The organism is Streptomyces sp. NPDC030809, assembly GCF_055572195.1.
Genome location: NZ_JBVIDV010000016.1, coordinates 59,324 through 114,660, shown reverse-complemented (window position 1 = coordinate 114,660; position 55,337 = coordinate 59,324). Strand labels below are relative to the sequence as shown.

The 55,337-nt window shown below is 73.1% G+C and carries 53 protein-coding genes, 2 tRNA genes and 1 riboswitch (1 of these 56 cut by a window edge); of the genes, 22 read left to right on the top strand and 33 right to left on the bottom strand.

Translation table 11 applies throughout. From position 1 onward, the window contains the following. Together ACZ407_RS21805 and ACZ407_RS21800 are read left to right on the top strand one after the other, a co-directional pair. Positions 1-321: the final stretch of an SDR family oxidoreductase gene (locus ACZ407_RS21805; RefSeq protein WP_468130624.1), read on the top strand. It extends 441 nt beyond the left edge of the window; 321 of the gene's 762 nt are visible here — the last part of the coding sequence; its start codon lies beyond the left edge, outside the window; it ends in the stop codon at positions 319-321. Between the two features lie 129 nt (positions 322-450). Beyond that, positions 451-1,272, top strand: a complete 822-nt coding sequence (locus tag ACZ407_RS21800) for a MerR family transcriptional regulator (protein ID WP_468130781.1) — start codon at positions 451-453, stop codon at positions 1,270-1,272. Between the two features lie 18 nt (positions 1,273-1,290). On the opposite strand, the gene ACZ407_RS21795 is transcribed toward ACZ407_RS21800, so the two are convergent. Beyond that, positions 1,291-2,337, bottom strand: a complete 1,047-nt coding sequence (locus ACZ407_RS21795) for an SIS domain-containing protein (RefSeq protein WP_468130622.1) — start codon at positions 2,335-2,337, stop codon at positions 1,291-1,293. A gap of 302 nt (positions 2,338-2,639) precedes the next feature. Here ACZ407_RS21795 and nagB point away from each other — a divergent pair, with 302 nt between their 5' ends. Further along, positions 2,640-3,425: a glucosamine-6-phosphate deaminase gene (nagB, locus tag ACZ407_RS21790; RefSeq protein ID WP_468130779.1), complete on the top strand. Its 786-nt coding sequence runs from the start codon at positions 2,640-2,642 to the stop codon at positions 3,423-3,425. An 89-nt stretch (positions 3,426-3,514) separates the two neighbouring features. Here nagB and ACZ407_RS21785 read toward each other — a convergent pair whose 3' ends face one another. The 4 genes from ACZ407_RS21785 to ACZ407_RS21770 form a co-directional block, all read right to left on the bottom strand. Further along, a complete protein-coding gene (locus tag ACZ407_RS21785) occupies positions 3,515-5,032 on the bottom strand; it encodes a glycoside hydrolase family 3 protein (protein ID WP_468130620.1) in 1,518 nt (505 codons plus the stop codon). A 10-nt stretch (positions 5,033-5,042) separates the two neighbouring features. Next, positions 5,043-5,906: a carbohydrate ABC transporter permease gene (locus ACZ407_RS21780; RefSeq protein ID WP_468130618.1), complete on the bottom strand. Its 864-nt coding sequence runs from the start codon at positions 5,904-5,906 to the stop codon at positions 5,043-5,045. Then, positions 5,903-6,898 carry a carbohydrate ABC transporter permease gene (locus ACZ407_RS21775; RefSeq protein ID WP_468130616.1) on the bottom strand — a complete coding sequence of 332 codons (996 nt, stop codon included), beginning with the start codon at positions 6,896-6,898 and terminating at the stop codon, positions 5,903-5,905. The genes ACZ407_RS21780 and ACZ407_RS21775 overlap by 4 nt, the downstream gene beginning before the upstream one ends. A gap of 82 nt (positions 6,899-6,980) precedes the next feature. Further along, the gene (locus ACZ407_RS21770) at positions 6,981-8,270 is read right to left on the bottom strand and encodes an extracellular solute-binding protein (RefSeq protein WP_468130614.1); all 1,290 of its coding nucleotides are present in this window, start codon (positions 8,268-8,270) and stop codon (positions 6,981-6,983) included. A gap of 289 nt (positions 8,271-8,559) precedes the next feature. Between ACZ407_RS21770 and ACZ407_RS21765 the strand changes: the two genes are divergently transcribed. The 5 genes from ACZ407_RS21765 (at position 8,560) to ACZ407_RS21745 (ending at position 15,750) form a co-directional block, all read left to right on the top strand. Beyond that, entirely contained in the window at positions 8,560-9,324 is a 765-nt protein-coding gene (locus ACZ407_RS21765) for a GntR family transcriptional regulator (RefSeq protein ID WP_468130612.1), read from the top strand. Positions 9,325-9,512: 188 nt separating this feature from the next. Beyond that, the gene (locus tag ACZ407_RS21760) at positions 9,513-11,669 is read left to right on the top strand and encodes a carbon starvation CstA family protein (RefSeq protein WP_468130610.1); all 2,157 of its coding nucleotides are present in this window, start codon (positions 9,513-9,515) and stop codon (positions 11,667-11,669) included. After that, positions 11,666-11,860, top strand: a complete 195-nt coding sequence (locus ACZ407_RS21755; RefSeq protein ID WP_468130608.1) for a YbdD/YjiX family protein — start codon at positions 11,666-11,668, stop codon at positions 11,858-11,860. The genes ACZ407_RS21760 and ACZ407_RS21755 overlap by 4 nt, the downstream gene beginning before the upstream one ends. Positions 11,861-12,047: 187 nt before the next feature. After that, a riboswitch (cobalamin riboswitch) is annotated at positions 12,048-12,170 on the top strand. Between the two features lie 164 nt (positions 12,171-12,334). Then, on the top strand, positions 12,335-14,734 hold the full coding sequence (locus tag ACZ407_RS21750; RefSeq protein WP_468130606.1) for a ribonucleoside-diphosphate reductase subunit alpha: 2,400 nt from the start codon (positions 12,335-12,337) through the stop codon (positions 14,732-14,734). After that, positions 14,734-15,750, top strand: a complete 1,017-nt coding sequence (locus ACZ407_RS21745; protein WP_468130604.1) for a ribonucleotide-diphosphate reductase subunit beta — start codon at positions 14,734-14,736, stop codon at positions 15,748-15,750. The genes ACZ407_RS21750 and ACZ407_RS21745 overlap by 1 nt, the downstream gene beginning before the upstream one ends. 101 nt (positions 15,751-15,851) lie before the next feature. Here the strand turns inward: ACZ407_RS21745 and ACZ407_RS21740 are convergent, their stop codons facing one another. Then, positions 15,852-16,061, bottom strand: a complete 210-nt coding sequence (locus ACZ407_RS21740) for a hypothetical protein (RefSeq protein ID WP_468130602.1) — start codon at positions 16,059-16,061, stop codon at positions 15,852-15,854. An 81-nt stretch (positions 16,062-16,142) separates the two neighbouring features. Between ACZ407_RS21740 and ACZ407_RS21735 the strand changes: the two genes are divergently transcribed. Then, positions 16,143-17,132, top strand: coding sequence for a helix-turn-helix domain-containing protein (locus tag ACZ407_RS21735; protein ID WP_468130600.1), 990 nt, complete (start codon positions 16,143-16,145; stop codon positions 17,130-17,132). 25 nt (positions 17,133-17,157) lie between these two features. Here ACZ407_RS21735 and def read toward each other — a convergent pair whose 3' ends face one another. From def to ACZ407_RS21695, 8 genes are all read right to left on the bottom strand, one after another. Then, complete coding sequence (def, locus tag ACZ407_RS21730) at positions 17,158-17,802, bottom strand: peptide deformylase (protein WP_468130598.1); 645 nt, start codon at positions 17,800-17,802, stop codon at positions 17,158-17,160. Between the two features lie 57 nt (positions 17,803-17,859). Next, positions 17,860-18,855, bottom strand: a complete 996-nt coding sequence (locus tag ACZ407_RS21725) for a tetratricopeptide repeat protein (protein WP_468130596.1) — start codon at positions 18,853-18,855, stop codon at positions 17,860-17,862. Between the two features lie 119 nt (positions 18,856-18,974). Next, positions 18,975-20,324 carry an HD-GYP domain-containing protein gene (locus ACZ407_RS21720; RefSeq protein ID WP_468130594.1) on the bottom strand — a complete coding sequence of 450 codons (1,350 nt, stop codon included), beginning with the start codon at positions 20,322-20,324 and terminating at the stop codon, positions 18,975-18,977. Further along, the gene (locus ACZ407_RS21715; protein WP_468130592.1) at positions 20,321-21,796 is read right to left on the bottom strand and encodes an HD-GYP domain-containing protein; all 1,476 of its coding nucleotides are present in this window, start codon (positions 21,794-21,796) and stop codon (positions 20,321-20,323) included. Before ACZ407_RS21715 ends, ACZ407_RS21720 begins: the two co-directional genes overlap by 4 nt. A gap of 227 nt (positions 21,797-22,023) precedes the next feature. Next, positions 22,024-22,341, bottom strand: a complete 318-nt coding sequence (rsrA, locus tag ACZ407_RS21710) for a mycothiol system anti-sigma-R factor (protein WP_468130590.1) — start codon at positions 22,339-22,341, stop codon at positions 22,024-22,026. Further along, a complete protein-coding gene (locus ACZ407_RS21705; RefSeq protein WP_468130778.1) occupies positions 22,338-22,982 on the bottom strand; it encodes a sigma-70 family RNA polymerase sigma factor in 645 nt (214 codons plus the stop codon). Before ACZ407_RS21705 ends, rsrA begins: the two co-directional genes overlap by 4 nt. 350 nt (positions 22,983-23,332) lie before the next feature. Then, on the bottom strand, positions 23,333-23,968 hold the full coding sequence (locus ACZ407_RS21700; RefSeq protein WP_468130588.1) for an alpha/beta hydrolase family protein: 636 nt from the start codon (positions 23,966-23,968) through the stop codon (positions 23,333-23,335). Positions 23,969-23,998: 30 nt separating this feature from the next. Continuing rightward, a complete protein-coding gene (locus ACZ407_RS21695; RefSeq protein WP_468130586.1) occupies positions 23,999-24,814 on the bottom strand; it encodes an SOS response-associated peptidase in 816 nt (271 codons plus the stop codon). Between the two features lie 53 nt (positions 24,815-24,867). On the opposite strand from ACZ407_RS21695, the gene ACZ407_RS21690 reads away from it, so the two are divergent. From ACZ407_RS21690 to ACZ407_RS21675, 4 genes are all read left to right on the top strand, one after another. After that, complete coding sequence (locus tag ACZ407_RS21690) at positions 24,868-25,581, top strand: M50 family metallopeptidase (RefSeq protein ID WP_468130584.1); 714 nt, start codon at positions 24,868-24,870, stop codon at positions 25,579-25,581. A gap of 54 nt (positions 25,582-25,635) precedes the next feature. Next, complete coding sequence (gene aroA, locus ACZ407_RS21685; RefSeq protein WP_468130582.1) at positions 25,636-26,973, top strand: 3-phosphoshikimate 1-carboxyvinyltransferase; 1,338 nt, start codon at positions 25,636-25,638, stop codon at positions 26,971-26,973. A 4-nt stretch (positions 26,974-26,977) separates the two neighbouring features. Continuing rightward, positions 26,978-27,988 carry a ribosome small subunit-dependent GTPase A gene (gene rsgA, locus ACZ407_RS21680; protein ID WP_468130580.1) on the top strand — a complete coding sequence of 337 codons (1,011 nt, stop codon included), beginning with the start codon at positions 26,978-26,980 and terminating at the stop codon, positions 27,986-27,988. 151 nt (positions 27,989-28,139) lie between these two features. After that, the gene (locus ACZ407_RS21675) at positions 28,140-28,463 is read left to right on the top strand and encodes a DMT family transporter (protein WP_468130578.1); all 324 of its coding nucleotides are present in this window, start codon (positions 28,140-28,142) and stop codon (positions 28,461-28,463) included. A 37-nt stretch (positions 28,464-28,500) separates the two neighbouring features. Here ACZ407_RS21675 and ACZ407_RS21670 read toward each other — a convergent pair whose 3' ends face one another. Further along, a complete protein-coding gene (locus ACZ407_RS21670) occupies positions 28,501-29,037 on the bottom strand; it encodes a TetR/AcrR family transcriptional regulator (RefSeq protein WP_468130776.1) in 537 nt (178 codons plus the stop codon). A 142-nt stretch (positions 29,038-29,179) separates the two neighbouring features. Between ACZ407_RS21670 and hisN the strand changes: the two genes are divergently transcribed. From hisN to ACZ407_RS21655, 3 genes are all read left to right on the top strand, one after another. Continuing rightward, positions 29,180-29,980: a histidinol-phosphatase gene (gene hisN, locus ACZ407_RS21665; RefSeq protein WP_468130576.1), complete on the top strand. Its 801-nt coding sequence runs from the start codon at positions 29,180-29,182 to the stop codon at positions 29,978-29,980. A gap of 289 nt (positions 29,981-30,269) precedes the next feature. Beyond that, positions 30,270-30,662, top strand: coding sequence for a CBS domain-containing protein (locus ACZ407_RS21660; protein WP_468130574.1), 393 nt, complete (start codon positions 30,270-30,272; stop codon positions 30,660-30,662). Between the two features lie 168 nt (positions 30,663-30,830). After that, a complete protein-coding gene (locus ACZ407_RS21655) occupies positions 30,831-31,247 on the top strand; it encodes a Fur family transcriptional regulator (protein WP_468130572.1) in 417 nt (138 codons plus the stop codon). A gap of 182 nt (positions 31,248-31,429) precedes the next feature. Here ACZ407_RS21655 and ACZ407_RS21650 read toward each other — a convergent pair. From ACZ407_RS21650 to ACZ407_RS21635, 4 genes are all read right to left on the bottom strand, one after another. Beyond that, positions 31,430-31,503, bottom strand: a tRNA-Met gene (locus tag ACZ407_RS21650). Between the two features lie 87 nt (positions 31,504-31,590). Beyond that, a complete protein-coding gene (locus ACZ407_RS21645) occupies positions 31,591-33,399 on the bottom strand; it encodes a tetratricopeptide repeat protein (protein ID WP_468130570.1) in 1,809 nt (602 codons plus the stop codon). Between the two features lie 202 nt (positions 33,400-33,601). Beyond that, a tRNA-Met gene (locus tag ACZ407_RS21640) sits at positions 33,602-33,675 on the bottom strand. Between the two features lie 42 nt (positions 33,676-33,717). Further along, positions 33,718-36,654, bottom strand: coding sequence for a UPF0182 family membrane protein (locus tag ACZ407_RS21635; RefSeq protein ID WP_468130774.1), 2,937 nt, complete (start codon positions 36,652-36,654; stop codon positions 33,718-33,720). A 128-nt stretch (positions 36,655-36,782) separates the two neighbouring features. On the opposite strand from ACZ407_RS21635, the gene ACZ407_RS21630 reads away from it, so the two are divergent. Beyond that, positions 36,783-37,361, top strand: a complete 579-nt coding sequence (locus ACZ407_RS21630) for a PPA1309 family protein (protein ID WP_468130568.1) — start codon at positions 36,783-36,785, stop codon at positions 37,359-37,361. A gap of 47 nt (positions 37,362-37,408) precedes the next feature. On the opposite strand, the gene ACZ407_RS21625 is transcribed toward ACZ407_RS21630, so the two are convergent. From ACZ407_RS21625 to ACZ407_RS21610, 4 genes are all read right to left on the bottom strand, one after another. Next, positions 37,409-38,494 carry a YlbL family protein gene (locus ACZ407_RS21625; protein ID WP_468130566.1) on the bottom strand — a complete coding sequence of 362 codons (1,086 nt, stop codon included), beginning with the start codon at positions 38,492-38,494 and terminating at the stop codon, positions 37,409-37,411. A gap of 21 nt (positions 38,495-38,515) precedes the next feature. Next, positions 38,516-38,686, bottom strand: a complete 171-nt coding sequence (locus ACZ407_RS21620) for a hypothetical protein (protein WP_468130564.1) — start codon at positions 38,684-38,686, stop codon at positions 38,516-38,518. Between the two features lie 148 nt (positions 38,687-38,834). Then, a complete protein-coding gene (locus ACZ407_RS21615; RefSeq protein WP_468130562.1) occupies positions 38,835-39,299 on the bottom strand; it encodes a molybdenum cofactor biosynthesis protein MoaE in 465 nt (154 codons plus the stop codon). A 127-nt stretch (positions 39,300-39,426) separates the two neighbouring features. After that, positions 39,427-40,572 (bottom strand): SDR family oxidoreductase, encoded by a 1,146-nt coding sequence (locus ACZ407_RS21610; RefSeq protein WP_468130560.1) that lies wholly within the window; start codon positions 40,570-40,572, stop codon positions 39,427-39,429. Between the two features lie 192 nt (positions 40,573-40,764). Here ACZ407_RS21610 and ACZ407_RS21605 point away from each other — a divergent pair, with 192 nt between their 5' ends. Both ACZ407_RS21605 and ACZ407_RS21600 read left to right on the top strand, forming a co-directional pair. Beyond that, positions 40,765-42,141 (top strand): zinc-dependent metalloprotease, encoded by a 1,377-nt coding sequence (locus ACZ407_RS21605; RefSeq protein WP_468130558.1) that lies wholly within the window; start codon positions 40,765-40,767, stop codon positions 42,139-42,141. Beyond that, complete coding sequence (locus ACZ407_RS21600) at positions 42,141-42,686, top strand: NUDIX hydrolase (RefSeq protein WP_468130556.1); 546 nt, start codon at positions 42,141-42,143, stop codon at positions 42,684-42,686. Before ACZ407_RS21605 ends, ACZ407_RS21600 begins: the two co-directional genes overlap by 1 nt. 79 nt (positions 42,687-42,765) lie before the next feature. Here ACZ407_RS21600 and ACZ407_RS21595 read toward each other — a convergent pair whose 3' ends face one another. From ACZ407_RS21595 to ACZ407_RS21580, 4 genes are all read right to left on the bottom strand, one after another. After that, positions 42,766-43,497, bottom strand: a complete 732-nt coding sequence (locus tag ACZ407_RS21595; protein ID WP_468130554.1) for an AIM24 family protein — start codon at positions 43,495-43,497, stop codon at positions 42,766-42,768. Between the two features lie 18 nt (positions 43,498-43,515). Then, entirely contained in the window at positions 43,516-44,196 is a 681-nt protein-coding gene (locus ACZ407_RS21590; protein ID WP_468130552.1) for an AIM24 family protein, read from the bottom strand. Positions 44,197-44,204: 8 nt separating this feature from the next. Continuing rightward, entirely contained in the window at positions 44,205-45,842 is a 1,638-nt protein-coding gene (locus tag ACZ407_RS21585) for a TerD family protein (RefSeq protein ID WP_468130550.1), read from the bottom strand. Positions 45,843-45,985: 143 nt separating this feature from the next. Continuing rightward, on the bottom strand, positions 45,986-46,525 hold the full coding sequence (locus ACZ407_RS21580) for a M48 metallopeptidase family protein (protein ID WP_468130548.1): 540 nt from the start codon (positions 46,523-46,525) through the stop codon (positions 45,986-45,988). A 211-nt stretch (positions 46,526-46,736) separates the two neighbouring features. Between ACZ407_RS21580 and ACZ407_RS21575 the strand changes: the two genes are divergently transcribed. Both ACZ407_RS21575 and ACZ407_RS21570 read left to right on the top strand, forming a co-directional pair. Continuing rightward, a complete protein-coding gene (locus ACZ407_RS21575) occupies positions 46,737-47,939 on the top strand; it encodes a TOMM precursor leader peptide-binding protein (protein WP_468130546.1) in 1,203 nt (400 codons plus the stop codon). Continuing rightward, positions 47,932-49,260 (top strand): ABC1 kinase family protein, encoded by a 1,329-nt coding sequence (locus ACZ407_RS21570; protein WP_468130544.1) that lies wholly within the window; start codon positions 47,932-47,934, stop codon positions 49,258-49,260. Before ACZ407_RS21575 ends, ACZ407_RS21570 begins: the two co-directional genes overlap by 8 nt. A gap of 62 nt (positions 49,261-49,322) precedes the next feature. On the opposite strand, the gene ACZ407_RS21565 is transcribed toward ACZ407_RS21570, so the two are convergent. The 5 genes from ACZ407_RS21565 to ACZ407_RS21545 all read right to left on the bottom strand — a co-directional run bounded on the left by ACZ407_RS21565 (position 49,323) and on the right by ACZ407_RS21545 (position 53,213). Beyond that, complete coding sequence (locus ACZ407_RS21565) at positions 49,323-49,529, bottom strand: hypothetical protein (protein ID WP_468130542.1); 207 nt, start codon at positions 49,527-49,529, stop codon at positions 49,323-49,325. 119 nt (positions 49,530-49,648) lie between these two features. Beyond that, entirely contained in the window at positions 49,649-49,975 is a 327-nt protein-coding gene (locus ACZ407_RS21560) for a hypothetical protein (RefSeq protein ID WP_468130540.1), read from the bottom strand. Then, positions 49,972-50,340 (bottom strand): WhiB family transcriptional regulator, encoded by a 369-nt coding sequence (locus ACZ407_RS21555; RefSeq protein ID WP_328968622.1) that lies wholly within the window; start codon positions 50,338-50,340, stop codon positions 49,972-49,974. Before ACZ407_RS21555 ends, ACZ407_RS21560 begins: the two co-directional genes overlap by 4 nt. A 181-nt stretch (positions 50,341-50,521) precedes the next feature. Next, the gene (locus ACZ407_RS21550) at positions 50,522-50,872 is read right to left on the bottom strand and encodes a hypothetical protein (protein ID WP_468130538.1); all 351 of its coding nucleotides are present in this window, start codon (positions 50,870-50,872) and stop codon (positions 50,522-50,524) included. Positions 50,873-51,038: 166 nt separating this feature from the next. After that, positions 51,039-53,213, bottom strand: coding sequence for an ATP-dependent DNA helicase UvrD2 (locus ACZ407_RS21545; RefSeq protein WP_468130536.1), 2,175 nt, complete (start codon positions 53,211-53,213; stop codon positions 51,039-51,041). Positions 53,214-53,579: 366 nt separating this feature from the next. Between ACZ407_RS21545 and ACZ407_RS21540 the strand changes: the two genes are divergently transcribed. Further along, entirely contained in the window at positions 53,580-53,834 is a 255-nt protein-coding gene (locus tag ACZ407_RS21540; protein ID WP_226738881.1) for a mycoredoxin, read from the top strand. A 106-nt stretch (positions 53,835-53,940) separates the two neighbouring features. On the opposite strand, the gene nudC is transcribed toward ACZ407_RS21540, so the two are convergent. Next, positions 53,941-54,846 (bottom strand): NAD(+) diphosphatase, encoded by a 906-nt coding sequence (gene nudC, locus ACZ407_RS21535; protein WP_468130772.1) that lies wholly within the window; start codon positions 54,844-54,846, stop codon positions 53,941-53,943. Positions 54,847-55,337: the final 491 nt, after the last annotated feature.

Sequence of the window (55,337 nt, the reverse complement as noted above, 5' to 3'; positions counted from 1 at the left end):
ATCGCCCTCCCCGCGATCGCGGCCACCGTCATGGCCAAGGGCGCGGTCAACGCCCTCACCCGCTCGCTGGCCGCGGAGCTCGCGCCGCGCGGGATCACCGTGAACTCGGTGGGCCCCGGCATCACCGAGACCGACCTGAACAGCGCCTGGCTGGCGGACCCGGCGGCCCGGGCCCACGCCGCCTCCCGCTCGGTCTTCGGCCGGATCGGGACCGCGCCGGAGGTGGCGGACGTGGTGGCCTTCCTGGCCTCCGAGGACTCCCGCTGGGTCACCGGCCAGCACCTGGCGGCCACCGGCGGGCTCCAGATGGCCCTCCTGTAGAAACACGGCAGGGCCCCCGCGCTCGGGAGCGGCCTGGGGCCCGGGATCGCCCCGGAGCGGCCCCGGACCCGCCCCGGCCGACCGGGCCTTGACCCTCACACCGTGTCAGGCGCTGAACTCGGAGACATCATGTTCACCATCGGAGACTTCGCCCGGCACGGCCGCGTATCGGTCCGGATGCTGCGCCACTACGACGCCACCGGACTGCTGCGGCCCGCCCACGTCGACCCCGCCACCGGCTACCGGTACTACACCGGGGCCCAGCTGGCCCGCCTCAACCGCGTCATCGCGCTCAAGGACCTCGGCTTCACCCTCCAGCAGGTCGGGGAGATCCTCGACGAGCGGGTGGGCGCCGAGGAGCTGCGCGGCATGCTGCGGCTCCGGCAGGCCGAGCTGGAGACCGCGGTGGCGGAGGCGGCGGCGCGGCTGGTGCGGGTCGAGGCGCGGCTCCGGTCGATCGAGAGCGAGGGGCGCATGCCCGAGAACGACGTCGTGATCAAGCACCTTCCCGCGGTCCGCGTGGCCGAGCTGTCCGCCGTGGCGGCGAGCTTCGAGCCGGAGCACATCGGCCCGGTGATCGGCCCGCTGTACGAGGAGCTGTTCCGGCTGCTGGCAGAGGCGGGCACCGTGCCGTCCGGGCCGGGGGTCGCGTACTACGAGGACGCCCCCGAGGGCGGCGGGGCGATCACCGTGCACGCCGCCGTCGAGGTGGCGGCCCCGCTGCGGGAGGGGCCCTTCCGGGTGCTGGACCTGCCGGCGGTGGCCGAGGCGGCGACCATCGTGCACCGCGGTTCGATGGACGAGGCGCTGCCCACCGCCCAGGCCCTGGCCCGGTGGATCGACGGGCACGGCTACCGGGAGGCAGGCTATCCGCGCGAGATCAGCCTGGAGTGCCCGGCGGACCGGGACCAGTGGGTGACCGAGCTCCAGGCGCCGGTGACCGCGGGCTGATCCGCCGGGCGGCGGGCGTCAGCGGGTCTCGGTGACCTTGGCCAGGGCCCGCGGGGCGTCCGGGTCCTGGCCGCGGGCCACCGTGATCTCGTACGCGAGGAGCTGGAGCGGGATGATCTCCAGCAGGGGCTGCAGCTCCTCGCCCAAGCCGCCGACGGGCAGCACGAACCCGGCGGAGGCGGAGTCCACCTGCTCCTTCGGGCCGAGCGCGAACAGGTCGGCGCCCCGCCCGCGCAGCCGGTCGAGCACCGGCCGCAGGGCCTCTCCCCCGCGGCCCTCGGTGACGACGGCGATGACCGGGGAGATGTTGTCGACCATGGCGAGCGGGCCGTGCAGCAGGTCCGCGCCGGAGTAGGCCAGGGCCGGGATGTAGCTGGTCTCCATCAGCTTGAGGGCGGCCTCCAGGGCGGTCGGGTAGCCGAAGCCGCGCGAGGTGATGACCATGCGCTCGGCGAAGCGGTACCGGGCGGCGAGCGTGCGCACCTCCTCCCCGCGGGCCAGGACCTCCTCGGCGAGGGCGGGCAGGGCGGCGGCGTCGCGGCTGCCGTCGGCCCCGCGCAGGGCCTCGGTGAACAGGTACAGGGCCAGCAGCGAGGCGGTGTACGTCTTGGTGGCCGGCAGGGCCCGTTCGGGGCCCGCCAGGATGTCGATGTGGTGCTCGGAGACGGCCGCGAGGGCCGAGTCCGGGTTGTTGGTGACGGCGAGGGTGACGGCCCCGGCGGCGCGGGCGGCCTGGGTGGAGGCCACCAGGTCCGGGGAGCCGCCGGACTGGCTGACGGTGATCACGAGCACGTCGTCGAGGCGGGGCCGGGCCCCGTACGCGGTGATGGTGGACATCGAGCTGAGCCCGCAGGGCAGCCCGTGCCGGACCTCCAGCAGGTACTTCGCGTACAAGGCGGCATGGTCGGAGCTGCCGCGGCCGGCGAGCAGGACGAAGCGCGGGGCGCGGGCGGCGACGGCGGCCGCGGTGGCGCGGACCGGGTCGGCGGCCTCCTGGAGGATGCGCCGCCAGACGGCGGGCTGCTGCCGGATCTCGGCGGCCATGATGCTGCCGGCACGTTCCATGCGCCTGCCTCCGGGGGGTCCGCGGCGGGCCGGGCCGCACCCCGGGCCCGGGAGGCCGCCGGGCCCGGTTCGGCCGACCATGGAAACAGTCGAGCACGGAAGCCGGTACGGCCGCCAGCCGAGCGCGGGCGGCCGGTGCGGAGAGGGGGCGCGGAACGCGCTGCGGGGGTGCGGGCCGAGCCGGCCGCACGGGTCGGAGCCGGGCGGGATTGGGCGCAGCGGGGGCCGCTCGGTGGAGGGCTTTTCTGCTAGATTGGTCTATACCACACGTGTCCACCTCTTCTCAGATCGGCAGGCCCAGCGTGGAAGTTGTCATCGTTCCGGACGCCAAGGCAGGCGGCGAGCTCATCGCGGAGGCCATGGCCGCCCTGGTCCGCCGCAAGCCCGACGCCCTGCTCGGCGTGGCGACCGGCTCGACCCCGCTGCCCATCTACGAGGCCCTCGCGGCGAAGGTGCGGGCCGGTGAGGTGGACGCCTCGCGCGCCCGCATCTGCCAGCTCGACGAGTACGTCGGCCTGCCCGCCGGCCACCCCGAGTCCTACCGCTCGGTGGTCCTGCGCGAGGTCGTCGAGCCGCTCGGCCTGACCCCGGAGTCCTTCATGGGCCCGGACGGCGCCGCCGCCGACGTGGTCGCGGCCTGCGAGGACTACGACCGGGCGCTGGCCGAGGCCGGCGGGGTGGACCTCCAGCTGCTGGGCATCGGCACGGACGGCCACATCGGCTTCAACGAGCCCTGCTCCTCGCTGGCCTCACGCACCCGCATCAAGACGCTCACCGAGCAGACCCGCGTGGACAACGCGCGGTTCTTCGACGACGACATCGACCAGGTGCCGCACCACGTCATCACCCAGGGCATCGGCACCATCCTCGACGCCCGCCACCTGGTGCTGCTGGCCACCGGCGAGGGCAAGGCCGAGGCGGTCGCGCAGACCGTCGAGGGCCCGGTCTCCTCCCTGGTGCCGGCCTCCGCGCTCCAGCTGCACCCGCACGCCACCGTCGTCGTGGACGAGGCCGCCGCCTCGAAGCTGAAGCTGGCCGACTACTTCCGCCACGCCTACGCGAGCAAGCCGGAGTGGCAGGGCCTCTAGGCCGCTCCGGTGTGCACAAGGGCCGGGCACCCCTGGGGGTGCCCGGCCCTTGTGCATACCGGTTCGGCTCACCGGATCCGTTGCCGCTCTCAGCAGCCGGCGATGATCTCCGCGGCCGCTCGGCCGCAGACCCGCGCGGCCCCGTGCGTGGCGATGTGCAGCGCACCGCGCGGCTCGGCCCGGGGCAGGCCCATCTCGACCACGACGGTGTCCGGCCGGGCCGCGACCAGGGCGTCCACCGCCTCGGTCATCCACGGGTGCCGGTGGGCGTCGCGGACGACGGCCACGATGGTGCGGCCGCCCGCGGCGGCGAGCACCTCGGCGGCCGTGGCGCCCTCGCCGAAGCGGCCGGACTCGGTGTCCGCGACCAGCTCCGCGAGTTCGGCGGCCGGACCCCACGGGGTCTCGTCGCCGACCGCGATGTTCGCGACGGGTGCGAGGGTGGCCACGTACGCCGAGGTGACCGGCTTGCGCTCGCCGGTGACCTGGACCGCGCGGCGGGCCGCCGTCAGGCCGATGCCGGCCGAGCCGGGCGCGCTCCCCTCCTCAACGGGCGCGCCCGGCGCAGCGGCCGCCCGGGCCTGCCGGGTCCAGTCGGCGAGGGCCCGCACCCGGGCGGCGGCGTCGGCGAGCCGCTCCTCCGGGAGGTGTCCCTCGCGCACGGCGTTCACGAGTGCGTCGCGCAGGCGCAGCACGGTGTCCTCGTCGGCGAGTCCGCCGCCGACGCAGATGGCGTCGGCGCCGGCGGCGATGGCGAGCACGGAGCCGCGCTCGATGCCGTAGGTGCCGGCGATGGCGTTCATCTCCATGCCGTCGGTGACGATCAGGCCCTGGTAGCCCAGCTCCTCGCGCAGCAGGCCGGTGAGGATCTGCGGGCTGAGGGTGGCGGGCCGGGTCGGGTCGAGCGCGGGCAGCAGGATGTGGGCGCTCATGATCGCCTTGGTGCCCGCGGCCATGGCGGCCTTGAAGGGCACGAGTTCGCGGGCGTAGAGCGTGTCCAGGCCGGCGTCGATCCGCGGCAGCGCGTGGTGCGAGTCGACGTTGGTGTCGCCGTGGCCCGGGAAGTGCTTGGTGCAGGCGGCGACGCCGGCGGCCTGGAGGCCCTCGACGTACGCGGCGGTGTGCCGGGCGGCCAGCTCGGTGTCGGCGCCGAAGGAGCGCACCCCGATGACCGGGTTGTCGGGGTTGGAGTTGACGTCGGCCGAGGGGGCCCAGTTGAGGTTCACCCCGCACTCGGCGAGCCGGCGGCCGAGTTCGCGGGCCACCTCGCGGGTGAGCGCGGTGTCGTCCACGGCGCCGAGGGCGAGGTTGCCGGGGAAGGAGGAGCCGCCGCGGACCTCCAGGCGGGTGACGTCGCCGCCCTCCTCGTCGATGGCGACGAGGACGTCCTCGCGCTCGGCGCGCAGTTGCGCGGTGAGGGAGGCCAGCTGGTCCGGCGCGGCGATGTTGCGGCCGAAGAGGCCGACCGCGGTGAGGCCTTCGGAGACCTGGCGCAGCAGCCAGTCGGGGGCGGTGGTGCCGAGGAAGCCGGGCTGGAGCACGGCCAGGGCGTCACGGGTGAGTCCGTCGTTTCCGGGTGCGGTGGAGCGGTGCGCGAGGATCGTCATCGGGAGCAGGTCATCCCTTCACTGCGCCGGCGGTCAGACCCGCGGCCATCTTGCGCTGGACCACCAGGAACAGCGCGATGATCGGGACCGCGAGCATGGTGGAGCCGGCCATCATCGGGGCGAACTCGGTGCCGTTCTTCGTGATGAAGTTGCTGAGCCAGACGGTGGCGGTCTGGTTCTGCTGGCTCATGAGCATCAGGGCGTACAGGTACTCGTTCCAGGCCTGGATGAACCCGTAGACCGAGGTGGCGACCATGCCCGGGGCGAGCAGCGGGAAGACCACGCGGATGAAGGCGCCGGTCGGGGTGCAGCCGTCGACCATGGCGGCCTCTTCGAGCTCCTTCGGGATGTTCACGATGAAGCCGCGCAGGGTCCACACGGTGAAGGGCAGGATGAAGGTCAGGTACGTGATGATCAGGCCGGTCAGCCGGTCGTACTGGCCCAGGTCGTTGAGCAGCAGGAAGACCGGGATGATCATCGCGACGAGCGGGACCATCTGGACGGCGAGGATGCCGACGATGACGGCCTTGCGGCCGCGGAAGGCGAAGCGCGAGATGGCCAGGGCGGCCAGCATGCCCACGAAGATGCCGATGAGGACGACGACGAGGGAGACGGTCAGGGAGCGGCCGACCGGTCCCCAGAAGTCGCTGATCTCCAGTGCCCGGCGGAAGTTGTCCAGGGTCCAGGAGGTCGGGAAGAAGTGCGGGCTCGGGTCGATGGCGTCCTTGGCGGGCTTGAACGCGGTGTTCAGCATCCAGTAGACGGGGAAGCCGGCCGTGACGAAGACGAGCAGGCCGAGGAGGTTCCAGCCGAGCTTCGACTTCTTGAAGCCCTTGCGGCCTGCGCCGCGCGGGGTCGCGGTGGTCGTGGTCACTCCACCTCTCCGATCTTGAGCATCTGGCGCATGTACGCGGCGACGACGCCGAGCAGCAGCAGGACGGTCACCAGGGCGATGGCGGAGCCGCCGGAGTAGTCGTTGACCACGAAGGCCTGCTGGTACGAGTACGTGGTCAGCAGCTGGAACTCGGCTTCGGGGTTGCCGTTGCGCATCACGAAGACCTGCGGGAAGACGCCCATGTCCCAGATGACCGAGAGGGTGGTCAGCATGACGATGATCGGCTTCAGGATGGGCAGGGTGACGTGGCGGAACACGCCCCAGGCGCCGGCGCCGTCGAGGCGCGCGGCCTCCTCCAGCTCCTTGGGCACCTGGGTGAGGCCGGCGCTGAGGGTGATGACCACGAAGGGCACGGCGCCCCAGACCACGAGGAGCATGATCACGGCGAGGCCCTCGGGGCCGCTGGCGAACCAGTTGTGGCCGATCATGTCCACGCCGGGGAGCTTGCTCAGCAGGTAGTTGAGCACGCCGTAGTCGGAGTCGAAGAGCCACTTGAAGATGGCGGTGGCGACCAGGATGGGCATGCCCCAGCTGGCGACCAGTGCGATGTTGATCAGCGTCTTGACCCAGCCGGAGACCCGCTGGAGGAGCAGGGCGATGACCATGCCGATGACCATGGTCAGGATGACCGCGCCGACGGTGAAGAGCACCGTGCGCAGGACCACGGACCAGAAGACGCCGTCACCGAGGATCTTGGTGAAGTTGTCGAAGCCGACCCACTCGGCGTCCTTGAACCCCCACAGCTCGGCCTTGCCGAAGCTCTGGAAGGAGAGGGACACCAGTCTGTAGAGCGGGTATCCCATGACGAGCACGATGACCAGCAGGCAGGGGGCCAGCAGCAGCCAGGGGGTGGCTGTGGAGCCCTTGCGGGTGGTCTTCCCCGGCCTGCCCGTGATCCCTGTGCCCGCTCCGGTGGAAGGCTGCTGCTTCGCCGGTGGCAGGTCGGCGGTGGTTGTCTGTGCGGCACTCATCGCGCGCTCCTCGGGGGTCCCTCTCTTGTCACGGGCAGCAGGGCCCCGCCGTCGGTCAGCGGCGGGGCCCTGCTCGCTCAGGTCACTTGGTGTTGATGACCTTGTCGATGGCGGCGTCGGCGGCCTTGGCGGCGTCCTCGACGGACTTCTTGCCGTTGCCGATCTCGACGAGCATCGTCTGGAGGACCTTGGCCTTCTCGACCTGGCCCCAGCCCGGAGCGGTGGGGACGAACCAGGAGGACTCGGCCGCGGTGGCGGCGACCTGGGTCTTCGGGTCGGCCTTCAGCGGCGCGAGGTCCGTCTTGTTGTTGGGCAGGTTGCCCTTGGCGATCAGACCGGCCTGGCCCTTGGCGCCGGTGAAGGCGTTGATCCACTCGGCCGCGATGTCCTGGGCGTCCGACTTGGACGGGATGGCCAGGTCGGAGCCGCCGAGGAAGACCGGGAGGTTCTTGCCGTTCGGGCCGGGCATCACGAAGTTCTCGATCTTGTCGGCGAGCTTGCCGACCTTGTCGTTCTCCGGGGTGGCGGAGGTGGCGCCCTCCCAGGCGGCGGCGAAGATCGTGGCCGCGTTGCCCTGGCCGAAGACGACCGGGCGGTCGGCCTCGTCCTTGGTCTTGTCCGCGTGCATGTACTTGTCGAGGATCTCCTTGTACTGCTTGAGACCCTTGAGCGACTCGGGGGAGGACAGCGAGGCCTTCCACTGGCCGCCCTCGTTCTTGGCGATCGCGCCGCCCGCGTCGTAGACGAAGGACATCGCGGCGTACCAGTCCGGCGAGGGCTGGTACCAGGCGCTGAACTTGTCGCCCTTCTTCTTCTGGACCGCGTCGAGGGCCTTGGTCAGCTCGGCCCAGCTCTTCGGGGCGGCCTTGACGCCTGCCTCGGCGGCTATGTCCTTGCGCCAGGTGCCCACGCGGCCGCCGGCGTAGTAGGGGACGCCGTAGGTCTTGCCGTCGTACGTGACGGACTCCTTGAGGGCGTCGAGCCACGCGGAGGAGTTGTCGAACTTCGACGGGTCCACCTCGGCGAAGGCGCCGGTGGACATGTAGCCGATCATCTCGGAGTTGCCCATCTCGACCACGTCGGGGGCCTTGTCCGTGGCGAGGACGGCGTCCAGCTTGGCGTTCTTGTCCGGCCAGCCGTAGTACTCGTGCTTGACCTTCAGCCCCGGGTGCTTGGCGGCAATGGCGTCGTCGGCCGCCTTGACCAGGTCCGGCCAGTTGTTCTGCGCGTCGACGGTCAGCCAGACGGTGATCTCCTTGGCGCCGGAGGCCTTGTTGCCGCCCTCCTTCTTGTCGCCGTCGGAACCGCCACACGCCGCCAGGCCGATAACCATGCCCGCGACACCAACCGCCGCGATGAGCTTGCGCTTCACGCCACCCTCCTCAGGGATGCCTGCACTCCCCCTGCCCGCCGACGGTGACAATCGCCAAGTACTGCCCGTGGGGCCGGGATCTGATCCATATTGGTTTAGACCAGTAGCCTGGAGCTTGGCCTAGACCTTTGGGGGTGTCAAGGGTCTAATAAACGAGGTGTCAGTCCGTTACCGGACCGACACCTCAGGGAGGGGCGAGGTCCGTGCTCCGGCCCGTGTCACGATGTGACCGCACACAACGGAGGAGCCGGTTTTGGCAACGGGACTGGAGTCGGGAAGGCGGGCGGCCATGGCCACCGAAGGGGCGCTCACGGAGCCGGAGAGCGGGGCAGCCACTCGCACCGCACGCGTGCCCAAGTACTACCGGCTCAAGCGGCATTTGCTCGAAATGACCGAAACGCTGCCCCCCGGCACCCCGGTCCCGCCGGAGCGCACGCTGGCGGCCGAGTTCGACACCTCCCGGACCACGGTCCGGCAGGCACTGCAGGAGCTCGTGGTCGAAGGGCGGCTGGAGCGCATCCAGGGCAAGGGCACCTTCGTCGCCAAGCCCAAGGTCTCCCAGGCGCTGCAACTGACCTCGTACACGGAGGACATGCGCGCCCAGGGGCTGGAGCCCACGTCCCAGCTGCTGGACATCGGGTACGTGACCGCCGACGACACCCTCGCCGGGCTGCTCAAGATCGCCACCGGGGGCCGGGTACTGCGCATCGAGCGCCTGCGGCTGGCCAGCGGCGAGCCCATGGCCATCGAGACCACGCACCTGTCGGCGAAGCGCTTCCCGGCCCTGCGCCGCTCGCTCGTCAAGTACACGTCCCTCTACACCGCCCTCGCGGAGGTGTACGACGTGCACCTCGCCGAGGCCGAGGAGACCATCGAGACCTCGCTGGCCACCCCGCGCGAGGCCGGCCTGCTCGGCACCGACGTCGGCCTGCCGATGCTCATGCTGTCGCGGCACTCCCTCGACGCGGAGGGCGAGCCCGTGGAGTGGGTCCGCTCGGTCTACCGCGGCGATCGATACAAGTTCGTTGCCCGACTCCAGCGCCCCGCCGTCTGATCCGTAGAACACTCTCGTACGGATGTCGGACGGGGGCTTACGTTCAGCGGTCGGTCCCCGTAGATTCCTGCGATCACGCAGATGATCAACGAGGGGACGAGATCATGCCGGAACCTGGATCAAACGGCACGGAACGGAACACGGCGGGTTCGGCCGCAGGGCCGGACTCGCCGTCCTCTGCAGGGCGGATGACGCCCAGGTCGATCGCGGTCTGGTCGCTGGTCGCCCTCGTGGGAGCCGTCGGCTGGGCCGTGCTCGCGCTCTCCCGGGGCGAGGAGATCTCGGCCGCCTGGATGCTGGCCGCGGCCCTGGGCTCGTACGCCATCGCGTACCGGTTCTACGCGCGCTTCATCGCCCACCGCGTGCTGAAGGTGGACAAGACGCGGGCCACCCCCGCCGAGCGCCTTGACAACGGTGTCGACTTCCACCCGACGGACCGCCGGGTGCTCTTCGGCCACCACTTCGCCGCCGTGGCCGGGGCCGGCCCGCTGGTCGGCCCGGTCCTCGCCGCGCAGATGGGCTACCTGCCCGGGACCATCTGGATCGTGGCCGGCGTGATCTTCGCCGGCGCGGTCCAGGACATGGTCACCCTGTTCTTCTCCACCCGGCGCGACGGCCGTTCGCTCGGCCAGATGGCCCGCGAGGAGATCGGCCCGTTCGGCGGGGCGGCCGCGCTCCTCGCGGTGTTCGCCATCATGATCATCCTGCTGGCGGTGCTGGCGCTGATCATCGTCAACGCCCTCTCGCACTCCCCGTGGGGCGTGTTCTCCATCGGCATGACCATCCCGATCGCCCTGTTCATGGGCGTCTACCTGCGCATCCTGCGGCCGGGCCGGGTCACCGAGGTCTCCCTGATCGGCGTGGCCCTGCTGCTGCTCGCGATCGTCGCCGGCGGCTGGGTGGCCGAGTCCTCCTTCGCGGACGTCTTCACGCTGGAGAAGGAGACCCTGGTCGTCTGGATGGTCGTCTACGGCTTCCTGGCCTCGGTGCTGCCGGTGTGGCTGCTCCTCGCCCCCCGCGACTACCTCTCCACCTTCATGAAGATCGGCACCATCGCCCTCCTCGCCGTGGGCGTGGTCGTCGCCATGCCCACCCTGAAGATGCCCGCCGTCACGGACTTCGCGAGCCGCGGCGACGGCCCGGTCTTCGCCGGCTCGATGTTCCCCTTCGTCTTCATCACCATCGCCTGCGGCGCGCTCTCCGGCTTCCACTCCCTGGTCTCCTCGGGCACCACCCCGAAGATGATCCAGAAGGAGACCCAGGTCCGGATGATCGGCTACGGGGCCATGCTCACGGAGTCCTTCGTCGCGGTCATGGCCGTCATCGCGGCCTGCATCATCGAGCCCGGCCTCTTCTTCGCCGTGAACTCCCCGCCGGGGGTCGTCGGCACCACCGTCGAGGCCGCCTCGCAGGCCGTCGGGAACTTCGGCTTCGCCCTCTCCGGGGCGGACCTGGCCCAGGCCGCCAAGGACGTGGAGGAGGCCACCCTGCTCTCCCGCACCGGCGGCGCCCCGACCTTCGCACTCGGAATGTCGGAGATCTTCTCGTCGGTGTTCGGCGGGTCCTCGATGAAGGCGTTCTGGTACCACTTCGCGATCATGTTCGAGGCCCTCTTCATCCTCACCACCCTCGACGCCGGCACCCGCGTGGGCCGCTTCATGCTCCAGGACACCCTGGGCAACGTGGCCAAGCCCTTCAAGCAGGTCAGCTGGAAGCCCGGCGTGTGGATCACCAGCGCGGTGGTCGTCGGGGCCTGGGGCTACTTCCTGTGGGTGGGCGTGAAGGACCCGCTGGGCGGCATCAACCAGCTCTTCCCGCTGTTCGGCATCGCGAACCAGCTGCTCGCCGCGGTGGCCCTGGCCGTCTGCACCACCCTGCTCGTGAAGTCCGGCCGGCTGAAGTGGGCCTGGGTCACCGGCGTGCCGCTCGCCTGGGACGCCGTGGTCACCCTCACCGCCAGCTGGCAGAAGGTGTTCTCCGAGGACCCGCGGGTGGGCTTCTTCGCCCAGCGCGACAAGTTCCAGGCGGGCATCGACGCCGACAAGGTGCTGCCGCCCGCCAAGACCATGGACGAGATGCACACCGTGGTCACCAACGCCACCGTGGACGGGGTCCTGTCCGCCCTCTTCGCCCTGCTGATCGTGGTCGTGCTGGCGGACGCCGCCCGGGTCTGCATCAAGGCCGTCCGCAGCCCGGAGTCGGTCCGGCTGCACGAGACCCCGTACACCCGCTCCGCGATCGTGGCCCCGGCCGGGCTCCTGCCCACCGAGGAGGAGCGGGCCGAACTGGCCGCCGCCGGCCTGGACTCGGGCGGGGGCCGGCAGCGGGAGTCCGTGGCGCCGTGAGCGCCCGCGCACTCCTCGCCCGGATCCGCTTCTACGTCCGCGAGTTCTCCGGCGAGGCGGCCTACGACCGTTACGTCGCCCACACCCGCGGACACGACCCGCAGGCGCCCGTCCTGAGCCGGCGGGCGTTCGAACGGGCCCGCACGGACGCCCGCGAGGGGGACCCCCGCGAGGGCTTCCGCTGCTGCTGAACCCCCTCCCCGCCCCGTACGAAGGGCCCCGCCGCACCCGGCGGGGCCCTTCGCCGTACCCGCCCCGAGCCGGTCAACGGGCCCTTCCGGAACAGGCCGTGCTCACGTACAGCCCCCAGGCGAAGGCGTAGCGCAATCAGCCGGACACAACATCTAGGGGGTCGCACACGAGGCTGCCCCCACATGTATGCTCGTCCTCGCTGTCGTCGCAGGGGAATCCGGTGGGAATCCGGAACTGTCCCGCAACGGTATGAGATGCACTGATCTGTGCGATGCGAGTCCGAAGACCTGCCGACAGCGCACCCGGGTCGACCGAGCCGGGTCCAGACACGTCCGGGTCTCGCGGGTTGGGCCGGCGGACGCCATGCGGAGACGCGCTGCCCGCCCTGCCACGGGCCGCCGCGCGCCCCCTTCCGCGTGCGCGCTCGCACCCCGCCCCGAAGGCAACGGGCCGAGCGAGGGAGAGCCCCCACCGTGACCATCGCGCCTTCCGCACCGCGCGCCGAGTCCGACCAGCCCGAGGCCGAAGGCCCCGGCGCCGCGCTGCTGCGCACCCTCACCGACCTCACCGCCGACCTGCCCGACACCGACCCCGGCCGGGTGGCCGCCGCCGCCCTGCGCGGCCGCAGCGCCGACGCGGACGAGGCCGAGCTGCGCGGGCTTGCCACCGAGGCGGCCGCGGGGCTCATCTCCGAGGACCCGGCGTACTCCAAGCTCGCCGCCCGCCTGCTCACCCTCGCCATCGCGGAGGAGGCCGCCGGTCAGGGCGCGACCTCCTTCTCGGCCTCCGTCGCCACCGGCCACGCCGAGGGCCTGATCGCCGACCGCACCGCGGAGTTCGTCCGCGCCCACGCGGCCCGGCTGGACGCCCTGGTCGAGCAGTCCCTCGCGGAGGGGGCCGACGACCGCTTCGGCTTCTTCGGCCTGCGCACCCTGCACAGCCGCTACCTGCTGCGCCACCCGATCACCCGGCAGGTCGTCGAGACCCCGCAGCACTTCATGCTGCGCGTGGCCTGCGGCCTGGCCGAGGACGAGTCGGTGCGCGCGGTGGAGGAGGTGGCCTCGCTGTACCGGCTGATGAGCCGCCTGGACTACCTGCCGTCCTCCCCCACCCTCTTCAACTCCGGCACCCGGCACCCGCAGATGTCCTCCTGCTACCTGCTGGACTCCCCGCTGGACGAGCTGGACTCGATCTACGACCGCTACCACCAGGTGGCGCGCCTGTCGAAGCACGCGGGCGGCATCGGCCTGTCCTACTCGCGCATCCGCGCCCGCGGTTCGCTGATCCGCGGCACCAACGGCCACTCCAACGGCATCGTCCCGTTCCTGAAGACCCTCGACGCCTCCGTGGCCGCGGTGAACCAGGGCGGCCGCCGCAAGGGCGCCGCCGCCGTGTACCTGGAGACCTGGCACGCGGACATCGAGGAGTTCCTGGAGCTGCGGGACAACACGGGCGAGGACGCCCGCCGCACCCACAACCTCAACCTCGCGCACTGGATCCCGGACGAGTTCATGCGCCGCGTGAACGCCGACGGCGAGTGGTCGCTGTTCTCCCCGTCCGACGTGCCCGAGCTGGTCGACCTGTACGGCGACGAGTTCGACGAGGCGTACCGCAAGGCCGAGGCGGCAGGCCTGGCCAAGAAGTCCATGCCGGCCCGCGAGCTGTACGGCCGCATGATGCGCACCCTCGCGCAGACCGGCCAGGGCTGGATGACGTTCAAGGACGCCTCCAACCGGACCGCGAACCAGACCGCCCTGCCCGGCAGCGTGGTCCACTCCTCCAACCTCTGCACCGAGATCATCGAGGTCACCGACGACGGCGAGACGGCCGTCTGCAACCTCGGCTCGGTCAACCTCGGCGCGTTCGTGGCCGACGGCGCGATGGACTGGGAGCGGCTGGACGAGACCGTCCGCACCGCCGTGACCTTCCTCGACCGGGTCGTGGACATCAACTTCTACCCGACCGAGCAGGCGGGCCGCTCCAACGCCCGCTGGCGGCCGGTGGGCCTGGGCGCCATGGGCCTCCAGGACGTGTTCTTCAAGCTGCGCCTGCCCTTCGACTCGGCCGAGGCGAAGGCCCTGTCCACGCAGATCGCCGAGCGCATCATGCTCGCCGCGTACGAGGCCTCCGCGGACCTCGCCGAGCGCAACGGCCCGGTGCCCGCGTGGGAGCAGACCCGTACCGCCCAGGGCGTCCTGCACCCGGACCACTACAACAGCGCGGCCGAGCGCCACTGGCCGGAGCGCTGGGAGGCGCTGCGCGCCCGCATCGCCGAGACCGGCATGCGCAACTCGCTGCTGCTGGCGATCGCGCCGACCGCCACGATCGCCTCGATCGCGGGCGTGTACGAGTGCATCGAGCCGCAGGTCTCCAACCTCTTCAAGCGCGAGACCCTCAGCGGTGAGTTCCTCCAGGTCAACGGCTACCTGGTCGAGGACCTCAAGAAGCTGGGCGTGTGGGACGCGCAGACCCGCGAGGCGCTGCGCGACGCCTCCGGCTCGGTGGCCGGCTTCGGCTGGATCCCGGCCGAGGTGCGCGAGCTGTACCGCACGGCGTGGGAGATCCCGCAGCGCGGCCTGATCGACATGGCGGCGGCCCGCACCCCGTACCTCGACCAGAGCCAGTCCCTGAACCTGTTCATGGAGACGCCCACCATCGGCAAGCTCAGCTCGATGTACGCGTACGCCTGGAAGCAGGGCCTGAAGACCACGTACTACCTGCGCTCGCGCCCGGCGACGAAGATCGCCCGCGCCGCGTCGGCCGCGTCCGCCGTCCCGGCCGCAGCCCCTGCGGCCCAGCTCCCCCAGGCGCTCGACGCCGAGGCGCTGGCCTGCTCCCTTGAGAACCCCGAGTCCTGCGAGGCCTGCCAGTAATGAGCACCACCCGTAAGCAGAACCTGCTCGACCCCGGCTTCGAGCTGACCCTGCGCCCGATGCGCTACCCGGACTTCTACGAGCGCTACCGGGACGCGATCAAGAACACCTGGACCGTGGAGGAGGTCGATCTCCACTCGGACGTGGCCGACCTCGCGAAGCTGACGCCGGCCGAGCAGCACATGATCGGCCGCCTGGTCGCGTTCTTCGCCACCGGCGACTCGATCGTGGCGAACAACCTGGTCCTGACGCTGTACAAGCACATCAACTCCCCGGAGGCGCGCCTGTACCTGTCGCGCCAGCTGTTCGAGGAGGCCGTGCACGTCCAGTTCTACCTGACGCTGCTCGACACCTACCTGCCCGATCCGGAGGACCGCGCGGCGGCCTTCGCGGCGGTCGAGAACATCCCCTCCATCCGCGAGAAGGCGCAGTTCTGCTTCAAGTGGATGGACTCGGTCGAGAAGATCGACCGGCTGGAGACGCAGGCCGACCGCCGGCGCTTCCTGCTGAACCTGATCTGCTTCGCCGCGTGCATCGAGGGCCTGTTCTTCTACGGCGCCTTCGCGTACGTGTACTGGTTCCGGTCGCGCGGCCTGCTGCACGGCCTGGCCACCGGCACCAACTGGGTGTTCCGCGACGAGACCATGCACATGAACTTCGCGTTCGAGGTCGTGGACACGGTCCGCAAGGAGGAGCCCGAGCTCTTCGACGACGAGCTGCGGCAGCAGGTCACGGACATGCTGAAGGAGGCCGTCGAGGCGGAGCTGCAGTTCGGCCGCGACCTGTGCGGCGACGGCCTGCCCGGCATGAACACCGAGTCGATGCGCGAGTACCTCCAGTGCGTCGCCGACCAGCGCCTGGTGCGCCTCGGCTTCGCCCCGGTCTACGGCTCGGAGAACCCGTTCTCCTTCATGGAGCTCCAGGGCGTCCAGGAGCTGACGAACTTCTTCGAGCGCCGCCCGTCGGCGTACCAGGTGGCCGTCGAGGGCACCGTGGACCTCGACGAGGACTTCTAGGAGTTCCGCGGGACCCCTTGTGCACCGCCGATGCCGCTTCCGGACCGTGGGTCCGGGGGCGGCATCGCCGCGTCCGGGCGGGGTTCCCGTCGCGCGGCCCGTCAGCCGCCCGCGGCGTGCCGGACGGCGATGCGGGGCCGGCGGCGGCCGGTCTCCGTCGCGCAGTTCCCGGCGGCGATGCGCTCGGCGCGCAGGGAGGCCGCGCGCAGCTGCCGGTCGATGCGGCGGTCGCGGAGGGTTCCGTACAGGGCGGGGCCGAGGAGCAGGGCGGCGGCGGACAGGACGGCGAGGTAGTTCAGGAACGTGCTCATGGCTCCACTCTCGTGGGGCCGTCGCCTTCCCGGCAGTGGCAGGACTGTCATGAAACAACGAATTGCTGCCACACTGGAGGCATGCTGAACAACGTGGCCGTGGCCGTCGTGAACGGGGTCGCCCCCTTCGAGCTCGGGGTCTTCTGCGAGGTCTTCGGCATCGACCGCAGCGAGATGGGACTGCCGGTGTACGACTTCGCCGTGTGCGCCGCCGAGCCGGGCCCGGAGCCGCTCACGGTCGGCGCCGGCGCCTTCCGGGTGCTCGCCCCGCACGGGCTGGAGCGCCTCGCCGAAGCGGACCTGGTCTGCCTGCCCGCCGACCGGGAGGCACCGGTGCGCGACTACCCCGAACCCCTGCTGGAGGCGGTCCGCGCCGCCGTGGACCGCGGCGCCCGCGTCCTGAGCGTGTGCAGCGGCGCGTTCGTCCTGGGGGCGGCCGGGCTGCTCGACGGACGCCGCTGCACGACCCACTGGATGCACGCCCAGGCCCTGGCCCGGCGCTTCCCCCGGGCCCTGGTGGACCCGGACGTGCTCTACGTGGACGAAGGCCCGGTGATCACCGCCGCGGGCACCGCGTCCGGGATCGACGCCTGCCTGCACGTGGTGCGGCAGGAGCACGGCGCCGAGGTGGCCAACACGATCGCCCGCCGGATGGTCGTGCCGCCCCACCGGGACGGCGGCCAGGCCCAGTTCATCCAGCGCCCGCTGCCGCGCACCAGCTGCGACACGGTCGGCGAGGTGCTCGGCTGGATGACCGAGCACTTGGCGGAGGAGATCACCGTGGAGCAGCTCGCGGACCGGGCGCACATGTCACCGCGCACCTTCGCCCGCCGCTTCCTCCAGGAGACGGGCACCACCCCGTACCGCTGGCTGCTGCGCCGCCGGGTGCTGTTCGCGCAGGAGCTGCTGGAGACGACCGACGACACGGTGGACTCGGTCGCCGGCCGCTGCGGCTTCGGCAACGCCGCCGCACTGCGCCACCACTTCCTGCGCACGCTCGGCACCACCCCGAACGCCTTCCGCCGCACCTTCCGCGGCCCGCAGGCCGCGGAGGTGACGGGGGCGGCGTGACCCGCGCGGCCCGGCGGCCGTACGGCTACTGCGGGTTCGGGACGGTCTCGTAGCGCGGGGTGCCCTCGGCCATCTGGCGCAGCGCGTCCTTGCGGTCGCGCTTCGAGAGGCGGTCGATGTACAGGTAGCCGTACAGGTGGTCGGTCTCGTGCTGGAGGCAGCGGGCGAAGTAGCCGGTGCCGCGGACCTTGATCGGGTTGCCCTGGGCGTCCTGGCCGTGCACCTCGGCGTAGTCCGGGCGGGCCAGCGCCGCGTACGCGGTCGGGACCGACAGGCAGCCCTCGTTGGAGTCGTCGAGGATGCGGCGGTCGGCCGGCAGCTCCTGGAGGACCGGGTTGACGACCACGCCGGTGTGGCGCACGCCCTCGTCGTCGGGGCAGTCGTACACGAAGACCTTCAGGTCCACGCCGATCTGGTTGGCGGCCAGGCCCACGCCCTCGGCGGCCTTCTGGCTCGCGAACATGTCGTCGATCAGCGCGGCCAGCTCGTCGCCGAACTCGGTGACGTCCTTGCACTCGCGGTGGAGCACGGGGTTGCCGACGACCGTGATGGGGCGGGCCGTACCGCGCTCCCGGTAGGCGAGCTCACGCGCCTCGCAGTCCTCGGTGTCCACGACGTAGCCGTCGTTGACCTCTGCGGGCTCGCCGACCGTGTTCTCCTGCTGCGCCATCTCCGCCGTACGCCTTCCGTAAGTCTCCGGTGTGCCCGTACAGACTACGGGGAGCTCTCAGCAGACTTCTTCGAGATCCCGCCACTCCCGGGTGTCCGGGCTGTCGGCCACCCACCCGTCGAGCAGTCCGCGCACCAGCCCGGCCGGGGCCGCGATCCCGCACTCCCGCTCGGGCACCCACAGCGAGCCGGAGCCCGCCGTCCGGTGGCCCAGCGGTCCCGGGTGCCCGGGCTCGCTGTGGTCGTGCGGGTCCAGGTGCTCCCCGTCGCCCTCACCGCTGGGCATCGCGCTCTCCGAGCAGGTCCGGCACAGCAGCCGTACCGAGGAGGACCAGTCCTCCGCGGCGAAGCCGGCGTCCGAGGCCAGCTGCTCCAGGGCGTCCCGGTCCGCCTCGGTGGCCGCTTCCAGCAGCACCACCCAGGTCGGCACCGGCGAGGGCGCCCACAGCTCGATCTCGTCGAAGACCGGGTACGCCGGACCGGCCGCGGTCACCCGCTCGCCGTGCGGCACCCCGTCGTGCAGGACCACCTCGCCCCAGCGCCGCCCGGACGAGGGCAGCGGGATCGAGAGGACCTCCATCCGGGCCGGATCGAGCCTGCGGCCCCACACGACCTCGGCCTCGCCCTCGGGCGAGAGCCGCACCGCCGCGCTGCCGAGCTCCATGCCCACCGGCTCCCCGGTGCCCACGCCGCCGCGCTGGTCGCCCGGCACCTTCAGCCCGTACGCCTGCCAGGCCCGCCGGGCCAGCGGCCAGTCCTGCAGGGCGGTGGCGGCGATCCCCACGTTCCACCAGTCGGGTGCCCCGGTCTCCCGGTCGAGCAGGGCCACGGCGCGCAGCCCCGCGGCCCGCGCCTGCTCCCAGTCGTGCCGGAACTTGTGCAGCAGGGCCAGGTTGAACCAGGACTCCGACAGCCATGGCTCCATGTCGGCGGCGCGCGTCAGCAGCGCCCCCGCGTCCTCGTACCGGCCGTCGCCGATCAGCGTGAACGCGCGGTCGGTGGCCTGCCGCCACGAGGCGGAGGGCCGATGCCGTACCTTCCCGAAGATCCTCACGATTCCCGCCTGCCTGGGGGCACCTCCCAGCGGTGGCTGGGGGACTACGGTGCAGCCTTGCGGACACTCTCACTCGCATCCAACCATGCCCACTCGGACGGCCGCTCATTACCCATGGGTTACCCCGGTGCAGACGGGGCGACTCCGGCACGTCCGGGGCCTTTCCGGCCGCCCGGCCGCGGTCCGCGCACACCACTCGGACGGCCCCCCGGCGCAGCCCGGCGGCCGCCCCGCTGGAGCACCCGGGCCAGGGCCTCGACCACGGCGGGCTGGTAGTCGTGCGCGGTGCCCAGCCGCAGCTGCTCCAGGGCGGCGAGGGAGCCGCCCGGGTGCCGGGCCCCGCCCGCGAGGTCGTCGTAGGCGTTGACCGTGCGCACGATCCGGGCGCTGAGCGGCTGCTGCCGGTACGGGTCGGCCTGGCGCTCGACCACGACGGCCACCTCCTGGGGCACCCCGGTCTGCCGGGCCACCTCGCCGCCCAGCTCGGCGATCCGGCGCCGGTCGGCCTCGGGCAGCGGGGCAGTGGCCCCGCCGGGCACCGGGTCGACGAGGGCCAGCTGCCCGATGTCGTGCATGAGGGCGGCGTACTCCAGGACGGTGAGCTCCCGCTCGGAGAGGCCCAGGTCCCGGCCGACGGCGCAGCTGAGCGCGGCGACCCGGCGGGCGTGCCCGGGCTGCGTGCAGCCGGCGATCTCGGTGGCCCGGGCCAGCGAGGTGATCGTCTGCCGGTAGGTGGTGCGGACGGCGGCGATCCGGCGGAAGGACAGCTGGGTGAGCACCAGCGGCACGCTGAGGACGGGCAGGGCCCACAGCCCGGCGCCGGCCACCCCGAGGGCCATCACCACCCCGGTCGCGCAGATGGCCGAGCCGATCCCGGCGAGCGCGCGCAGCTGGTCGCGCAGCAGCGGCCCGTACGGCCATCCGGTGCGCGCGGCGGCGAGCGCGGCGGCGAGCACCGCGTCGCACAGGGCGCTCAGCCCGAGCAGGAGGACCAGGAAGAGCACCAGGTACGGGCCCTGGCCCAGCCGGTCGGTGAGCCGTCCGGAGTGGTGGAGCGGCTGGAAGCAGGCGGCGGCGAAGGCCACGGTGAGCACCCGGCGGGCGACGTGGTCGAGGGCGGGCCCGCGGCCCAGGGCCACGTGCGGCACGACCCCGACGAGCGCGGCCGCGACGACCACGGCGACGACCTGGAGCACCCCGTGGTGGGTGGCCTGGCCGGCGTTCTGCCCGAGCAGGGCGTACGCGAGGGCCCCGGCGGAGCCCAGCGGGGCGGGCTGGCGGTCCCCGGGGGGCAGCCGCCCGGCCCGGTCGCGCATGTCCCGGCGGGCCAGCTCCCCGACGGTGACGAGCACCCCGAAGGCGAGGGCGATGCGGGGTTCCACGACCCCGTGCCAGAGGGTGTGCCAGAGCCCGGCCGCGGTCAGCACCCCGGCCGCGGCCCGCACGCCCCACACGGTGGCCGTCCTCACCGCGCGCCTCCGGTGCCGCCGGGACCGCCGGCCGGGCCGCCGCCGCTGCCGGGCTCGCGGATGTGGTCGGGCCGGGCGGCGGGACCGGCCGGGGCGGCCGGGGGGACGGCGTCCGCGGGGGCGGCCGGCTGGGCGGGCAGGCCCGGCAGGCCCCCGCCCGCCGGGATCACCTGGAGGTCGGCGTCCGATGTCACCACCGGCCGCCAGCCGTGCCGGTCCACGGCCCGCACCAGGGCCGCCACCATGGCCGGGTCGAACTGCGCCCCGGCGCACCGCTCCAGCTCGGCCATGGCCACCGGCACCGGGCGGGCCCGGCTGTAGGAGCGGGTGGAGGTCATCGCGTCGAAGGCGTCGGCCACGGCCACCACCCGGGCCAGCACCGGGATCTGGTCCCCGGTCAGCCCGTACGGGTAGCCGGAGCCGTCCACCCGTTCGTGGTGGTGCAGGATCGCCGTACGGGCCTCGCCGAGGAAGCCGATCCCGCGCACCATCTCGTGCCCGTACTCCGGGTGCAGCTCGATGATCCGGCGCTCCTCCGGTGTGAGCGGCCCGTCCTTGCGCAGCAGCCGGGTGGGCACGCCGAGCTTGCCCACGTCGTGGAGGATCCCCGCGATGCGGACCACCTCCAGCCGGTCCTCCCCCATGCCCAGCTCGCGGGCGATCATGGCGGAGGCCTGGCCCACCCGCTCGCTGTGGCCGCGGGTGTAGCGGTCCTTGATGTCCACGGCCTGGACCAGGGCGCGGATGGTGGCCTGGTGGGCGGTGCGCTCGCGGTGGTACTGGGCGAAGACCCAGCAGGAGATGTACATCGGGAGCAGGACCAGGAGCGCGGCCGGGATCCCGTAGGGGCTGCGCCACATGACGGCCATCATCAGCCCGGCCGGCCCGTGCACGGCGTGCGGTCCGAGGGCGCCGGGCAGCAGTCCCCGCCAGGCGGCGCGGGCCGGCAGCCGTTCGGCGGCGGCCAGCACCCCGCCTTCGAGGGCGGCCAGCACCAGCCCGAAGACCACGGCCGCCGCGGCCGCCGGGAGGAGGACGTACGGGAAGTCCGGGACCCAGCCCGGGCCCCGGCCGGCGAGCGCCTCGGGCCCGCCGAGCAGGGCGTACACCCGTCCGGCGGACCAGGCGGCCAGGGCCTGCTGGGCGGCGTGCCACACCCGGCGGACCAGGGCGGGCCGCTGGCTCACCCGGCCGGCCAGGGCGCCGGGCACGGCCGCGAGCGCAGCGCCCGCGGGCGGGAGGAGGAAGACGGCGGCGAGCAGCACCGGGAAGAAGGCGCCGATGCCCTCGGGCACCCGGCTGCCCAGGAGCCGGGGCGCTTTGAGGACTTCCAGTGCGGGATAGAGCGCGGCCAGCGTCAACAGGGCCGCCCAGGGGGTGCTTTCGTCGGCCGGTGCGGGAACGGCACAGGCGATTGCGCCGAGAACGGCGCACACGATATAGACACGCGCCGCCGGCGGAAGCACCCGCATCGCGCTGCTCCTCCCCGTGTGCCCAGGCAAGTCGGGGTGCCGCCTCGAAGAGCGGTACCGACTGGGGAGAATATGGCGGCGCCCGATGCCGACGGGGCCCATTTTCGTATTGCGCCGTCCGGGCGCCCCCGGATTAGCACCTTCGGGTGAACGAAGTGCGTCTGTTCCGGGGGCGTTCGGGTGACCGGGAGGCGAATGCGCGCGGGCCGCCGGGAGCCCCGGCGGGCTCAGGTCGCGGCGGGTCCGGCGGCCGCGGGGCCCGCCGTGATGTCCTGGTCGGGGACGGCCTGGCCGGAGCGGATCAGCTCGATCCGGCCCATGACCTTGGAGCGCAGGTCGGTCGGGACGTCGTCCGAACCGCAGCAGCGCTTCACCAGCTTCTTCACGGCCTGTTCCAGGCCGTACTTCTCCAGGCAGGGATTGCACTCGCCGAAGTGCGTTTCGAACTTCGTGCAGTCGCTGTCCGGCATCTCGTGGTCGAGGAACTCATACAGGTGGTCCAGGACCTCAGAGCAGTCCGTCTCGTGCGGCTCTCCGCAGCTCATGAGCCCGAGCCTTTCCGGTCGTTCGACTCTCCCGCACCGGCGGGGACCAGCCCGCGCTCACGGGCGTAGTCCTCCAGCATCCCGCGGAGTTGACGGCGGCCACGGTGCAGTCGCGACATGACCGTACCGATGGGTGTACCCATGATGTCCGCGATCTCCTTGTACGCAAACCCCTCGACGTCCGCGAGATACACGGCGATGCGGAACTCTTCCGGAATGGCCTGAAGAGCTTCCTTCACATCGGAATCGGGCAGGTGGTCGAGGGCCTGCGACTCGGCGGAACGCAGACCGGTGGACATGTGCGACTCGGCGCGCGCCAGCTGCCAGTCCTCGATCTCCTCGGCCGCGCTGCGCTGCGGCTCGCGCTGCTTCTTGCGGTACGAGTTGATGAAGGTGTTGGTCAGGATGCGGTACAGCCACGCCTTCAGATTGGTCCCCTCGCGGAACTGGTGGAAGGACGCGTACGCCTTGGCGTACGTCTCCTGCACCAGGTCCTCCGCATCGGCCGGGTTGCGCGTCATGCGCAGGGCCGCGGAGTACATCTGGTCGAGGTAGCCGAGGGCGTCCCGCTCGAAGCGCAGGCTGCGCTCCTCGGTCGACTCCTCCGCGCGGACGTCGTCGGTCCCGGAAACAGGACCCACCTCCTCCAAGACCGTGGCAGACCCGAACGCGGACCCGCTCGAATCGGAGAATACGCGACCATCCCGACGGTCCGCCGCTCGAATGGGGGCCTTCTTGAGGTCCGTCTTGGGCGCCGCGAGCACCACCCACTCCAGGTCAGCGGCCTGCGGGCGGTCGGGGCAGATGGTCGAGCCCATGCGGTGCCTCTTCTCCTCTGGCTGTGCTGTACGTACCGACGTCCCGTACAACCCGGCCGCCGCGCAGCACATTCCCGCTGCCGGCGCCAGTCGTGCGAGCTGCGTCACGGGGCATCGGCCGCGCGTCACGCGGCGGGGCCCGCTCCCGGGGGCCCCGGACCTCCGGGCTCCGCTCAGGGGAAGAGGCGTTCCAGCCAGTCGCCGACGGTCCCGGCGATCAGTTCCAGGGCCGCCTCCTGGGTGAGCTCCGCCTTCTTGGGCACGGCGAACCCGTGGTCGGCGAACGGCACCCCGACCAGCTCGTGGTCCCCTTCCGGGAATTCCTCCGGCCGCCCGAAGGGGTCCCGGCCGCCCTGCACCACGAGGGCGGGCAGGCCCGCCCCGGTCAGCTCCCCGGCCCGCGAGCGCTCCGGCTTCCCCGGCGGGTGCAGCGGGAAGGACAGCGCGAGCACGGCCGCGGCCCCCAGCGCGGCCCCGGTCCGGCAGGCCACCCGGGCGCCCGCGCTGCGGCCGCCGGCGACCACCGGCAGCCCCGGCTCCGCGAGGGCCGGCCACAGCCCGCGCCAGCCCTCGTCCAGGGTCTTGGGGGCGGGGGCGACCTTCTTCCCGGCCACCCGCCAGGGCTGCTCGACCAGGGCCACGGAGAACCCGCGGGCGGGCAGGGCCTCCGACAGCGCCTGCAGGTCGCGGGCCTCGATGCCGCCGCCCGCGCCGTGGCCCACGGCGAGGACCGCACGGGCCCGGGCGGCGGGGACCCAGGTGACTCGGGCGTCCCCGGCCGGGGTGGGGACGGTCTCGATGCGCGTCATGGGCCCATCCTGCCCGCTGCCCGCCGCAGGTCAGAACAGGGTTCCGAGCTCCGGCGCGGCGAGTTCGGCGAGCAGCTCGGGCCCGTTGTTGCGCACGTTGCTCACGGCGGTGGCCACCGGGTAGGCGCGCATCAGCCCGGGCGGGGGCGGCTCCAGCAGCCCGCGCAGCTCCTCGGCGCCGGTGCGGGCCGGGTCCAGCCAGGCGTCCCAGCGGTCCGGGGTGAGCATCAGCGGCATCCGGGGGTGGATCTCGGCGAGGCTGCGCGGCCCGTCGGCGGGGGCGGCCGCCAGCGGGGCGGTCTCGGCCTCGGCGGTCAGCACGGAGCAGGTGGCCCACCAGGCCTGCGGGTGCCCGTCGGGCAGGGCCGGGTCGCGCCAGAACTCGTATATGCCGGCCATGGCGAACACCGAGCCGTCGGCGGGCAGCACGAAGTACGGCTGCTTGCGGGGCCGCTTGCGCCGGCCCTCGACCTCCAGCTGCCGTTCCTCGGCGCCGGTGACCCACTCGTAGTAGCCGTCGGCGGGGACGATGCAGCGGCGCTGGGCGAAGGGGCCGCGGAACGAGGGCTTCTCGTGCACGGTCTCGGAGCGGGCGTTGATCATCCGGGCGGCGCCCTCCGCGTTCGGCGCCCAGGAGGGCACCAGCCCCCACCGGAGGACCCGCAGCTGCCGAACCGGACGGCGGTCCGCCGCGTCTTTCAGAGGGCGGTCGAGCACCACGTGGACCTCCTTGGTGGGGGCCACGTTCCAATCGGGGGCGAGGGTCTCCGAGGGTTCCCACTTCTCGATGCCGAACTGTTCGACGAGGTCCTCGGGCCGCCGGCTCGCTGCATACCTACCGCACATGGCTGCCACACTGCCATGGCCGCCACCCCGCACCGCAAGGAGTCCGCCACCTGATGGACAGCACCTCCCTCGCCGGCCTCTGGGACCGGCTCACCGGCATACAGGAGGCGCCCGCGCCCTGGCTGGTGGCCGCGACCGCCGCGGCCGCGCTCGCCGCCGTCGTCCCGCGCCCGGTGTGGCTGGTCGCCCGCAACGCGATCACCATCGCCCACGAGGGCGGGCACGGGCTGGCCGCGGTCCTCACGAACCGCCGGCTCCGCGGCATCCGGCTGCACTCGGACACCAGCGGGCTGACCGTCAGCCGCGGCCGCCCCACCGGGCCCGGCATGATCCTCACCGCCGCCGCCGGCTACACCGCCCCCTCGCTGCTGGGCCTGGGCGGGGCCTGGCTGCTGGCCGCGCACCGCGTGACCCTGCTGCTGTGGGTGGCCACCGCCCTGCTGCTCCTCATGCTGCTGTCCATCAGGAACGCGTACGGGGTCTTCACGGTCCTCCTCAGCGGCGGGACCTTCCTGCTGGTGTCCTGGCTGGCCCCCGAGGGGGTGCAGGCCGCCTTCGCCTACACGGCGGTCTGGTTCCTGCTGCTGGGCGGTGTCCGCCCGCCCTTCGAGCTCCAGCGCAAACGGCGGCTCCAGGGCGCCCCGGACTCGGACGCCGACCAGCTCGGGCGGCTCACCCACACCCCCGCCGGCGCCTGGCTCCTGTTCTTCCACGTCGTCTCGCTCACCTCGCTGAGCGGCGGCGGCCGGTGGCTGCTCGGACTGTGAGACCCGGCGGGCGCTCCGGCTCCGGCACCCGGCCCAGGGCCTAAAGTAAGGGCCATGACCTCGACCTCAGCGCCCCACGACCTCTGGCCCGCCCCGCTCGCCGACGGGGCCGTGCGCGCCACCGTCACCGTGCCGGGCTCCAAGTCGGTCACCAACCGCGCCCTCGTGCTGGCCGCCCTGGCCGCCGAGCCGGGCTGGGTGCGCCGTCCGCTGCGCTCCCGCGACTCCCAGCTGATGTCGGACGCCCTGCGCGCGCTGGGCGTGGGCATCGAGGAAACGGTCTCCTCCAGCTCCGCCGCGGGCGCCACGGGCGAGGCCTGGCGGGTCATCCCCGCCCCGCTGCACGGCCCGGCCGCGGTGGACGTGGGCAACGCGGGCACGGTCATGCGCTTCCTCCCGCCGGTCGCGGCCCTGGCCGACGGCACGGTCCGCTTCGACGGCGACCCCCGCTCGTACGAGCGCCCCCTGGGCCAGGTCATCACCGCCCTGCGCACCCTGGGCGCCCGCATCGACGACGAGGGCCGCGGCGCGCTGCCGCTGACGGTGCACGGCGGCGGGGCCCTGGACGGCGGGGTGGTCGAGATCGACGCCTCGAACTCCTCCCAGTTCGTCTCCGCACTGCTGCTCTCCGCCCCCCGCTTCAACCAGGGCGTCGAGGTCCGGCACACCGGCGAGACCCTGCCCTCCATGCCGCACATCCGCATGACGGTGGACATGCTGCGGGCCGCGGGCGCCCAGGTGGACACCCCGGAGTCGGGCGGCGAGAAGAACGTGTGGCGGGTCGCCCCCGGCGCCCTGCTCGGCCGCGACCTGGTGGTCGAGCCGGACCTGTCGAACGCGCAGCCGTTCCTGGCCGCGGCGATGGTCACCGGCGGCACCGTGACCATCCCCGACTGGCCGCACCGCACCACTCAGCCCGGTGACGCGCTGCGCACGATCTTCACCGAGATGGGCGGCTCCTGCGAGCTCACCGACGCCGGCCTGGTCTTCACCGGCACCGGCAAGATCCACGGCATCGACGTGGACCTGAGCGAGGTCGGCGAGCTCACCCCGGGCATCGCCGCCGTGGCCGCCCTGGCCGACTCGGAGTCCGTGCTCCGCGGGGTCGCGCACCTGCGCCTCCACGAGACGGACCGGCTGGCGGCCCTGACCAAGGAGATCAACGGGCTCGGCGGCGACGTCACCGAGACCGCCGACGGCCTGCGCATCCGGCCGCGCCCGCTGCGCGGCGGGGTGTTCCACACGTACGACGACCACCGGATGGCCACCGCGGGCGCGGTGATCGGCCTGGCGGTCCGGGGAGTGCAGATCGAGAACGTGGCCACCACCGCGAAGACCCTGCCGGACTTCCCGCGGATGTGGGCGGACATGCTCGCGGGAGCGGGAGCGTAGCGCGATGCGCCGGTACGGCAAGCACACCGACGAGGACGACATCCGGGCCCGGCCCAACCCGAAGGGCAACCGGCCCCGGACCAACATCCGGCCCAAGCACGAGGACGCGGCCGAGGGCTTCGTGCTCACCGTCGACCGCGGCCGCCTGACCTGCCTGGTCGACGACCGCAGGGTCACCGCGATGAAGGCCCGCGAGCTGGGCCGCAAGGCGGCGGTCGTGGGCGACCGGGTGTGGATCGTCGGCGACCTGTCGGGGAAGAAGGACACCCTCGCCCGCATCGTCCGGATCGAGGAGCGCAAGTCGGTCCTGCGGCGCACGGCCGACGACGACGACCCGTACGAGCGGGTGGTCGTCGCCAACGCCGACCAGCTGGCGATCGTGACGGCGCTCGCCGACCCGGAGCCGCGCCCCCGCATGATCGACCGCTGCCTGGTCGCCGCGTACGACGCGGGGCTGGAGCCGCTGCTGGTGCTGACCAAGTCCGACCTGGCCTCCCCCGACAAGCTGCTGGAGACGTACTCCACGCTCGGAGTGGACTACGTGGTCACCAACCGGGAGGAGCTGGCGGAGGGCGCGGCGGCCGACCGGGTGCGCGAGCGCCTGGTGGGCCGGATCACCGCCTTCGTCGGCCACTCGGGCGTGGGCAAGACCACCCTGGTCAACTCGCTGGTGGCGGCCGACCGGCAGCGGGCCACCGGCCACGTCAACGCGGTCACCGGCCGCGGCCGGCACACCACCACCTCGGCGCTGGCCCTGCCGCTGCCGGGGGCGGAGGGCTGGGTCATCGACACCCCGGGCGTACGCTCCTTCGGCCTGCACCACATCGAGCCCTCCCGGGTGATCCACGCCTTCCCGGACCTGGAGCCGGGTACGGAGGGCTGCCCGCGGGCGTGCAGCCACGACGAGCCGGACTGCGCGCTGGACCAGTGGGTGGCCGACGGGCACGCCGAGCCGGCCCGGCTGTTCTCGCTGCGCCGGCTGCTGGCCACCCGCGAACGGCGCGAGGGCGACTGAGGCCCGCGGGCGCCGCCTCCCCGGGCGGGGCGGCGGCCGCGGGCCCGTGCGGCGCGCGGGCGGCCGGGTTTGGCCGGTGCCGTGTCTGGTAAATGCATAATCGCACCAAGTGGCGCGAGGCCGTGTCACATGACGCGGGGAGGCATCCGACATGGCGTGGCTGCTGGTTGTCGTGGCGGGAATCCTCGAAACGGGGTTCGCGGTCTGCCTCAAGCTGTCCCACGGCTTCACCCGGCTGTGGCCGACGATCGCCTTCGCCGCCTTCGCGCTCGGCAGCTTCGGCCTGCTGACCCTGGCCCTGCGCAAGCTCGACGTGGGTCCCGCGTACGCGGTGTGGACCGGCATCGGGGCGGCCGGCACCGCGATCTACGGCATGGTCTTCCTCGGCGACCTCGTCTCCACCCTGAAGATCGTCTCGATCTCGTTCGTCATCATCGGGGTGATCGGCCTCCAGCTGTCCGGGAGCGCCCACTGAGCGGGGGCCCCGGCCGCCGGGCCGGTCCCCCGGCCGCTCACAGCACCAGCTCCAGCAGTTCCCCGAGCTCCCGGCCGTCCGCTTCCCCGTCGGGCGCGACCAGGTAGGACAGGGCCACCCGTACGGCGAGTTCGCAGCGCAGCGCCCCGGCCTCCCCGTCCGCCAGGGCCTCCGCCGCCCGGTCGCGCACGGCGCGGGCCAGGTCGGCGGGCCCGGGGACGGAGTCCGGACGGCGCCGGGCCGGCAGGTCCGGATCCCAGCAGCCGGTGAGCAGGGCGCGCAGCAGCGGGTGCGCCCGCGCGGCCCGCACGGTCCACTCGGCGACCGCGAGCAGCCGCTCGCGGGGCGCGGCCGGGGCCCCGAGGGCCCGGTCCACCCCGGCGAGGTACCAGTCGGCCTCCCGCCGCACCAGCGCCCGGGCCAGGCCGTCCTTGCCGCCGAACTCGTTGTAGAGGGTCTGCCGCGAGACCCCGGCGGCGGCGGCCACGTCCACCATCCGCACGGCGGGCCAGGGCCGGCCCGTCAGCGCCACCTGGGCTGCCTCCAGCAGGGATTCCCGCGCTGCCGGCATCATCGCCTCCCGCCCCGCACTCCGTCCGGGAACCTCAGCCATCTCCGCCAGCGTTGACGGGCCGCCGCACCCTGTCAAGGGGGCCCGCGCGCCATGACGTGGACACCGTGTGGTCCGGCCGATTCCGTGCCGATACTGTTCGGCCATGCCCGAGTATGACGATGATCTGCGCCTTGCCCACGCGCTCGCGGACGCGGCCGACGCCGCCACCATGCAGCGGTTCCAGGCCCTGGACCTCAAGGTCGAGACCAAGCCGGACATGACCCCGGTGAGCGAGGCCGACAAGGCCGCCGAGGAGGTCGTACGGGCACTGCTGAAGGCCGCCCGGCCGGACGACGCGGTGCTGGGCGAGGAGTACGGGGTCGAGGGCTCGGGCCCGCGCCGCTGGGTCGTGGACCCGATCGACGGGACGAAGAACTACGTGCGCGGGGTCCCCGTGTGGGCCACCCTGATCGCCCTGATGGCCGAGGGGGCGGACGGGGTGTGGCGCCCGGTGGTCGGCGTGGTGTCCGCCCCGGCGCTGGGCCGCCGCTGGTGGGCCTCCGAGGGCGGCGGCGCGTACACCGGCCCGGGCCCGGAGCAGGGCCGCCGCATCGGGGTCTCGCAGGTGGGCTCGCTGGCGGACGCCTCCTTCGCGTACTCCTCGCTGAGCGGCTGGGAGGAGCAGGGCCGGCTGCCCGGCTTCCTGGACCTGACCCGCAGTGTCTGGCGCACCCGCGCGTACGGGGACTTCTGGCCGTACATGCTGGTCGCCGAGGGTGCGGTGGACATCTGCGCCGAGCCGGAGCTGTCCCTGTGGGACATGGCGGCGAACGCGATCGTGGTGCAGGAGGCGGGCGGCCGCTTCACCGCCCTGGACGGGACCCCCGGGGTGCACGGCGGCAACGCGGCGGCCTCGAACGGCCTGCTCCACGAGGAACTGCTCGGCTTCCTGAACCGCAGCTGAGGCCGTCCGCCCGGATGCGGCGCCGGGCCGGGGTCTTCCCGTACCGGCGCCGGGCCGGGGTCTTCCCGCGCCGGCGCTGAGCGGGGGCTTTCCGTGCCGGCGCTGAGCGGGGGCTTTGCGCCCCGGCTCCGGGCCAGGGGTCGCACACCTCGCCGGCCGCATGCGCGCCGTGCCCCCTTGTTCGCTCTCCGTGTCCGTGCCACCCTGAGAATCCCCCCGCTTGTGCGTTTGTGAATTCCTTCTCGAATGCGGCCAGGGCGGGGGGAACGCCTAGGAGGTGGCTCTCTTCATGCTCGTCCGTGACGCCATGAGCACGCTCATCCTGACCCTCGGACCCGCCCACACCCTCCGGCAGGCCGCCTGCCTGATGTCCGGCCGGCGCGTCGGCGCAGCCGTCGTCCTCGACCCCGACACCAGCGGGATCGGCATCCTCACCGAGCGCGACATCCTGAACTCGCTGGGCGCGGGACACGATCCCGACCGCGAGACCGTCGGCGCGCACACCACGAACAACGTGGTGTTCTGCACCCCCGACGCCACGCTTCAGGAAGCCGCCGAGGCCATGGCCCACGGCGGCTTCCGGCACCTGATCGTGCTCGCGGACGGCGGCCCCGTGGGCATCGTCTCGGTCCGCGACGTCATCCGCTGCTGGGTCCCGGCCCGGCGCACGGTCCCCGCGTGACGCGCCGGCGGGCCGGCACCCCCGCCGGGGCCCGGCCCGCCGGCCCACTCCGGCGGCGGTCCGGTCCGGACCCCGCCCCGGAATGGACTTCGTCCAGATCGATTGAAGATCCAATTCCGAACCCGTTCGGGAACTACACCGGATCCCTCCGCTGTTAGGCTGGCGGGTATGAGTGACCTGCTGGAACGACTTCGCGGACGCGGATGGCGCATGACCGCACAGCGGCGCGTCGTGGCCGAGGTGCTCGACGGTGACCACGTGCACCTGACGGCCGACGAAGTGCATGCGCGTGCCGTGGCGAAACTGCCCGAGATCTCCCGGGCGACCGTCTACAACACCCTGGGCGAGCTGGTCTCCCTCGGCGAGGTGCTGGAGGTCGCGACCGACCGGCGGGCCAAGCGCTACGACCCGAACGCCCACCGCCCGCACCAGCACCTGGTGTGCGCCCGCTGCGGCGCGATCCGCGACGTGCACCCGTCGGGCAATCCGCTGTCGGACCTGCCCGACTCCGAGCGCTTCGGCTTCGTCGTCTCGGACGTGGAGGTCACCTACCGCGGCATCTGCCCGAGCTGCGCCGCCGCCTGAGCGGGCCCGCACCGCCCGGCCCGGCACGGTACGAACGAACGGGAAGAGGGTCCCCGCCCGGCGGGGGCCCTCTTCGTCTTCCGCGCCGCAGGGAGGCGGGACCGCAGGCGGCCCTGGCCGGACCGCAGCACACGCGCAAGAAGGCCCGGATCCAGTTCCCTGGATCCGGGCCTTCTCTTCAGTAGCGGGGACAGGATTTGAACCTGCGACCTCTGGGTTATGAGCCCAGCGAGCTACCGAGCTGCTCCACCCCGCGTCGGTGAACCCCACGTTACGCGATGGCCCCGACCAGGTGCAAATCCATTGCAGCGGGCCCGGCGGACCCCCGGCCGGGGACCCCGCGCTACGCCGTGAGTTCCTCCTCCAGGGCCTCGCGCAGCCGCGCCGCCCGCTGGGCCACCTCCGCCGGCCCCAGCTCCACGGCCCGCGCGCACCACTTGCGCGCCTCGTTGAGGTCCCCGTGGCGCGCGGCGAGCAGCCCCAGGCGCAGGGCGGCCCGGCCGTGGCCCGCCACCGCGGCCCGGGTCCACCACAGGGCGGCCTCCGGCTCGCTGCCCTCGCGGGCGAGGAGCAGGCCGAGGTTGAAGGCCCCGTTGCGGCTGCCGGCCTCGGCGGCCTCCCGGTACCAGCGGGCGGCCGTGCCCAGTTCCCCGCGGCCCGCCGCGAGCATGCCCACGCGGACCTGGGCCCGCCGGTGGCCCTGCTCGGCGGCGCGCTCGTACCACTCCTCGCTCTCGGTCTTGCCCGGCGCGGGCTCGCCGAGGGCCGGGGGCTCGGCGGGCGGGGCCAGCGATTCGAGCAGCGCGGCCAGCCGGAAGGCCGCCTCCGCGCTGCCCCCGCCGGCCGCGCACCGCAGGTGCCGCTCGGCCGCCCGCTCCTCGCCGTCGCGCACCAGCGCGATGCCGACCTGGAGGGCGGCGTCGGTGTGGCCGGCCGAGGCGGCGCGCTCGTACCACTTCAGGGCGGTGCGGTCCTCGTCCCGGCCGGCGAAGAGGATCCCGAGGTTGAAGGCGGCGTCCACGCTGCCCGCCTCGGCCGCCTTGGAGAACCAGGGCTCGGCCCCGGCCGCGTCCCCGACCTGGAGCAGCAGGATCGCGAGCGCGTTCGCCGCCTCGCGGTGGCCCGCGTAGGCGGCCCGCCGGTACCACTGCTCGGCCTGCTGCATGCGCTCCTGCGCGGCGCACAGCAGTCCCAGGTTGTAGGCGCCGTTGTCGTCGCCCGCGTCCATGGCGGCGCGGTACCACTTCTCCGCGGTCTGGGTCTCGCCGCGGGCGGCGTGCAGGGCGCCCAGCGCGTTGGCCGCGTTGCCGTCGCCGTCCTCGGCGGCGCGCAGCCACCAGGAGGCCGCGCCCTCCTCGTCCCCGGCGTCGCGCAGCAGGAAGCCGAGGGCGCAGGCGGCCCGGGCCTCGCCCTGCTTGGCGGAGGTCAGGTACCAGCGGCCCGCCTCCTTGACCTCCCCGCGGGCCTCCAGGAGCGTGCCGAGGTGCAGGGCGGCCCGGCGGTGGCCGCGGGCGGCGGCCTGCCGGTACCACTGTTCGGCCTCGGCCTTGCGGTCCCGGCGCAGCAGCCGGGCCAGGCGGTACGCGGCCTCGCGGTGGCCCTGCTCGGCGGCGGCGCGCAGCCAGCGCTCGGCGGCCGCGTCCCCGCGGTGCTCCAGCAGGTCGGCGAGGGCGTACGCGCCCAGGGTGTGGCCGGATTCGGCGGCCTGGCGCAGCCAGTACTCGGCGGCCGGCTCGTCACCGCGCTCGCGGTAGTGGCGGCCCAGGGCGTGGGCGGCCGCGGCGGAGCCGGCGACGGCGGCGACCCGCCACCAGCCGGCGGCCTCCTCGGCGCGACCCCGCTGGTGCAGCAGGACGCCGAGGTTGTTGGCGGCGGCCCGGTCGCCGGAGGCGGTGGCTCCGCGGAGGTAGGGTTCGGCGCCGTCGAGGTCGCCGCGGCGCAGCAGGGAGGCTCCGAGCACGCTCATCGACGCCGCGTCCCCCGCGTCGGCGGCAGCGCGGTGCCGCGCCTCCAGCTCGGCGTCGGCCACCGCTTCGGTCATCGCGGTGTCGACCGCCTCGGCCAGGAGTGCCTCGGTACCCGTGGTCTTGTTCTCGTCGGATTCCGCCCGCACAAACCGCCCTGTCTCCAGCAGAGTTGACCTGTCCCCCATAAATCCCATCGTCGCATCACCTGCAACCCGCGTACACCTGGTATGTCGCAGCCAGTGAGGTCACTACAGCGTTTTGTCGACATGCCCACAGAGTGACAAGTCAAACACGCTCCCGCCTCAACTCACCCCCACCGGGTGACAGATCAACGAGCGGACACATGACGAAGGCCCGGATCCAGTGGATCCGGGCCTTCGTTCGGAGTAGCGGGGACAGGATTTGAACCTGCGACCTCTGGGTTATGAGCCCAGCGAGCTACCGAGCTGCTCCACCCCGCGTCGGTGAAACCACCGTATCACGACGCGGGGGAGAGCTTTGACCTATTGACCGCCGGCGGGCGGTGCGGGCGTCTTCGACGGGTCCGCGGCCCCCGGTTCCGGGGCCTTCGGGGTGGCGCCCGGCTTGGGCTGCGCGGTCTTGGCCTCGGCCTCCTGGGCCCGCTTGAGCGCGGCCTCCAGATCGTCCTGCGCCTTGCCGTACGCGGCCCAGTCCCCGGCCTTCATGGCCTTGTCGGCCGCTTCCAGCGCCTTGGCGGCGTCGGCGAGCGCCTGCTTGACCGTCGGGTTGCCCGGGGTGGTCGTGGTGGGCGGCTTGGTGCCGTCGCCCGGCGGGACGGTCGGCGCCTCGGCCCCGAAGACCACGTTGAGCGCCTTCTCCAGGGTGTCCTCGAAGGCCGTCTGGCCCCCGTAGGTCACGAGCACCTTCCGCAGCAGCGGGTACTTCAGGCCGCCGCCGCGCACGTACACCGGCTCCACGTAGAGCATCCCGCCGTCGAGCGGCACCGTGAGCAGGTTGCCGTACTCGACCTCGGAGTCGCCGCCGCGCAGCAGCCTGATCGACTCGGCGATCTTCTGCTCGGAGTTGAACTGGCTCTGCACCTGCTTGGGCCCGTCGACCGTCCGGCTGGTCGGCAGCTTCAGGATTCTGATCTTGCCGTAGTCGGAGGTGGCGGGGTCCGCGTTGACCGCCATGAAGGCGCTCAGGTTGTCGCGGCCGTTGGGCGTGAAGGTGGTCGTCAGCGAGAAGACCTGGCCGGCCTCCGGCTGCCCCGGCATCTTCATCGACAGGTAGTACGGCGGGACCGCGTTCTCGGCCTTGGTGGTCGGGTCGTCCGGCACCGCCCAGACCTCCGAGCCGCTGAGGAAGGTCTGCGGGTCGGTCACGTGGTAGCGGGTCAGCAGCTCGCGCTGGACCTTGAACAGGTCCTGCGGGTAGCGCATGTGCTCCATGAGCGACTTCGGGATCTCGCTCTTGGCCTTGACCGTGTCGGGGAACGCCTTCATCCAGGTCTTCAGGACCGGGTCCTGGGTGTCCCACTGGTACAGCCGCACCGTGCCGTCGTAGGCGTCGACCGTCGCCTTGACGGAGTTGCGGATGTAGTTGACCTGGTTCTCCTGGGCGACGACCGCGCGCTGCTGGTTGGTCAGCGAGTCGGCGGTGGTGTCGCCGAGCGTGGTGCGCGAGGCGTACGGGTACCCGTTGGTGGTCGTGTACGCGTCGACGATCCACTGGATCCGGCCGTCGATCACGGCCGGGTAGGCCGCGCCGTCGATGGTGAGCCAGGGGGCGACGGACTCCACCCGCTCCTTGGGGGTGCGGTTGTAGAGGATCCGCGAACCCTCGCCGATGGCCCCGGAGTAGAGGATCTGCGGCTCGCTGAAGGCGAGGGCGTACGCGGCCCGGTTGACCGGGTTGTCGAGGCTGACCCCGCTCTTGCCCCGGTAGCTCGTCTCCTTCTCGCCGCTGTCGTCCGAGTAGTCGAGCTCCTTCTGCGGGCCGCCGACGATCGAGTACTGCTTCGTCATCTCGCCGTAGTAGACGCGCTGCTCGAAGTCGGTGCCGAACTCGCCCTTGGAGGGCAGGTCGGACTGGGTGAAGACCGGGCGGCCCTCGCGGTCGGCCTCGGTGCCCTTGGCGGCGACCACGCCGTACCCGTGGGTGTACTTGAAGTGGTCGTTGATCCAGTTGTTCTTCGGGATGCCCGCGAGGTTCAGCTCGCGCAGCCCGATCACCGTGTCCTGGCCCTTGTACCGGTCCACGGCCAGCGTGGACGGGAAGCCGTAGTAGCCCTTGATCTGCTGGAGCTGCTGGAAGGTCGGGGAGACGATGTTCGGGTCGAGGAGCCGGATGCTCGCCGTGGTGTCGGCGGCCTTGCGCAGCGCGGCCTGGTCCTTGTTCGCGCTGACCCCGGGGTACTCCTTGACCTCGGAGTCGTCGATCCCGTACGCGTCGCGCGTGGCCCGGATGTTCTTCTCGACGTACGGCGACTCCTTGGCCTGCTCGTTCGGCTGGACCTGGAACTTCTGCACGATCGCCGGGTACAGCCCGCCGATGAGGATGGCGGAGAGCACCATCAGGCCGAAGCCGATCACCGGAAGCTGCCAGGTGCGGCGCCACAGCGTCGCGAAGAACAGCACGGCGCAGATCGCGGCGATGCAGAAGAGGATGGTCTTGGCCGGCAGGTAGGCGTTGGCGTCGACGTACCGCAGGCCCGTCCAGTTGTCCGCGGCCTTGAAGTCGCTGGACTTCACGGCCAGCCCGTAGCGGTCCAGCCAGTACGCGACCGCCTTGAGCGCGACGAAGAGGCCGAGGAGCACCGACAGGTGCCCGGTGGCCGCCGCGGTGGCGCGGGCGCCGGGGCTGGTGATGCGCAGCCCGCCGTACAGGTAGTGCACGACGGCGGCGGCGATCAGGCAGAGCACGACGGCGGCGAAGCCGAAGCCCAGCAGGAAGCGGTACCAGGGCAGGTCGAAGGCGTAGAACGCGACGTCCAGCCCGAACTGCGGGTCCTTCTTGCCGAACTTCACCCCGTTCACGTACATCAGCCAGGTGCGCCACTGGCCGGCGGCGGAGGCGCCGGCGATCAGCCCGACCAGGGCGGCGATCCCGACGAGCAGCCACTTCTTGAACGGGGCGATGCTCATCCGGTAGCGGTCGAGGCTCTGCTGCTCCAGCGACATCGCGCTGAGCGGCGGCCGCAGCCGGTGCGCCAGCCAGATGTTCAGGCCCACGGCCCCGGCCATGAGCAGGCCGAACACCGAGAACAGTCCGACCTTGGTCCACAGCGTGGTGGTGAAGACGGACGAGTAGTGGACGGAGCGGTACCACAGCCAGTCCGTCCAGAAGCCGGCGAACATGATGAACGCCATGGCCAGCACGGCCAGGACACCCAAGGTCATCAGCAGGGTCCGGGCACGCCGGGACGGGCGGCCGACTCTGATCCGTGGCCCGGAAGGGCCTCCGCCGCGGTCCGGCATCTGGAAAGCCAAGGTGCGCACCTCGAAGTCACTGTGTCTTTGTCCGACGGGCCCCCGATCGTAGAGCCCACTCCTGCAACTTACTGAGGCTTTGGTCAGTTCCCGTTATCACCCCGGAAGGAGGCAGGATGTTGCCCATGTCCAACCTTTCTCCCTCCGGCACTCCGATGGCGGCGAGCCCGCTGACCCGTGCCGTACTCGAAATCGACGAATACGCGGCCGGGCTCGGCTGGGACCAGCCCGCCCGCTTCTTCGCGCTCGTCGACACCGCGCAGCTGCGCGCCCAGGAGCCGCAGCTCGCGGCGCAGCTCGGCCTCGACGAGCCGCAGGGCGACGCCGCAGGCACCACCTCGTACACGCCGATCCTCCAGGACGAGGTGCCGGCCGGCACCGAGCTCGACCGGTTCCTCGGCACGGTCGCCTGGCCGGACGCCGTCGTCGGCTGCGCGCTGACGGTGGAGCGGCTGATGCTGCCCCCGTCCGCGGAGGCGAACGTTCCGCAGGACATGGGCGAGAAGGAGCTCGCCGCGTGGGTGGCCTCCCACCCGGAGCGCCAGGAGGTGCGGCTGACGGTGGGCGTGCTGCGCGACGGCGCCCGCGAGTCGGCCGTCCGGCTGCGCGACAAGGACGCGGCGAGCGAGGTGCTCACCGGGTCCGACCTGGTGCCGGGGCTGGCCGAGGCGCTGGCCGCGACCTTCGAGGCCTGAGCGGCCCGGGCCCGGGTCCGCGGGGACCCGGGCGGGAGGGGGCGCGGTCAGCGGCTGCACTGCGGCAGCCCGGCCGTGTCCCCCTTCGCGATCTTCTCCAGGGACGTGCGGGCGTCCGCGATGGTGTCGACCTTCACCAGGGTCAGGCCGTCCGGGGTGTCGGCGGCGGCCGCCGCGCAGTTCTCGGCGGGGGTGAGGAACCAGCGGGCGCCCGCGTTGCGCGCGCCGATGGTCTTGAGCTGGATGCCGCCGATCGGGCCGACCTTGCCCGCGTCGTCGATGGTGCCGGTGCCGGCGACGAACTTCCCGCCGGTGAGGTCCTCGGGGGTCAGCTTGTCGACGATGCCGAGGGCGAACATCAGGCCGGCGCTGGGCCCGCCGACGTCGGCGAGCTTGATGTCCACGGTGAACGGGAAGGTGTGGTCGGTGCCGGCCCGGATGCCGACGATGGCGTGGCCGTCGTCCTCGGCCGCCTTGGTGGGCACGGTGATCTTCTCGGTGCCCGTGGGCTCGCGGCGGGCCGCCTCGGCGGCCGCGGCCTCCTTGGCCGGGACGACGGTGAACTCGACCTTCTCGCCGGCCTTGTGCCGGGTGACCAGCCGGGCCACGTCCGCCGGGTCCTTCACGGGGGTGCCGTCCACGGCCTTGAGCACGTCCCCGGCGTGCAGCCGGCCCTCGGCGGGGCTGCCCTTGACCACGGTGCCGACGACGACCCGGGCGGTGACGGGGATGCCCAGCTCCTTGAGGGCGGCGACCTTGGCGCTCTCCTGGGACTGGCTGAACTCCTCGGCGTTCTCCTGGGTCGACTGCTCCTCGGTCTTGCCGTCCGGGTAGAGGTTCTCGTGCGGCACGACCACGTTGTCGTGGGACAGCCAGCCGTAGACCGCCTCCAGCAGGTTCATGTCGTAGTCCGCGCCGGTCACCCGGACGGTCGTCATGTTGAGGTGCCCGCTGGTCGGGTACGTCTTGCGGCCGGAGATCTGCAGGACCGCCTCGCCGTCGGACTCGCCGAGGGTGTTCACCGTGGGCCCCGGACTCATCTCGGAGTAGGGAACCTTGATCATGACCCCACAGATGAGGAACGCGAAGAGCATGAACACGGAGGCGAGCATCGTCGCGGTGCGGCGTGGCATGGAACGACAGTACGGGACGCGTCAGAGGGCGTCGGAACCGGTGTGTTCCCGGTCCATCGCCTCGCGGAAGCGCGCGTAGCCGGCGAGTTCCGATATGTCACCGGAGGTGCGGTCCCGGGCGGCCCAGCTCGCCCATATCGCCACTCCGACGGCGGCGAACAGCGGAATCAGCAACCACGCCAGTGACGCCATTCCCGTGCCTCCCTGCCCCTGGGGATCGGCTCCGGCCGACCGCAAAGAACGGATGTTGCAGCTAACGCTGGTCCCCGGAGCAGGGTTACGCAAATCGGGCTGCGGCCCGGAGGGGGCCCGGGTGGCGGGCCGGGTGCGGGGCCGCTCCTCAGCAGGCGCCGACCCACTCCTCGGTGCCGTCGGAGAAGCGCTGGTGCTTCCAGATCGGGACCTCGTGCTTCAGGTCGTCGATGAGCATCCGGGCGGCCTCGAAGGCCTCCCCGCGGTGCGGGCAGGAGACGGCGACGATCACCGCGATGTCGCCGACCGCCAGATCGCCCACCCGGTGGACGGCGGCCAGGGCGCGGACCGGGTACTTGTCCACGACGCGCTGGGCGATCCGGCGCATCTCCGCCTCGGCGGAGGGGTGGCAGGAGTAGCCGAGCGAGTCCACGTCGGTGCCGCCGTCGTGGTTGCGTACCGTGCCCACGAACAGCGTGGTGCCGCCCGCCGCGTCGTCGCCGACGGCCCGGTGGACCTCGTCGAGGGAGAGCGGGGCCTCGCGGATCGCCAGCAGCCGGATCGGCTCCGCTGCTGCCTGCTCGCCGGGGTGGTCGAAGGTCGGTGCGTCCATGCCGTCCATCGTGCACCACCGCCCTGACAGCGTGGAATAGCCGATTCGCCCGGGGGTGGCGGGCCGGATCTTGGAGTCTTCTACAGGACCCGCAGGCCCGCGGCCGGGTCCGGCCGCAGCGGCCCGCTCAGAGGCCGCGGCGGCGGCGCGCCCGGCGCACCACGGCGGCGGCGCCCAGCAGGGCCACGGTCGCGCCCGCGGCCCCGGCGGCGGTGGCGTCCTTGCGGCCCAGCCGGCGGCCCGCGACGGTGTGCCGGCCGGCGACCTCCTGGAGCAGCTCGGCGAGCACCTCCTCGTTGGTCCACCGGGGCCGCCAGCCCGCCGCGTGCAGCCGGCTGACGCTCACCACCCACGGGTGCATCGTGTACGCGAGGTCCCCCGCGGGCGAGGGGGTGAGGCCGATCCGGTGCAGCCGGGCGGCGGCGCCCAGGGCCACCGCGGAGGGCAGCTCCATCCGGCGGATGCCGCTGAGCTCCTCCACCTCCTCCTGCTCCAGCCAGCCCTCGCAGCCCACCGCGAGCTCCCCCTCGACCTTCTCCAGCGCGGCGTACTCCAGCGCGCTGACCAGGTCCTCCACGTGGCAGAACTGCCAGGTGGGGCGGGAGCCGGCCACGACCAGCAGCCGCGGGGACTCGAAGTAGCGGGTCAGGGCGGTGTCGGTGCCGCCGACCAGCACGGCGGGCCGGACCACCGTCACGTTGAGGCCGGGGTGCGCGCGGGGGGCCCGGCGGCCCAGCCGCTCGATCTCCAGCAGGTCCCCGACGCCGGTGGCCTCGGCGGTGGCCCGCAGCTCGGCGTCCTCGGAGAGCGGGATGTCATTGTCGGGCAGGGCCCCGTAGACCATGGCGGAGGTGCACAGCACCACCCGGTGCACCCCGGCGGCGGCCGCGGCGGTCAGCACGGTCTGGGTGCCGCGCACGTTGTACGCCGTACGGGCCGCGGGGTCGCTCTCCAGGTCGAGGTCGAGCGCCAGGTGCACGACCACGTCGGCGCCGCGCAGCTTGTCGGCGATCGCCGGGTCGCGCACGTCGAGGATGTGCCACTGGGCGGCCGCGCACTCGCCGCGCCGCTCGTCGATCGCGACGACCTGCTTGACCTCGTCGGACTCGGCCAGGCGCTGCACCAGGGCGGCGCCGACGCCCGAGGCGGCACCGGTCACGGCGATCACGGGGCCGCGCACACCGCCGTTTCGCCGCGGGCGAACGTCCTCGCCGTGCCCGGGGCGAATTTCGGGGTCGTGCACTGCTCGAACCTGAGGATCAGGGGAACTCACCGGGCGTCTCCAGCGGTTGTCTTCAGTAGGTGCGCGTCCTGACGCGTACGTACCAGGTGATGTCCATCCTGCCGCAGCCCGGCGACGGGCGGAGCACCGAGCCCGGATCCGGGTGCGGTGTCTACGCTGGTTGTGTTGTCGGACCATCGCCGCCGGCGCCCTGCCGCGCGGCCCTACGAGCCGAGGAAACCCGTGAGTGACACCCCATTCGGATTCGGCCTTCCGCCGGAGGAGCCGGAGAGCGGCGACGAGGGCAAGAAGGGCGGCCAGGGCGGCCCCGCGAATCCGTTCGGGTTCGGTGCGGCCGGCCTGCCGGGCGGCGCGGACAATCCGTTCGCCGCGATGTTCGGCTCGATGAACCCGAACGACCTCGGCGCCGCGTTCCAGCAGCTCGGCCAGATGCTGAGCTACGAGGGCGGTCCCGTGAACTGGGACATGGCCAAGGACATCGCCCGGCAGACCGTCGCCCAGGGCACCGCGGACGGCGTGAAGGACACCAGCGTGGGCGTGGCCGAGCGCGCGGCGGTCGAGGAGGCCGTCCGCCTGGCCGACCTGTGGCTGGACGGCGCGACCTCGCTGCCCTCGGGGGCGGGCATGGCGGTGGCGTGGAGCCGCGCCGAGTGGGTCGAGGCGACCCTGCCGGTGTGGAAGGAGCTCGTCGACCCGGTGGCCGAGCGGGTGGGCGCGGCCATGGGCAGCGTGCTGCCCGAGGAGATGCAGGCCATGGCGGGCCCGCTGCTCGGCATGATGCGCTCCATGGGCGGGGCCATGTTCGGCCAGCAGATCGGGCAGGCCGTCGGCACCCTCGCGGGCGAGGTCGTCGGCTCCACCGACGTCGGCCTGCCGCTGGGCCCGGCCGGCAAGGCGGCCCTGCTGCCGCTGAACATCGAGAGCTTCGGCAAGGACCTGGGGGTGCCCTCGGACGAGGTCCGCCTCTACCTGGCCCTGCGCGAGGCCGCCCACCAGCGGCTCTTCGCCCACGTGCCGTGGCTGCGCTCGCACCTGTTCGGTGCCGTCGAGGGCTACGCCCGCGGGATCAAGGTCGACACCTCGAAGCTGGAGGACGTGGTCGGCCGCCTCGACCCGTCGAACCCGGAGGAGCTGCAGGAGGCCCTGCAGGGCGGCATGTTCCAGCCGCAGGACACCGAGGAGCAGAAGGCGGCCCTGGCCCGGCTGGAGACCGCCCTCGCGCTGGTCGAGGGCTGGGTGGACGCCGTGGTCCACGAGGCCGCGAAGCCGCGCCTGACCTCGGCGGACGCCCTGCGGGAGACCCTGCGGCGGCGGCGCGCCACGGGCGGCCCGGCCGAGCAGACCTTCGCCACGCTCATCGGCCTGGAGCTGCGGCCGCGCCGGCTGCGCGACGCCTCCCGGCTGTGGGCCTCCCTCACCGACGCCCGCGGGATGGACGGCCGCGACGCCCTGTGGGAGCACCCGGACATGCTGCCGACGGCGACCGACCTGGACGACCCGGACGGCTTCGTGCACCGCGAGCAGCTCGACTTCTCCGAGCTGGACAAGATGCTCGGCGAGGCCGCAGAGAAGCGCGACGAGAACGGCGAAGACAAGTAATGACCCTGCACGAGGACGCCGTCCGCGTACTGAAGGCCTACGACCCGCAGGCGGACCCGGACGGGGAGCAGGCGGCGCTGCGCGAGGTGTACCTGGAGCACCTGGCGGCGCACCCGGACGGGGTGTGGAAGCCGTGCACCGCCGGGCACGTCACGGGCAGTGCGCTCGTGATCGACCCGGCGCGCGGCCGGGTGCTGCTGACCCTGCACCGCAAGCTCGGGATGTGGCTCCAGATGGGCGGCCACTGCGAGCCGGGCGACACGATGCTGACGGAGGTGGCGCTGCGGGAGGCCCGGGAGGAGTCGGGCATCGCGAGCGGGCTGACCCTGCTGCCGGGCGGCCCGGTGCGGCTGGACCGGCACGCGATCCCGGCGCCGTGCAACTGGCACCTGGACGTGCAGTACGCGGCGCTGGCCCCGGCGGAGGCGGTCGCGGAGATCAGCGAGGAGTCGCTGGACCTGCGCTGGTTCGCGTACGACGAGGTGGCGGGGGTGGCCGACACCTCGGTGGTGCGGCTGCTGGAGGACACGCTCGCCCGGCTCTGACGCGGGGCGGGGACGGCGGCGCGCCGTGCTGCGGGTGCAGCGCGGCGCGCCGTTCGTACGTGGTGCGCCGGGTGCGCGGTCAGGCGCGGCTGCCGCCGAGGGAGTTGCCGCGCATGTTGAAGCCGAGCACCCCGCCGCGCAGGTGGGTGGGCGGCAGCAGCTCGCTGGGCTGGACGAGCACGTGCCCGGTGCCCTGGAACTGCATCTCCCAGCCCTCGCCGGTGGCCCCGCGGCGCCGCCAGACGCCGGAGGAGGAGGTCGGGGCCTGCATCTGGGTGCGCAGGGAGGTGGACCAGGCGATCACCGCGTCGGCGTCGGCGCAGATGTTGCGGCCGGGGCCGACCTCCAGGACGAGCGGCTCGCCGGAGGTGAGCAGCGCGACCTGGCCGGCGCCGGTGAGTTCCAGGTTGTACGCGCCCGCCGAGGCGACCTCGACGGCGCTGTCGATGGCGACGATGCCGACACCGAGGGTGCTGTCGAAGGCGAGGACGTACTTGCTGTCGACGGTGATGCCGCGGCCGGCCTCCATGACGTGGACGTGCTGGGCGAAGTTGGCCAGGTAGACCTGCCCGTTGCCCTTGCACTTCATGAGTTCGAGGCCTTCGCCCGCCATCCGCTGGACGTTGCGCCAGCTGTTGTTGCGGTACTGGCTCTGGAAGTCGACCTGGCCCTCGAAGGCGACCATGGCGCCCTGGCGGGCGAGGACGTGGCCGGCGCCCTGGGTCAGGTCGGCCTTGAGCAGCTGCGGGTTCTGCAGGGTGTAGCGGCCGGTGGACGGCACCGGGACGTGCGCGAAGAGTGTGCTGTGCATGGTGGCTCGGTGCTCCTCTCAGCCCCGGATCTTGAAACGGTCGCCGGTGTCCTCGCTCGGCTGCACGACGACGAAGCCCTGGCCCTTGAAGCCGATCTGGAGGGCCTCGCCGCTGCCGCGGCCGATCAGGGCGCCGGCCTTCATGGTGCGGCGGGGCTTGAGCTCCAGGCCGGTGGTCCAGCCGATGAGCGCGTCGGGGTCCACGTACGTCTCGCGCTCGGCGCAGTCGAGGACGGTGGGGATGCCGCGGCTGACGAGGGCGACCCAGCCGGTGCCGCGGACGACGAGGTTGGTGAGTCCGGAGCCGGACAGCTTGGCCAGGCCCTTGACGGGCTCGATGGCCAGCTGGAGGGTCGCGTCGCAGGCGAGGAGGGTGGCCCCGTTGACGGAGAGGGCCTCGTCGGCGAGGTGGAGGACGACCACGTCGGCCCCGTAGTCGGCGAGGTAGAGGTCTCCGTCGCCGCGGCACAACATGAGCTTGCCGCCCTCTCCGGTGACCATCTCCTCGGCGGAGCGCCGCAGCCCGGCGGGGGCCGCGTCGAACTGGACGTACCCGTCGTAGGCGATCATCGACCCGGCCTTGGCGATGAGGTCGTGGCCGGTGACCATCGTGACCTTGAGGGTCTTGGCGTTGTGCACGGCCATCCGGGCGCCGGGCGCGGTGGCGGCGGTGTGTGCGCTGAGTGTCTGCGAGTCCATGGCCTGCCTCACGCCTCGAAGGGCTGTACGACGACGAAGTTGCCGGGGGCGCCCCGGAACTGGAGGTTCACGGCCTCCCCGGAGCGGCTCGCGTAGCCGGAGCGGCGCAGCCGCAGGGCGGTGGTCGTGACCGCCTGCGCGCCGGCGGACCAGGCGATCACCGCGTTGCCGTCGACGTAGGTGGCGGGGCCCACGGGCAGGACCACGGGGATGCCGCGGGTCTTGACGACCACGGCGCCGGTGCCGGAGAAGAGCATGGAGAACAGGCCGCCGCCGGGCAGGCCGGCGCCCTCGATCCGGCGGACCTCGGTGCCGAGGGACTCGTCGAAGGCGAGCACGCCCTGGGCGCTGGTGTAGAGCTGGTCGTGGCCTTCGAGGCGGATCACGAAGAGCCGGCTGGCCTCGTCGGCGAGGAAGACCTCGCCGTCGCCGGAGCAGCGCATCAGGGACATGCCCTGGCCGGTGAGCTGCCCGGTGAGCTTGCCGAGGAGTCCGGAGCCCTTGTGGGCGAAGTCGATGTCGCCCTGGTAGGCGACCATGCTGCCCTGGCGGGCGAGGATGGCCTGGTTCTTCGACAGGGTGACGCGGACCTGCTGCGGGTTCTGCTCGGTCCACCGGTCTCCGACGGGGACCTCGGCGTACTTGCTGAGCACCACGCGCAGGCCGGCTTCCGGCGGGACCGGGGCGAGGGCCTGGACGGCCCCGAAGGGCGGGGCGCCGGCGGCCGGGGGCGCGCCGGGCGCCGGGACCGCGCCGAACGGCGGCGGCTGGGCGACCCCGGGGGCCTGCGGCGCGGGGGTGAACGGCGGCGGCACGGCGGCGGGCGGGGCCTGGGGCGGGACGGGGGCGGCGGGGGCCGGGGCGGGCGCGGCCGCGGGCGGGGCACCGAAGGCGGCGGTCTGCGGGGCCGGGGTGCCGAACGCCGGGGCCGGTGCCGGTGCGGGAGCCTGCGGTGCGGGGGCCGGAGCCGGGACGGCGGGCTGCGGTGCGGGGGTGCCGAAGGCCGGAGCGGGCGCCGGTACGGGCGCGGGCGCGGCGGGGGCCGACGGCGGGGCGAAGGCGGGCGGGGCGAAGGCGGGGGCCGCCTCCGGCTGCGGCGCGGGCGCGGCGGGCTGCTCCTCGGCGACCTCGCCGCCGAAGTTCCTCAGCAGCGCTTCGAGTCCGCCGTCGAAGCCCTGGCCGACGGCGGCGAACCGCCACACGTCCTTGAGGTAGAAGTCGCCGAGCATCACGGCCCGCTCGGTGCTGAACTCCGCGCCGGTGAACGCGTACCTGAGGACCTCTTCGCCGCCGGCGACGATGCGGATGTAGCCGGGGCCGATCTGCGACATCTGTCCGGCGCCGTCGATGGTCGCGGTGAAGGACAGCCTGTGGACGGCGGCCGGGATGCGGTCGAGGGTCACGCGGAAGGACTCGGTGTCGCCCGCCTGCGGACCCAGCTGCTGGATGGATTCCTCGGGCGACTTCGGCTGGTTGTAGAAGATGAAGTACCGGTCGTCCGAAAGCTGTTCGTCCGCGTCGAGACCGAAACAGCTGATGTCGAAGGACATACCGGGCCCGGTGATCTGGACGCCCACGTACAGATCCGTCCCTGCCGTCAGGTCACTGATCTTGGCCTTGTGGCCGCGTTGGAATTCCCTGGCCATACGTAACGACCGTCCCCCATCCCGAACGTGAATGCGTCCCGCCAGGCTAACGGCAATCCCCGGAATCCAGCCAAGCCGGTACCGACCCGGGACAATTCACGTACGGCCGCCCCGTCTCCGGGCCGGTTCCGCCCCGCGTTCCGTCATTCGTCGCGGGCGGGCGGGACCCGGGGCAGCCGGTCGGCGGCGATCACGCCCTCCAGGTAGCCGCGGGCCCGCTCGGTACGGGGGTACGGCTCGAGCAGCCGCCAGAAGTCCGCCCCGTGGCCGGGCACCAGAAGGTGCGCCAGCTCGTGCAGCAGCACGTAGTCGACCACGTACTCGGGCATGCCCTGGAGGCGGTGGGAGAGGCGGATGCTGCCCTCGGCGGGGGTGCACGAACCCCAGCGGGTGTTCTGGTTGGTCACCCAGCGCACCGAGGAGGGGCGTGCGCGGCCCCCGAGGTACTGCCCGGACAGGTGCGCGGCCCGCTCGGTCAGGGCCCCGTCGCCGAGGACCCGCCGGCTCTCCTGCGCCGCGAGCTTGTCCAGCATGACGCCCACCCAGCGCTGCTCCTCCGCCTCGGACATCCGGGCCGGGATCAGGACGACCGTGCGGTCGCCCTCGCGGTAGGCGGACACGGTTCTGCGGCGGCGCGCGCTCCGGCGGACTTCGACGGTACGGGGCAGTGGATCGGCGGACACGCCACGACGGTACCGGCTGCGCGCTGCGGAAGTCCCGTCCGGCACCGATCAGCTCATCACACGGATACCCCCTGCCTGTGGACAACTTTCCGCACCGAATTCCCGGAACGGGCATCGTCCCGGTGTGCGCACGGAATCCCGGCGCACACCGAAGGCACCGCCGGGACCGGCGGAAGGCCGCGGACGGCTGCGGCCGGAAACGGGGGCATTGATGTATCCGAAGCTGAAGCAGGCGCTTGCGCGCGCCTGGCGCGATCTCGGCACCGTCCAGTTCGGGGTGACTCCCGCGCGGGCCGTGGTCTTCGGCCCGCTCGACCAGACCACGGCGAGTTTCCTCGGCATGATCGACGGGACCCGCAGCATGGAGCTGCTGCGCACGGAGGCCCGGGCGCTGGGGCTGCCCGACGGCCACGCGGACGGACTGGTGCGCCGGCTGGTCGGGGCGGGGCTGATCGACGACAGCACCGTGGGCGGCCCGGCCGCCCAGGCCATACGGGAGCGGACCGCGGTGGTCGAGCGGCTCGCCCCCGACCTCGGCTCGCTGTCCCTGCTGCGCCGGGAGCCGGGCGGGGCGATGCGCGGACTGGCGGCCCGGCGGGCCCTGCGGGTGCAGGTGCGCGGCGGCGGCCGGGTCGGCGGGCTCATCGCCTCGGTGCTGGCCGGGGCCGGGGTGGGCCGGGTGGAGGTGCTGGACGGCGGGCTGGTCGAACCGTCCGACGTGGCACCGGGCGGCTTGCCGGCCGAGGCGGTGGGCCGGCGGCGCGCGGTGGCGGTCCGCGAGCTCGTGGCCACGGCCGCGCCCGGCCCGCCGCCGCGGGCCGCCGGACCGGGCGCGGGGTCCGGCGCCGGGCCGCCGGAGCCGGGGCTCTCCCTGGTGGTGGTCGCACCGCGGGACGGACTGGCCGCGTACGCACCCGATCCGGACGGGGCGGAGGGCTGGATCGCCACCGGGACCCCGCACCTGTACGCCGGGGTGCTGGAGGCCACCGGCCTGGTGGGGCCACTGGTCCTGCCGGGGGCCACGGGGTGCGCCGGCTGCATGGAGCGGGAGCGGGTGGACGGGGACGCGGCCTGGCCGCGGATGCTCACCCAGTGGCGGGCCGTCCACCGCCGGGGCGCACCGGCCTGCGACCTGGCCCTGGCCGCCGCGGTGGCAGGCACCGCCGCGGCGCATGCACTCGCCTTCCTCGACGGGGAGTTGCCGGACTCGGCGGGGGCCCGCTGGGAGGCTTCGCTGCCGCAGCTGGAGTGGCGCAGACAGCCGGTGCCGGCGCATCCGCACTGCCCGTGCGGTGCGGCGGCCGCGGACGAGGGGGTGCGCACCGCGGGGCCCGTGGGGCCGCAGGACACAATGGCCGGGCAACCGCCTTGCGGTGCAGGGCTGTCTGGGAACTGGAGGGGCACGCATGTCTGATCTTCCCCGGAAAGCGGTCACCCGTACCGCCAAGCTGGCCGCGCTGCCGCTCGGGATGGCGGGGCGGGCGACGTGGGGGCTGGGCAAGCGGATCGGCGGGAAGTCTGCCGAGATCGTGGCGCGCGAGCTCCAACAGCGCACGGCGGAGCAGCTGTTCCGGGTGCTCGGGGAGCTGAAGGGCGGGGCCATGAAACTCGGCCAGGCCCTCTCGGTCTTCGAGTCCGCCCTCCCGGAGGACGTGGCCGGCCCCTACCGGGCGGCGCTGACCCGGCTCCAGGAGGCGGCTCCGCCGCTGCCGGCCGCGACCGTGCACGCGGTGCTCGCCGAGCGGATCGGGCCCGACTGGCGTGAGCTGTTCCGGGAGTTCGAGGACAGGCCCGCGGCGGCGGCCTCGATCGGGCAGGTGCACCGGGCGGTGTGGCACGACGGCCGGGAGGTCGCCGTGAAGGTGCAGTACCCGGGGGCCGGGGAGGCACTGCTGTCCGATCTGCGGCAGCTCGGCCGCTTCGCGGGGCTGCTGGGGCCGCTCATACCGGGCATGGAGATCAAGCCGCTGATCACCGAGCTGCGGGACCGGGTGGCCGAGGAGCTGGACTACGCGCTGGAGGCGGAGTCCCAGCGGGCGCACGCCGAGGTGTTCGCGGACGATCCGGACGTGGTGGTCCCGGCGGTGGTGCACCAGGGCGAGCAGGTGCTGGTGACGGAGTGGATGGACGGGATACCGCTGTCGGAGGTCATAGCCGACGGGACCCCGGAGCAGCGGGACGGGGCGGGACAGCTGCTCGCCCGGTTCCTCTTCTCCGGCCCGGCGCGCACCGGCCTGCTGCACGCCGATCCGCATCCGGGCAACTTCCGCCTGCTGACCGGGGCGGACGGGCGGCCGCGGCTGGGCGTGCTGGACTTCGGGACGGTGGACCGGCTGCCGGGCGGCCTGCCGCCGACCATCGGCCTCTCCCTGCGCCGGACGCTGGAGGGCGACGCCGAGTCGGTCTACCGGCACCTGTGCGAGGAGGGCTTCGTGAAGGAGTCGGTCGCACTCGATCCGGACGCGGTGCTGGACTACCTCAAGCCCATCATCGAACCGGCCCTGGTCGAGGAGTTCACCTTCACCCGGGACTGGCTGCGCGGCCAGGCGACCCGGCTCGCCGATCCCCGCTCCCCCGCGCACCAGTTGGGCAAGCAGCTCAACCTGCCGCCGTCGTACCTGCTCATCCACCGGGTCACGCTCAGCACCATCGGCGTGCTGTGCCAGCTCGGCGCGACGGTACGGCTGCGCACCGAACTGGAAGCCTGGCTCCCGGGCTTCCGGCCGGAGGACTGACCGGGAGCGGGGGCGGGGCGGGGTGGGGGCGGGGGGTGGCCCCCCTCGTCCCTCGCCCCTCGTCACCACCAGGCGGAGTCGAGGCGGCCCTCGATGGCCCGGATGTTGGCCCGGGCGCAGTCGTGGCAGAAGTACTGTCTGGTGCCGTTCTCCACGGAACAGGTCCAGGTGGGCGGGGCTCCTTCGGGGGAGGTCGCGCCGCAGCGTGCGCACACGACCGTCCCGGCCTCGGGCCCCGGCGGCGCGGGGTGGGGAGTCGGCTGGTCCACCTCCAGACGATATCGCCGTCGGGTTGACGGCGGGCTGCAACGCACCGGGGGGACCGGTCCGTTCGGACCGGCCCCCCCTCGTGGTGCGGAGCGTGTGGCTTCCGGGCGTCCCTGGGACGTCAGTGCATGACGGCCATGGCCAGGGCACGGCGGGCGCGCATGGAGACGCGCTCGGCCTTCCGCTGCATGCGGCGGGCGGCGATCAGGCGCAGGGCCTGACGGTCGGCCTCGACCTCACGCATGCGGTCGTGCATATGGGCTCGGGCCAGGGCTTCTGGGATGAGTTGCATTTCGCGGGTCCTGTTCTTTCGCGCGGTGATCGCGCCGGCGGTGGTGAAGTGTGCGTGGGCGGAGCCGGACGGCTGCTCGCTGCTGGTGGGGGTCATCGGGGCCTGCTTCAGGGGGTCGTGCGTGAGGGGGCGGTCGATCGTTCCTGCGGTGTTCATGCCGCGACCGGGTTCTTGCGCGGGCGGCCGCGGGGCCGCTTGCGGGCGACGACCACGCCCTGGACGAAGAGCTCGCCACCCCAGACGCCCCAGGGCTCGCGGCGCTCCTGCGCCCCGGCGAGGCAGGCCTCGACGAGCGGGCAGGTGCGGCAGAGCGACTTGGCGTACTCGACGTCGGCGGGGGACTCGGCGAAGAAGACCTCCGGGTCGTACGAGCGGCAGGGGACCGGGACGCCGAGGTTCTCGATGGCGTCGTCGAGCGCGGTGAGCGAGGTGAGCGGAGTCAAGGTGGAGTCCTCCGGGACTGCGGGCGGGGAGATCGTTTGGGTCTGCGGTACGGACGGGGCGTGCGCTTCGAGTTGCACGGTGTTTTCTTCCTCGTCTGTGTCGTTAGTCGTTCCGGCTTTGTGGCCGGGGGCGGCTGGTACCTGGTCTTGCCAGTCCCGAGGCCCCTTCGCTCCGTCGTCCCCGTTCGGGGACAAACAGAAGGGCCGCGGATCCCGGGTGGGGTTCCGCGGCCCTGAAGGCGCCGGCCTGATCAGGCGATCAGGCTGGATCACTCCAGGGTTCGAGCCCACGGAAGGCCCACATCGTGTGGTGCTGCGTCGTCTGCTGCTGAGGGAATCCGGCACCGGCTGCCGCAAAGGCATAGGCATCTGCTGCCCCCGCCATTACTGCCACCGGTGCCTGGGTCGGTCGCTCATTGCCCTCGATGCGCTCCCGGATCGGCAGGGAGGCAACGATGGCGGCGCTGCCGACAAGACCGGTGGACAGACCGGTGGCCAGACCGGTGGCCTTGACGGAGGGCAGCATGGAGACGACAGAGGTGGAGCCGAGCAGGCAGGAAGCGGCAACCGAGCGATCGGTCATTTTGGTGGTGGTCATGAAGCTGGTCACTGGTCTCGCCTCCTCTCGGCGTCTCGGGGACGGTGGCCCGGGGGCCTGTCCCAACGTATTCGGATGGGTACAGCACGGAGACAGGGCTTCAGAGAAGCTCCTGTTTCCTTGTTAAGAACCTATGGGGCTGTGCGGGGCATGTGCAAACTATTTTTCCGACGAGTTTCTACGCGTCTCCCCCGTCACCCTCCCCAAGCTCCTGACCTGCACAGATGGCAAGGACCTCGGCTCCGAACCGCTCAAGCTTGCGGGCACCCACTCCCGAGATCATCGCGAGCTCGCCCGCGGCGGCGGGGGCGGCCTCGGCGATGGCCATCAGGGTCTTGTCGGTGAAGACGCAGTACGCCGGCTGCCCCAGCTGCCTCGCCTGCTCCGCGCGCCACTCGCGCAGGCGCTCGTAGAGGCCTTCGTCCATGTCGGACGGGCAGTCCTCGCAGCGCATGAGCTTCATCTCGCCGGCGTCGGTGAGCGTCTTGCGGCAGACCCGGCACTGGACCGGTCCGCGGCGGCCGCGGCTGCGGGCTCCCGGGGCGCCTCCCGCGGCCGCGCCGCCGGTACGGGGCCCCGCGGCCGCCGAGCCGGGCCGCAGGCCGTTCAGGAAGCGGCTGGGGCGGCGGGAGCTGCGGCCGCCGGGGGCGCGGGACAGCGCCCAGGACAGGGTGAGGTGGAAGCGGGCGCGGGTGATGCCCACGTAGAGCAGGCGGCGCTCCTCCTCCATCTGGTCGTCGGTCTTGGCGTAGGTGATGGGGAGCATGCCGTCGGTGAGGCCGACGAGGAAGACGGCGTCCCATTCGAGGCCCTTCGCCGCGTGCAGGGAGGCGAGGGTGACCCCCTGGACGGTGGGGGCGTGCTGGGCGGCGGCCCGCTCGTCGAGTTCGACGACGAGGTCGCCGAGGGTGGCGCCGTGCTTGGCGCGGGAGAAGTCCTCGGCGAGGCGGACCAGGGCGGCCAGCGATTCCCACTGGTCGCGGACGGCCCCGGAGCCTGCGGGCGGCTCGGGCGACCAGCCGTGCACGCTGAGGACGGCGCGGACCTGCGAGGCGAGGTCGACGACGGCGTCGAGCAGCGGGTCGTTGGCCCCCGAGTGGGCGGCTCCGCGCAGGGAGACGAGGGCCTTGCGGACCTCCTGGCGTTCGAAGAAGCGCTCGGCGCCGCGGAGCTGGTAGGGCACTCCGGCGTCGGCGAGGGCCTGCTCGTAGACCTCGGACTGGGCGTTGATGCGGAAGAGGACGGCGATCTCGCCGGCGGGGACCCCGGCGGCGATCAGGTCGCGGATGCGGCGGGCGACGCCCTCGGCCTCGGCGGGCTCGTCGGGGTATTCGGTGTAGGCGGGCTCGGGGCCGGGCTCGCGCTGGGAGACGAGTTCGAGGCGGTGTTCGGCGGCGCGGCCGCGGGCCTGGGCGAGGACCCCGTTGGCGAGGTGGACGACCTGGGGGGTGGAGCGGTAGTCGCGGACCAGCTTGACGACCTTGGCCTGCGGGTAGCGGTTGCGGAAGTTCAGCAGGTGGTCGGGGGTGGCACCGGTGAAGGAGTAGATGGTCTGGCCGACGTCGCCGACCACGCAGAGGCTGTCGCGGTCGCCGAGCCACAGGTCGAGCAGCCGCTGCTGGAGGGGGCTGACGTCCTGGTACTCGTCGACGACGAAGTGCTGGTACTGGGCGCGGATCTGTTCGGCGATGTCCTGGCGGTCGTGGAGGATGCCGACGGTGAGGAGCAGGACGTCCTCGAAGTCGATGAGCATGCGGTCGCGCTTGAGCTGCTCGTAGAGCCCGTAGATCTGGGAGATCTCCGCGGCGTCGCGGGGCGGCTCGCGGTGGGCCTTGACGGCGGCGGCCGCGTAGTCGGCGGGGACGGTCTGGGTGACCTTGGACCATTCGATCTCGCCGGTGACGTCGCGCAGCTCGTTGCGGTCGAGGCGGATGCGGCAGCGGGCGGCGGCCTCGGCGACGAGCTGGATCTTGCGTTCGACGAGGCGGGGCATGTCGCCGCCGACGGCGCGGGGCCAGAAGTACTGGAGCTGGCGCAGGGCCGCGGAGTGGAACGTACGGGCTTGGACCCCGGCGGCGCCGAGGGCGCGGAGCCGGCCGCGCATCTCGCCGGCGGCGCGGTTGGTGAAGGTGACGGCGAGCACGCCGGCGGGCGGCAGGATGCCGGCCCGGACCCCGTAGGCGATGCGGTGGGTGATGGCGCGGGTCTTGCCGGTGCCCGCTCCCGCGAGGACGCACACCGGGCCGCGCAGGGTCGTGGCGACCTCGCGCTGTTCCGGGTCCAGGCCCAGGAGCACCTCGTCCGCGGACTCCGCGACGGGCGGGAAGGCTGGGGAGTGGGTTGCTGCTGTCACCCCGCCATGCTGCCAGGTCTGCGGGGTCGGGCGGGAAAGTTGTCCACAGGGTGCGGCCGCCGGTCGTACGAATCACCTGCGGGGGCTTGGGCCGGGGGGTGCGGGGGTGTAGCGGGGATCACGCTCCGGCGCGGGTGCCGCCGGGTGCGGGCGGCCGGGTGCGGGCAGCCGGGTGCGGGTGCGGGCGGCCGGGCGCGGGTGCCGGGTGCGGAGGGGCGGGGGTGGGCGGCCGGGTGCGGAGGGGCGGGGGTGGGCGGCCGGTGGGAGGTTGTACGCATCACGTCCGGGGCGGCTTGGGGAATGGGGCGGTGGTTCCGTACGTTCGAGTCCCTGGAATGTCCCCGTCCCCAGAGGAGCGCACCCGCCATGCAGGGTTCCGTGACGATGTACAGCACGACCTGGTGCGGCTACTGCCGCCGGCTGAAGACCCAGCTGGACCGGGAAGGCATCGCGTACACCGAGATCAACATCGAGCAGGACCCCGCGTCGGCCGCGTTCGTGGAGAAGGCGAACAACGGCAACCAGACCGTTCCGACCGTGCTGGTGAAGGCCGTGTCGGGCAGCGAGTCCGTCATGACGAACCCGAGCCTGGCGCAGGTCAAGCAGGCCCTCGCGGTCTGATCCGGCGCTTTCCGGGCCGAGGCCCCCGGCCGCTTCGTGCGGCGCCGGGGGCCTCTGTGCGTCTGCGGGCCGGAGCCCCGGCCCGGCCTGGGCCGGGGCGGGCTGGTCAGGCGCGGCCGGTGGGGAGGGGTTCGCCGTACCAGAGCTCGACGAGGCGGGCGGCGATGGAGATCCCGGAGGGCGGCAGGACCTCGCCGGTCTCGATGGCGGTGCGCAGGTCCTCGCGGGAGAACCAGCGGGCCTCCTGGATCTCCTCGCCGTCCACGTCGATGTCGGAGGAGGTGGCGCGGGCCATGAAGCCGAGCATCAGGCTGGACGGGAAGGGCCAGGGCTGGCTGGCGACGTACTCGACCTCGCCGACGGTGACACCGGCCTCCTCCCAGACCTCGCGGACGACGGACTGCTCGATGGACTCTCCGGGCTCGACGAAGCCGGCGAGGGTCGAGAAGCGGCCTTCGGGCCAGTGCACCTGGCGGCCGAGGAGGGCGCGGTCCTGCTCGTCCGTGACCAGCATGATCACGGCCGGGTCGGTGCGCGGGTAGTGCTCGGCCCCGCAGGCCGGGCAGCGGCGGACGTGGCCGGCCGCGGCCACGGCGGTGCGCTCGCCGCAGCGGGAGCAGAAGCGGTGGAGGCGCTGCCAGTTCTCCAGGGCGACGGCGTGGACCATGAGGCCGGTGTCGCGGGGGGAGAGCAGGAGGCCGGCCTCGCGCAGGCCGGCCGGGCGGGCGGACTGGTCGATGCGGCCGGGCAGGGAGTCCTTCTGGAGGGCGAAGTAGCTGATGCCGTCCTCGTCGGTGCCGAGGAAGTAGCGGTGGGTCTCGGTGGGCGGGGCCTCGAAGGCCGGGGTCATGACGATCCCGGTGGTGCCGTCGGGCAGGTCGTCGATGAGGACCTGCCCGCCGGAGACGACGAAGACGCGGGTGGTGGGGTGGCTCCAGGCGGCGGCCAGCCAGGCCTCGTCGAGGCGGTGGTGGGCGGCGCGGTCGATGCCGCTCGGGGCGGTGAGCGACAGGGGGCGGGCGGCGGCGTCCGCGGGGCGCGTGCCGGTGCGGGCGGCGGTGTCCTTGCCGCTGTCGCCGCCCGCTCCGGCGCCGGTGCCCGTGCCGCTGTCGCCGCCCGCTCCGGCGCCCGTGCCCGTGCCGGGCGCGCCGCTGCCGGGCCCGCCGGTGACCGTGGCGTCGCCGGTGACCGTGGCCGGGCCCGCCGCGGGCGTGCTGCCGGTGCCGGGCGTGCTGCCGGTGCCGCCGGGCGCCGCGGGGCCGCCGCCGTTCCCGGTCCGGCCGAGGTGCTCGGTCGAGGTGCTCACAGGTGCTTCCAACTCCCCCGGTGGGTGGTGAATGGGTGCGCGGTGCCCCGGGGCCGTGCCCCGGGCGGGGCCCGGGGGGGGGGGGGGGGGGGGGGGGGGGGGGGGAAGGGGGGGGGGGGGGGAGGGGGGGGGGGGGGGGGGGGAGGGGAGGGGGGGGGGGGGGGGAGGGGGGGGGGGGGGGGGGGGGGTTGGTGGGG

Bases quoted from the DNA above. Each gene is read 5' to 3' on its own strand.
- ACZ407_RS21785 (WP_468130620.1), bottom strand. From the start codon at position 5,032: ATGACGATCCTCGCGCACCGCTCCACCGCACCCGGAAACGACGGACTC.
- aroA (WP_468130582.1), top strand. From the start codon at position 25,636: ATGACCTCGACCTCAGCGCCCCACGACCTCTGGCCCGCCCCGCTCGCC.
- ACZ407_RS21590 (WP_468130552.1), bottom strand. From the start codon at position 44,196: ATGGACTCGCAGACACTCAGCGCACACACCGCCGCCACCGCGCCCGGC.
- ACZ407_RS21630 (WP_468130568.1), top strand. From the start codon at position 36,783: ATGTTGCCCATGTCCAACCTTTCTCCCTCCGGCACTCCGATGGCGGCG.
- ACZ407_RS21540 (WP_226738881.1), top strand. From the start codon at position 53,580: ATGCAGGGTTCCGTGACGATGTACAGCACGACCTGGTGCGGCTACTGC.
- rsrA (WP_468130590.1), bottom strand. From the start codon at position 22,341: ATGAGCTGCGGAGAGCCGCACGAGACGGACTGCTCTGAGGTCCTGGAC.
- hisN (WP_468130576.1), top strand. From the start codon at position 29,180: ATGCCCGAGTATGACGATGATCTGCGCCTTGCCCACGCGCTCGCGGAC.
- ACZ407_RS21570 (WP_468130544.1), top strand. From the start codon at position 47,932: ATGTCTGATCTTCCCCGGAAAGCGGTCACCCGTACCGCCAAGCTGGCC.
- ACZ407_RS21655 (WP_468130572.1), top strand. From the start codon at position 30,831: ATGAGTGACCTGCTGGAACGACTTCGCGGACGCGGATGGCGCATGACC.
- def (WP_468130598.1), bottom strand. From the start codon at position 17,802: ATGGCGCAGCAGGAGAACACGGTCGGCGAGCCCGCAGAGGTCAACGAC.
- ACZ407_RS21765 (WP_468130612.1), top strand. From the start codon at position 8,560: ATGGCCACCGAAGGGGCGCTCACGGAGCCGGAGAGCGGGGCAGCCACT.
- ACZ407_RS21795 (WP_468130622.1), bottom strand. From the start codon at position 2,337: ATGGAACGTGCCGGCAGCATCATGGCCGCCGAGATCCGGCAGCAGCCC.
- rsgA (WP_468130580.1), top strand. From the start codon at position 26,978: ATGCGCCGGTACGGCAAGCACACCGACGAGGACGACATCCGGGCCCGG.
- ACZ407_RS21620 (WP_468130564.1), bottom strand. From the start codon at position 38,686: ATGGCGTCACTGGCGTGGTTGCTGATTCCGCTGTTCGCCGCCGTCGGA.
- ACZ407_RS21635 (WP_468130774.1), bottom strand. From the start codon at position 36,654: ATGCCGGACCGCGGCGGAGGCCCTTCCGGGCCACGGATCAGAGTCGGC.
- ACZ407_RS21735 (WP_468130600.1), top strand. From the start codon at position 16,143: ATGCTGAACAACGTGGCCGTGGCCGTCGTGAACGGGGTCGCCCCCTTC.
- ACZ407_RS21600 (WP_468130556.1), top strand. From the start codon at position 42,141: ATGACCCTGCACGAGGACGCCGTCCGCGTACTGAAGGCCTACGACCCG.
- ACZ407_RS21575 (WP_468130546.1), top strand. From the start codon at position 46,737: ATGTATCCGAAGCTGAAGCAGGCGCTTGCGCGCGCCTGGCGCGATCTC.
- ACZ407_RS21800 (WP_468130781.1), top strand. From the start codon at position 451: ATGTTCACCATCGGAGACTTCGCCCGGCACGGCCGCGTATCGGTCCGG.
- ACZ407_RS21775 (WP_468130616.1), bottom strand. From the start codon at position 6,898: ATGAGTGCCGCACAGACAACCACCGCCGACCTGCCACCGGCGAAGCAG.
- ACZ407_RS21675 (WP_468130578.1), top strand. From the start codon at position 28,140: ATGGCGTGGCTGCTGGTTGTCGTGGCGGGAATCCTCGAAACGGGGTTC.
- ACZ407_RS21615 (WP_468130562.1), bottom strand. From the start codon at position 39,299: ATGGACGCACCGACCTTCGACCACCCCGGCGAGCAGGCAGCAGCGGAG.
- ACZ407_RS21715 (WP_468130592.1), bottom strand. From the start codon at position 21,796: ATGCGGGTGCTTCCGCCGGCGGCGCGTGTCTATATCGTGTGCGCCGTT.
- ACZ407_RS21595 (WP_468130554.1), bottom strand. From the start codon at position 43,497: ATGCACAGCACACTCTTCGCGCACGTCCCGGTGCCGTCCACCGGCCGC.
- ACZ407_RS21745 (WP_468130604.1), top strand. From the start codon at position 14,734: ATGAGCACCACCCGTAAGCAGAACCTGCTCGACCCCGGCTTCGAGCTG.
- ACZ407_RS21740 (WP_468130602.1), bottom strand. From the start codon at position 16,061: ATGAGCACGTTCCTGAACTACCTCGCCGTCCTGTCCGCCGCCGCCCTG.
- ACZ407_RS21695 (WP_468130586.1), bottom strand. From the start codon at position 24,814: ATGTGCGGTAGGTATGCAGCGAGCCGGCGGCCCGAGGACCTCGTCGAA.
- ACZ407_RS21690 (WP_468130584.1), top strand. From the start codon at position 24,868: ATGGACAGCACCTCCCTCGCCGGCCTCTGGGACCGGCTCACCGGCATA.
- ACZ407_RS21700 (WP_468130588.1), bottom strand. From the start codon at position 23,968: ATGACGCGCATCGAGACCGTCCCCACCCCGGCCGGGGACGCCCGAGTC.
- ACZ407_RS21560 (WP_468130540.1), bottom strand. From the start codon at position 49,975: ATGAACACCGCAGGAACGATCGACCGCCCCCTCACGCACGACCCCCTG.
- ACZ407_RS21760 (WP_468130610.1), top strand. From the start codon at position 9,513: ATGACGCCCAGGTCGATCGCGGTCTGGTCGCTGGTCGCCCTCGTGGGA.
- ACZ407_RS21670 (WP_468130776.1), bottom strand. From the start codon at position 29,037: ATGATGCCGGCAGCGCGGGAATCCCTGCTGGAGGCAGCCCAGGTGGCG.
- ACZ407_RS21645 (WP_468130570.1), bottom strand. From the start codon at position 33,399: ATGGGGGACAGGTCAACTCTGCTGGAGACAGGGCGGTTTGTGCGGGCG.
- ACZ407_RS21625 (WP_468130566.1), bottom strand. From the start codon at position 38,494: ATGCCACGCCGCACCGCGACGATGCTCGCCTCCGTGTTCATGCTCTTC.
- ACZ407_RS21660 (WP_468130574.1), top strand. From the start codon at position 30,270: ATGCTCGTCCGTGACGCCATGAGCACGCTCATCCTGACCCTCGGACCC.
- ACZ407_RS21585 (WP_468130550.1), bottom strand. From the start codon at position 45,842: ATGGCCAGGGAATTCCAACGCGGCCACAAGGCCAAGATCAGTGACCTG.